The sequence below is a fragment of the Vibrio tapetis subsp. tapetis genome (genome assembly GCF_900233005.1).
In the GTDB taxonomy this organism is placed as follows: domain Bacteria; phylum Pseudomonadota; class Gammaproteobacteria; order Enterobacterales; family Vibrionaceae; genus Vibrio; species Vibrio tapetis.
Genome location: NZ_LT960611.1, coordinates 2421962 through 2479395 on the forward strand (window position 1 = coordinate 2421962; position 57434 = coordinate 2479395).

The window sequence follows — 57434 nt, forward strand, 5'->3', positions numbered from 1 at the left end:
GCAACCAAACTCACAGCGTGAGGGTCAGAAAACCGGCGTTTATACCAACTGGTTACCATATCAAACATGGGGGGACTGTCTCTCTTTTTGAACGGTTAAAGTCGAAATTAAGTCACATTCTTCCAGCTGAACGGAAAAGGAGTGCGCTTGGAAGTATCGTACCATATCATGCAAAGATTGCTTATCAGTAACTAAGATTGAAGCTCGTTCACCATCTTGCATGTGCGCACAGAAGCGTTTGGCTCTTAAAAGCGCCATAGGGCAACGCTCTTCACATAAATTCAGTGTTCGGTCTTCCATTCTTTATCTCGGCGCTTATGATAATCGCAGCATTGTAATGCTTAACGGGTGATTGTTCTTCCTTTCATTAGCGAAACTTGCCATTATTTGGATAAATAATATTGCTGTCGCACTTAGTTTTGCTGCGACACATCAGCGAATAACCCCTAAATCATTTATCATTGACAGCAAATACGCTCAAAATGCGATAATAAAGAAGAAACCATATCAGTGACTTGTAGTCCAAATAACGATGGATCTCTATTAGAATAAAGCAGGGTACAACGAAACCTTATGTATAAACGCTCTCGCTCCACATTATGCTTATGTATTGCTGCTCTTCTTAGCAATCCAGTACAAGCTCAAGATAGCCGCTACGAATTACCCGATATTGGTACTGCGGCAGCGTCTACGTTGACGATTGATCAAGAATTACGTTACGGCGATGCTTACATGCGCATGCTGCGTTCAAGTCAGCCGATTGTTCATGACCCAGTACTAAACGAATACATCAGTAATTTGGGGCATCAGCTCGTTGCTCACGCCAATGACGTGAAAACACCGTTCCACTTTTTCATGATCCAAGACCGTAACATCAACGCCTTTGCCTTTTTTGGTGGCTATGTCGCTCTACACTCTGGATTGTTTCTCCATGCCAAGTCAGAAAGTGAGTTGGCCTCTGTTGTGGCGCACGAAATCGCGCACGTAACACAACGCCATTTAGCTCGCGCGATGGAAGCACAAGCAAACCGTTCACCGGCAACTATGGCAGCGTTAGTTGGGTCATTATTACTTGCAATTGCTTCCCCACAAGCCGGAATCGCAGCAATTACTGCGACTCAAGCTGGCGCAATTCAAGGCCAAATAAACTACACGCGTGCAAACGAAAAAGAAGCCGACCGATTTGGCATAGTTACCATGTCTAAAGCAGGGTTCGACCCTCATGATATGCCACGATTTTTTGGCCGACTTGCCGACGAGTTCCGTTATGCCAGCAAGCCACCCCCTATGCTATTAACGCACCCATTGCCTGAAGATCGTATCACCGACTCCCGAGCGCGTGCTCAAAGCTACCCACCACTGCGCCTTGGCCCTTCGCTAGAATACCATTTGGCTAAGGCTCGAATTGTGGCACGTCATGCTGGCATTGATAGCGAAGCCGCGATCGACTGGATGGATCGTCGCTTGAAAAAGGCCTCAGCAGCGTTAGCCCCGACCTATCGTTACGGTAAAGCTTTGGCGTACTTAGATACCAAAAAACTCGACAAAGCGGAACCTATCTTATTGGAGCTGTTGAAAACAGAACCCAATAACAACTTCTATTTAGACGCCATTGCCGATTTATACCTCTATAAAAAAGAATATCAAACGGCCATCGACATTCTTGCCAAGGCGCTGGATAAAAAACCAAACAATCCGGTACTGACGATTAACTACGCTAACTTGCTCAACGAAAGCGACCAAGTCGATAAAGCGGTTCGTATTTTACAGCGCTATACCCATGACTACCCAGAAGACATTAACGGCTGGTCACTATTAGCCGATGCCCACCAAAAACTGGATAATCCAGACGAAGAACTTGCCGCAAAAGCAGAAATATTTGCTCTAAGAGCAAACTGGACCAAAGCAATACAAAATTATAGCGAAGCCAGTCAACTGGTTGATTTAGGAAGTCTTAAACAAGCAAAATACGACGCAAGAATCGACCAATTAAGTGTCGAGCGCGATCGATTTTTTGCTCTTCAAAACTAGGAGAAAGTTATGTCAGTCGTCATTTATCACAACCCTCGTTGTTCAAAAAGCCGAGAAACTCTGGGCTTACTGGAGGAGCGTGGTATTGAACCTAAGATCGTTAAGTACTTAGATGAAAGCTTGAGCACCTCGCAACTAAAATCTGTATTTGAATTACTTCAACTACCGAGTGTACGTGACATGATGCGCACCAAAGAGGCCGTATACAAAGAACTATCTCTTGGCGAAGCGAATGTCACTGATGAGCAATTGTTTGAGGCTATGGTGAGCAACCCTAAACTTATTGAACGCCCAATTGTGATTGCAAACGGGCAAGCTAAATTAGGCCGCCCACCAGAGCAAGTACTCACCATTCTTTAGGTAACACTCAAACCGGAACGATTGGTATTGAGTGCAATGAACTCAATACCGAATGTCTGATTAACGGAGTAATCATGTCAGAAAAGAAAACAGCGGGTTATCGCTACCTTGCGTTAACGGCAAACCTTGCTCTTATTGCTTGGGTGGCATTGTTGCAATCGGTCATATCCCCTCATCCAGACATCAATAGCGTTACCTTAACCATTGCTTGGTGCATCCCTTTGTTATTGCCTTTGCGTGGTATTTTAGCGGGTAAAGCGTATACCCATGCATGGGCAAACTTTGTTTTGATGCTGTACTTTTTGCACGCTTTAACGCTCATTTACGTAGACGGAGGTGAGCGCCTATTAGCCTGCATTGAGTTATTCATCACAAGCGTCGCTTTTGTTGCTAATACTTTATATGCTCGCGAGAAAGGCCGTGAACAAGGCTTAAAGCTCATTCGTTTATCTGAAGTAGAAAAACAAGAAAAAGCTAAGTATGGACAAAGTGAAAACAGCTAACATCTAAATAACTGGCTCTGTTATTTAGATCTATGTATGGCTGAATAGTTTATACAAAAATGGCGGCCAGATTGGCCTAATGCCACTCGCTTAAGAGCGAGTGGCATGTTTATTGGGGTATCGGGCTGGCTTTTTTAAAACCGCTCTGGGGTATGGTTTCCTTTTCCGTTTCTTGGGGAGAATAAGCCGCTTCCCATTGTCCCTGAGAGCTTTTAAGTTTTTTTGTATCGCTCCTGGACTTCGAGTGTCGCTCGCCCAAATCATCTCATCCATAATCAAAAATAAGGCATTAATGAAGCTGATCCGTAGAGGCTCAACTTCATGTTGTTTAGCCATCTCAGCCATTTCCAGCCTCACGATGTTATAGCTGGTTAATATTCCCCATAGCTCCTGATATATCCCGACTTTTTCTTACTTCGTAATGTTGGTTTGTTTTGTAACTGATACTGCTTTAGTTCGCCGTAACTGCGTTCGATTTCCCAACGCTCCCAATACACTTTAACTAAGTCATCAAACAGATAGCGCTCAGGGCATAAGCACGAAGTAATGAAGCCTTTGATTTCACCTTTAGGGGTTGGAATTAGAATAAGGCGTGCTTGCCATCTCTTGCCAAGATAGGGAGTCTGCTTTTGAGCTTGTGGTGAAACAGGCATCTCAATGAGATGATCATAATCAGTATAACTCTCGATTATGTCATAGCGCATTTTGGTTTTGATTGGTGTTAACCAGTGGCTGTTACTGCTAGCACCCTGCCAGCTGGTAAATAACTCCGCAGAAGTGAACCCTCTATCAAAAAGTGTTAATGAGTCATCTGGTGCTGACCCCACAAGTTGTTGGGCATATGATATTTCACTGTTTGTTACTGGTCCAAAAGCAGCATCGGACACAAGGTGGCTACGTGTAGACATTAATGTTACTCCCAACACGCTTGGAAATGATGCACCTTTTTGAGCAAACCCAAAATGCTGATTTTCTTCGGTATTGTGAGTTTTGAAATACGTTCCATCGACACTAAGAAGCTTTAAGCCACAAACTTCGTCAAAGTCTGATTGTTGCTCCCACTGTTGGGCTGTAGTTTTAAATAAGTAACGCATAGGTTTATCGCCGAGGCGTTCTTTCCCCTTGATAATACTGCTTGTTGCCATAGGTGTGAGTTCACCATCTACATCAGGGAATGCTAACTCCAACTTGTCGCAGACATCTTGAATGGAGCGATTACGTTGGAGCCCAATCCCTAATACTAACCAAACAGCTTGCTCTGCGGGGAGGCGTCGCTTTCTGAGCGATACTCGTCCAGTTTGTTGAACAGCTTCTTCAACCCATTCCCAAGGAATGTGTTTATTAAACACATCGATTGGACGTTCGTGGCAAAACTCTGCGGTAACCTGTAACTCTTTTGAAAACTCAGACATAAAAAATCGGCCGTAACTTACGTTACGACCGATTATGAGGCCTCTGGAGGATCGTTCAAGTAGCTAAACGATCGGCATTAGCCAGATTGGCCGCCATTTTTATCATTACTGCTTTGCTCGTAACTGGCTAATAGAAAACTTACCCAAGCCACTCATAAACGAGTGTTGCTTTGTAAATATCCTCAACAGCGTCTGTGTCTTCAGCTAAAGTTTCTTCTGCAGCAACACCTTCTGCACTATTCACGCCTGTATTTGAATCGAATCTAGAAACACTCGGTTCATTATTAGTGGCAGGCGCAACGGCCGCGTCAGGTTCATTGGAATCCACCAAAACGGCTTCTGCATTCACTGTATTAGCTTCATCGACCGGTTGGCTTTCTATCAATTCAAATTCCGGCGTCATTTCGAACTTCTGCACTTGCTTAAAGTTACTCAGCTCTCGCTCAAAGTCAGCTTGCGCTGCTAGCAAATGAACCCTAAATGTAATGCCCGTTGCATGAATCTTCATGACATCAACCGTTGCCACAGAGTTTAACCCTTTAAGCAAAGACTCTAAGTTAAATAAATCGGAGGCATTACTCACGTCCAAAAATTCAGTCAGTACATATTGAGTGGAACTATCAGACACTTGTACTGCACTTTTGCTAGAGAAGTAGTCACTCACTTGATCCACAACTTGCTCGAGCACTGGATCAACGGCTCCTGATAACTGGCCGGTCATTGGCGACGTTTGCTCACTAACCATAGCTTCAGGTTTTTGATCATACAGCGTCCAGCGTACTGACGTGCGATTAGATAAATGTTGTATTCTCACCACCAGCACTGCATCTGCCGGATAACGTGTGCTGGCATTGCTGATAGGAGTAACAAAACCACCCCAAAGATCTGGAGCCGAAATTCCCGTTACATCATCAAAGTCCCCTACCGGAACCGTGATAGGCAACCCTCGAGTTTGCGCATGCTCTGTAATTTGAGTAACCGCCCGTGAACCACTTTGCTCCCAAGCAATCTGCCGTTGGTATCGGTCTTCTTCAACCACCCATACCAATACATTTGAACGATTAGGTGTCCAATATGGAACCGCCGCTTGGGTTAACAAGCTCTGAACTTGTCTTGGGTTAAAAGCCATCACTAAACTAGGTTCACCCGCAATAGAGCCGGTTCCAATTTGAGACAGATACTGACCACTACTACGTAGCGCTTTGCTTATCACTTCATTGCTAGCGACAGACTTCTGCCCGGAAGCTTTAATCAATACTTGCTCTAGCCCTTGAGCTTGAGCGGCCGCTTCGGCTTTATCTTGCTTGGGCAAAACAACTTCCGTTTTGAATACATCAACTTTGGTTAATGCATGGCTTGGTAGCGACAACGCGCATAGCAACAAACAAGCAATTCGATACATAAAAATTCTACACTAATGAATGAACTACAAATGATAAGCAACTCTTGGTTCATCGGCAAGCTTCATCCTACGTTCAACGCCTCTTTGTCGAACAACTAACACAGAATTGACGCGACTACTTTGCAAACTCAATTGCATTTACTTGATCTATGTATAATTGCAAACGATTGCTAAATGCTAATATCTTGCGAATTTTGTTTACAGGACCCAGTCACATGTCGAATATCCTACAGGGAACTCAAATGCTATTTGTCGCTTTTGGCGCATTAGTTCTTGTTCCATTACTTACCGGCCTAGATCCAAGCGTTGCTCTTTTTGGCGCAGGTGTCGGCACCCTATTATTCCAAGTTATTACTAAGCGTAGCGTACCCATTTTCCTTGCTTCTTCTTTTGCGTTTATTGCCCCTATCATGTTTGGTGTGCAAACGTGGGGCATTGCGTCGACGATGGGTGGCCTAATGGCTGCGGGTGTTGTGTACGTACTCATGGGTGCCGTAATCAAGGTTAAAGGTGTTGCCATCATCCATAAACTTTTGCCTCCCGTAGTAGTGGGGCCTGTGATCATGGTGATTGGCCTTGGCCTTGCGCCCGTTGCGGTCAATATGGCATTAGGTAAGACAGGCGATGGTGCTGTACAGCTCATTGATGGCAATGCGGCGTTAATCATTGCCTGCGCGTCATTATTTACAACCATCGCCATTAGTGTTTTTGCCAAAGGTTACTTAAAGCTTTTGCCAATTTTTGGCGGCATCTGCGTTGGTTATGCACTGAGCTTATTTTATGGCGTGGTTGATTTCACTCCAGTCGCTCAAGCGAGTTGGTTATCTATGCCCAACTTTACTTTTCCTGAATTTAACATCAACGCCATTCTCTTTATGATCCCTGTCGCCATTGCACCTGCCGTCGAACACGTGGGTGATATGTTGGCTATTTCGAATGTTACCGGGAAAGACTATTTGAAAAAGCCAGGCTTACATCGCACCATAGCGGGCGACGGAGTAGCAACCATTGCCGCTTCTATGCTTGGCGCGCCACCTAATACGACATACAGTGAAGTGACTGGCGCTGTAATGCTTACTAAGGCCTTCAACCCTGTCATCATGACGTGGGCTGCGGTAACTGCAATTGTACTGGCGTTAGTTGGGAAGTTGGGCGCTTTGTTGCAAACCATACCTGTTCCGGTAATGGGTGGCATTATGATCTTGCTGTTCGGTTCTATTGCAACCGTTGGTCTTAATACACTGATCAAGAATAACGTCGACCTACACAAATCACGTAACCTAGTGATTGTAGCGATTACCTTAGTATTTGGTATTGGTGGCATGGCTTTCGGTATTGGCGAGTTTAGCCTACAGGGCGTGAGCTTATGTGGCATTGTCGCTATTCTTCTGAACCTGATTTTACCCCATGAGTTGGGTGAGAATCACGTTGTTGATAATGCTCAGATGGAAGAAGATTGATTGAAAAGCGAAGTGCTAGAAGCGAAGTACTAAAAGCTAAGTGCTAAAAAAAGGAAAGCCACAGTGCTTTCCTTTTTATCGTGTTTTCGACTAACTAAGTTAGTGAGTCAACATCATCGGTTACTTAGTACCGAAGATCTTATCGCCTGCATCGCCAAGACCAGGAACAATGTAGCCTTTGTCGTTTAGCTTCTCATCGATTGCAGCTGTGTACAGCTCAACGTCCGGGTGCGCTTTTTCTAATGCAGCGATGCCTTCAGGAGCAGCAACAAGAACCAAGACTTTAAACAACTTACAACCTTTCTCTTTCAGAAGATCAAGAGTGGCGATCATTGAGCCACCAGTTGCAAGCATTGGATCGACAACCAAAGCGATACGCTCATCAATGTTAGATGCCAATTTATTAAAGTAAGGAACTGGCTCTAGTGTTTCTTCGTCGCGGTAAATACCAACAACACTGATACGTGCGCTTGGCATATGCTCTAAAACACCATCCATCATGCCTAAACCCGCACGAAGAATTGGCACTACCGTTACTTTTTTACCCTTCAGTTGATCAACCTCTACCGGGCCATCCCAACCATTAATCGTAACGCGCTCTGTTTCAAAATCTGCGGTTGCTTCATACGTTAGCAAGCTGCCAACCTCAGTAGCAAGCTCACGAAAACGCTTTGTGCTGATGTCACCTTCACGCATTAAACCAATTTTATGCTTAACTAGAGGGTGTTTCACTTCAACAACTTTCATTCCCAACTCCGACATTATTTTAAATAAACCTTCCGATTATACACATAACTAGAATGAATTTCAGAATATGTGTCACTAAAAAAAACTCGCGCAAACGTTTTCCTTTTCTGGTCAACCCCTGTTAGAATAGCGCCGTTTTTCACATCCATTTAAGTTCGAGGACTATCCCGTGAGCGGTAATAATTCTTCCCTAAGCTACAAAGACGCTGGTGTTGACATCGATGCAGGTAACGCACTAGTAGACCGTATTAAAGGTGCTGTAAAACGCACTCGTCGCCCAGAAGTAATGGGTGGCATTGGTGGCTTTGGTGCCCTATGTGAACTTCCAACTAAATACAAGCAACCTGTGCTTGTTTCAGGCACAGACGGTGTTGGTACTAAACTTCGCCTAGCCTTGGATATGAAAAAACACGACACAATCGGTATCGATCTTGTGGCTATGTGTGTGAACGATCTAATCGTTCAAGGCGGCGAACCGCTATTCTTCCTAGACTACTACGCAACAGGCAAACTTGATGTTGATACAGCAGCAGATGTTGTTTCAGGTATCGCTGAAGGTTGTGTGCAAGCTGGCTGTTCATTAATCGGTGGTGAAACTGCTGAAATGCCAGGTATGTATGAAGGCGAAGATTACGACGTTGCTGGTTTCTGTGTTGGTGTTGTTGAAAAAGAAGACATCATCGATGGCACAAAAGTCGCGGCAGGTGATGCCCTGATTGCTGTCGGCTCAAGTGGCCCACACTCAAATGGTTACTCTCTTGTTCGTAAGATCCTTGAAGTATCAAATGCCGACCTTAATGAAGAATTAAACGGCCGTACAATTGGCGACCAATTACTTCAACCAACTAAGATTTACATCAAATCAGCACTTAAGATGATTGCAGAGCACGATATTCATGCTATCTCGCACATCACAGGTGGTGGTTTCTGGGAAAACATCCCTCGTGTACTACCTGAAGGCACAAAAGCCGTTGTTGATGGCAACAGCTGGGAATGGCCGGCTATCTTCTCTTGGTTACAAGAGAAAGGTAACGTAGAAACACACGAAATGTACCGCACCTTTAACTGTGGTGTTGGCCTAATCGTCGCACTGCCGAAAGATCAAGCAGACGCTGCTGTTGAGCTGTTAAAAGCTGAAGGCGAAAACGCTTGGGTTATCGGTGAGATTGCAGACGCAAAAGCTGACGAAGAACAAGTAGAGATCCGCTAAATTATGAAAAATATCGTTGTCTTAATATCAGGAAGCGGCAGTAACCTACAGGCCATCATAGATGCTTGTAATGACGGTCAAATCTTGGGTAAAGTCAGCGCTGTTTTTTCTAACAAAGCAGACGCTTACGGATTAAAGCGTGCTGAACAAAGTGGGAGTGATGCCCACTTTGTAAATCCAAAAGATTTTGCTAGTCGAGTTGAATTTGATCACGCGTTAATGCAACACATCGATAACTATCAACCCGATATTATTGTGCTTGCTGGTTATATGCGTATTTTGTCAGCTGAGTTCGTAGAACACTACGTAGGCAAGATGATCAATGTCCACCCTTCCCTTCTGCCTAAGTATCCGGGTCTTGATACCCATTCTAGAGCAATTGAGGCAGGCGACACAGAACATGGCACCAGTGTTCACTTCGTGACCGAAGAGCTCGATGGTGGTCCTGTTATCTTGCAGGCAAAAGTCCCAATATTTTCTGGTGATACTCCAGAATTGTTGCAAGATAGGGTACAAACTCAAGAACATCAAATCTTCCCGCTAGTGGTTCAATGGCTCGCTCAAGAGCGTTTGTCCATGAAGGGCGGAGATGCGATGTTAGACGGCAAAGTTCTAGAAGATTCTGGCTACGCTCAAGACTAAAAATAGTTGATATAAAAAAGGTCAGTGCATGCACTGACCTTTTTTTTGGCTGTTACGGAGTTCGCTATAGCGCTTGTGTTGGAGCTTGACTGGCAGGTTTTGCCGCGGCAAATGGGACATTTTTCAATTGGTCTGCATTACCCAAAACTAGCTCACCATAATGAAACACACTGTACTCGCCTGGCTTCATACGATGCCAAGATTCGTTATCAGTTAATGGTTGAGTAGCAATCACTGAAACCACATCGTTTGGTGTTGTTTCCTTTTTAAAGTCAATCGTTACGTCTTCGTCGATCAAACTGGCTTTACCAAAAGGAGCACGTCTTGTTATCCAATACAGATGGTTAGTACAATACGTTACGACGTATTCACCATCGCTCAGCAGCATATTAAACACACCAAATTGCCTAAGCTCATCACAACACTGAGCTATGTACGCAAACGCTTCGTTCATGTCTGTCGGTGTTTCAGGGTAGCGCGCTTCTAAGCGACGCAATAACCAACAAAATGTGAGCTCGCTGTCTGTTTGGCCGACCGGTCGAAAACGCCCGGACTGGAGCTTCTCATCGTAATCACTCAGCTGGCCATTATGGGCAAACGTCCAATATCTCCCCCACAACTCACGAGTGAATGGGTGAGTATTTTCAAGATTAACTTGCCCACGATTAGCCTGACGAATATGGCTAACCACCGCACAGCTTTTGATCGGATAGTTTTGTACTAGCTCAGCAATCTTAGACTGACAACTTGGATTAGGGTCTTTAAAAGTACGAAAGCCCTTACCTTCATAAAAAGTGATACCCCAGCCATCACGATGAGGGCCAGTGTTTCCGCCTCTTTGAATCAAGCCTGTAAAGCTGAAACAAATGTCCGTTGGCACATTGGCGCTCATTCCGAGCAACTCACACATAATCCTTTATTCCTCTTACGCCATCTCTTTTTCGATCAGTTGAATCACGATATGAATGATTTTGATGTGGATCTCTTGAATACGATCAGCATAGCCAAAATGTGGTACGCGAATTTCAATATCCGCTAGCCCTGCCATTTTACCGCCATCTTTGCCTGTCAACGCGATAGATTTCATGCCTTTGGCTTTTGCCGCTTCAATGGCTTTTAAGATGTTGCCAGAATTGCCTGACGTAGACAGACCAAATAACACATCACCTTTTGAACCCACCGCCTCAACATAACGTGAAAACACGTGATCATAGCCAAAATCATTACTTACACAAGAGATATGACTAGGATCAGAAATGGCGATACCAGGGTAGCCGGGACGGTTTTCACGGTAGCGCCCTGTTAGTTCTTCAGCAAAATGCATCGAATCACAATGCGAACCACCGTTACCACAAGACAGCACTTTACCACCTTGTTTAAATGAATCAGCGATCATCTTCGCCGCTGCTTCGATTTGGGCAATATTTTTATCATCAGAAAGAAACGCCTGTAACACCTCAGCCGCTTCATTAAGTTCACTTCGAATTAGATCTTGGTACATAGGATATCTCTTACTGTTTTAGTTTGAGCTACTGAATCATTACGATCCTGCTATTACCTGAGTTTACCTATAAATCTTCATCAGTGTCGACATTTGCTTGCCGTTCCTTGCTCTAGTTAATAACAAACATCCATAAATGATTAAGTTAGCACCACTTTTGCTCACTGCCCCCTTACTCAGATCACTTTTTGAACACTTTAGGGTTTTACATTTGCTTAACACTTAGACTACAATCAGACTACTGGTACGACCACTGAAACATAATTACTATAAAAAACGTCAAACGATAAGGACTACAAAAATGGATATTTTGCTCTCTACACTTGGTATCTTGCTCGCGATAGGAATCCCCCTATATCACCGCTCTTCTTTGTTCAAATCTCTAGGTTTGATTGCAGCGGTAATGGCAGTCGGTAGCTTTTTTGGCACCATAGGTCCAATTGCTTGGGTTGTGTTCATTGTTGCCGCTAGCATTATCGCTATGCCCGCTCTGCGCCAGTCACTTATCAGTGCCAAGGCTCTGACCGTGTTTAAAAAAGTACTTCCAGCAATGTCGACCACAGAAAAAGAAGCGCTAGATGCTGGTACTGTGTGGTGGGAAGCCGAATTATTTAGAGGCAAGCCCGATTGGCGTAAACTTGAAGAAATCAAACCTTCTGAATTAACACAAGAAGAACAAGCCTTCATTGATGGTCCTGTTAATGAAGTCTGTGCCATGACTAATGACTATCAAGTCACTCATGAGTTGGCCGACTTACCACCGGAAGTTTGGCAGTACTTAAAAGATCATAAGTTCTTTGCCATGATCATTAAAAAGAAATACGGCGGCCTTGAGTTTTCTGCATACGCCCAGTCTATTGTTTTACAAAAACTCACTGGGGTTTCTGGTGTGCTGTCTTCTACCGTTGGCGTTCCTAATTCATTAGGCCCTGGCGAATTGCTGCAACATTATGGTACGACCGAACAAAAAGACCATTACCTTCCAAGACTTGCTCAAGGTTTGGAAATCCCATGTTTTGCACTTACCAGCCCAGAAGCTGGGTCTGATGCGGGCTCCATCCCTGACTTCGGTATCGTTTGTAAGGGTGAATGGCAAGGGCAAGAAGTACTTGGCATGCGATTAACGTGGAATAAACGCTACATTACTCTTGCCCCTGTAGCGACAGTATTAGGTCTCGCATTCAAACTGCGTGATCCTGATGGCTTACTTGGTGACAAACAAGATCTAGGCATTACTTGTGCACTTATCCCAACAAACATGGATGGCGTAGAAACAGGAAACCGTCACTTTGCTCTAAATATCCCATTCCAAAACGGCCCTACACGTGGTGAAGATGTGTTTGTACCACTGGATTACATCATCGGTGGCCCAGAGATGGCTGGCCAAGGTTGGCGTATGTTAGTCGAGTGTCTAAGTGTCGGCCGAGGTATTACTCTGCCTTCCAACGCAACCGGAGGCATTAAAACCGCAGCGCTTGCAACAGGTGCTTATGCTCGAATCAGACGTCAATTTAAGCAACCGATCGGCCATATGGAAGGTATTGAAGCTCCTCTAGCTCGATTGGGTGGCAATGCGTATGTTCTGGATGCCGCAGCGAAACTTACTGTAGCGGGTATCGATTTAGGGGAAAAACCATCGGTCATCTCAGCCATTGTTAAATATCATTGTACTCACCGTGGTCAACGCAGCATCATTGACGCGATGGACATCGTCGGTGGTAAAGGTATTTGCTTAGGCCCTTCAAACTTCCTGGCAAGAGCCTACCAAGGCGCACCGATTGCTGTAACGGTAGAAGGCGCGAATATTTTGACTCGCTCGATGATCATTTACGGTCAAGGTGCGATTCGCTGTCACCCATATGTTCTAAGTGAAATGGAAGCAGCTCATTCAGACAGCAGCGAGGCACTGGCAAACTTCGACAAAGCCTTGTTTGGCCATATTGGTTTCACCATGAGTAACCTAGTACGTAGTATTTGGTTAGGACTGACCGATGGTCGCGGTTCTGATGCCCCCACCAGCGATGAAACTCGACGTTACTATCAACAATTGAACCGTTACAGTGCCAATATGGCTTTGCTGTCAGATATTTCAATGACGGTTTTAGGCGGCTCTTTGAAACGTAAAGAACGCCTTTCAGCACGACTTGGCGACATTTTAAGTCAACTTTACTTAAGTAGCGCAACATTGAAGCGTTTCCAAAATGAAGGCACGCAAAAAGAAGATCTACCACTGCTTGATTGGGGTCTTCAAGACAGCCTGCACCAAACGGAAGAAGCGATTGACCATTTCTTAACGAACTTCCCAGTCAAATGGATAGGCCGAACACTACGAGTGTTAATCATGCCGTATGGCCGTGTTCGCAAGCTACCGTCTGATCAGTTAGATAGTAAAGTAGCGCTCGTGCTACAAACGCCAAGTGCTACTCGCTCTCGCTTGGGTCAAGACCAATACCTTGAGCCAACACAGCACAATCCAGTAGGAAAGATTGAAGAAGCACTTAGCGTTATTTTAGCGGCAGAACCTTTGTTCTTTAAAGTGTGTAAAGCTTTAGAGCAACGCCGCCCATTTACTCAACTCGATCACGTCGCTCGACTTGGACTTAAAGAAGATATTTTAACGAAAGATGAGGCCGACTTATTGATCTTGGCTGAGAAGCTACGGTTAGAAACCATTAACGTTGATGAATTTGAGTTCGATGAACTAGCGGCTCAATCAAAGTACCCAGCAGCCTCAATGGATGCCGTGGCTTAATCGAGCCGGAGCCTATTAAAACCAAAATAGCCACATTGCAAAATGTGGCTATTTTTTTATGGAGTCATACTCAGTGATTCACTCACATCGCTCCTATTTGGCACTGCGCTTATTTTAGTCTTTCGGTGGCATCGACAATTGCATTTCAGGTATTTGTTGACGTTTCATTTTGATTTTACGCATCACAAACCACACTATCAGCCCGATAACGAACACCGCAATATTGCCTATAATAAGAATCAACATTCCATTGAAACGCTCTTCCTCACGCTCAATTTCACGCAGCTCTTTTTCTTCTAGCAGGCGCTTCTCTTCTTGCGCCTTTTTAAACGCTTCCATGGACTTCTCTACATCCACTTTCTCAACAATACTGAATGACTGTTCTCTAAAGTGAAAAACGAGCTCACGTCCCGTTGCCGCTTCGGTCGCATATGCCGACCCACTCCAAGTATGCTTACCCGGTAAGCTATTATTGGGAAGCGCAAAGTAAGCTTTGGTTCCGGCTTTTTCAGATTGCCCCTGAGTGATCATCTCTAACCCGTCAGGAGAGGTCTGCTCTACTGTGACGGCAATAGATCCCGGAGCAATCACGCCTTCTTCACCGGTTACGGTAAAGTTATGCTCTTTGTCTTCGCTGCGAGCTTGCGCGAATGCCGCCGTTAAAGGAGGCGGGTACACCAATACAACTTGCTCAACTGCACGTAAGAACACGCCATTACCAGAGGTAACACGAGCACGGTATTTGCCCGGTTCAATATCGATAGGAAGCTCAACCGTAAAGTTGCCATCACCCGCAACTTCATCCAGATTACGGCCGTCGTCCTCGAACGTCCCTAACACTTGAGGAATTGGCCGAGCGTCTGCCGATAACGAGGCTTCGTTTTCTAGATATTTAGTAAAAGTGACGTTCAGATTAACCCGTTCCAAGAAGTCTCGTAAATTCAGAGGAGCCCCATTTTGCTCAAGGCGGGCGGAGAACTTAAGGCTCTCATCCATATATAGACGTTGAGGAAAGCTATCTACATTTAAAGTTAGGTTGGAGATAATTTTAATATTATTTTTTGGATGAACCTTACCAATCGCTTGCCAAGGGCCTCGCATTGGATCGTCGATGGAAATAATATCCATACCAGGTTCTTCATACCAGCGTACGTTCTCTGGATGCTGCCATGCGTAGTACTTAGTCCCGTCTGGACGAACAAGCACCACCGACTGGGAACGCTTTTTTCGATAAATAACAAATGAGGCTTGGGATATTGTTGAATCGATTCTAAAACGATTATCCAATAACGACTGGGTCGTTTCCGTTTCTGCTCGGCTTACGCAGCTTAATAATACGACACACAAACAAAGCAAAATCCGCAACATATATTCTCCCAATTAACGCCAAAGGCAAGCGCCACTTTTTTCAACCAAGTCTAAACGCTCATTGTGCGCAGTTATTTCATCGGCCGATGCGTGTAAAACTTTAAGGGCCTTTCTGCCACTGGCAACGCGGACAATTTCTTCACTGCCGTCGCTATTTTCTCCACTGTTGAATTTCAGGTCGGTTTGACCACCCGTCATCAACAAGTAGACATCTGCTAGAATTTCAGCATCGAGTAAAGCGCCGTGTAAGGTACGGTGCGAGTTATCAATACCGTAACGATCACATAAAATATCAAGGTTATTACGCTTGCCTGGGAAGATTTTCTTCGCCATGTCCAAGGTATCGGTTACTTTACAGTACTGCTCTGTCTTCCCTATCTTAGGGTCAAGCATACCAAATTCGTGATCCATAAAGCCGACATCAAAGGGCGCGTTATGGGCAACCAACTCTGCGCCATCAATGAATTCTAAAAATTCTTTATGCACGTCTCGGTATTCTGGCTTATCCACCAAAAACTCATCGGTAATACCGTGGACCAGCACCGCTTCAGACTGAATCGCTCGGTCTGCTTTGAGGTAAACATGGAAATGTCGCCCCGTAAGCTTACGGTTTATGATCTCAACCGCACCAATTTCAATGATTCGGTGCCCCATGTAATGAGGGCCAGATTCAGTATTCATACCGGTGGTTTCGGTATCGAGTACGACGATGCGGTGTTGCTGGGGATTGATACTGGTATTCATAATGATTAATGTGTCAGACTATGTGAATGAATGTACAGGGTTGATGAATGTACAGTTGCCGAATTCGTTAATAGTATCAAATGATGACCAAACAAGTAGAAATTTTCACAGACGGCTCGTGCTTAGGTAATCCAGGCCCTGGTGGCTATGGTATCGTGCTGCGCTACAAACAGACAGAGAAACAACTCGCTAAAGGCTTCGCTCTCACCACCAATAACCGAATGGAAATGATGGCGGCTGTTGTCGCACTAAGAGCCCTTAAAGAACCTTGCGATGTCATATTAACCACGGATAGCCAGTATGTCCGTCAAGGTATTACTCAGTGGATCCACAATTGGAAAAAACGTGACTGGCAAACATCAGCCAAAAAGCCAGTAAAAAATGCAGATCTGTGGCAAGCGCTAGACAAAGAAACCGCTCGGCACAGTGTCGATTGGCGCTGGGTAAAAGGCCACGCAGGCCACCGTGAAAACGAAATCTGTGACGATATAGCAAGAGCTGCCGCAGAAGCACCAAGTGAAGATGACGTCGGCTACGAACCCAATAGTTAAAAACTGTGTAGTTAAAGACAATGCAGTTAAAGACCGTCCATTAAAGGCTAAGTGAGTATGTCGCCTAGCCTTTAGTCTATACGCGTGTCGTTGGTTTTCATTCGATAGTTGGCACCAAGCGGCGATAAGCTGCGTTTTAATCGCCAGTGTGGCTTTATGGGTTTAAGTGGGTAAGTCCGTTTACGTGCAACGATAAAGTACGAGCTACCAAATGGCGTTAAACATTGACCGACACCATTCTCAAGCCAAGTCCACATTGGTCGGTAGCGTTTGAACGGAAATAGTGCATAGCAATCCGAATGCACGACTTCATAATTCAATAGACCAAGCCAATCTCTAATTCTATTAGGCGTATACATACGACCGCTCCACGGCAAATCATTTTTCCGCCATGGCAAAATACTGGACGCCCCAATCCAACTAATTGGGTTGAACCCTGTTAGAACTAAATAACCGTCGTCTACCATCACTCTATCAACTTCTCGCAACAGCCGGTGAGGATCATTACAATAGTCCAACTGATGCGCTAACAAAATGGTATCGAAGCTTTTTTCAGCAAACGGTAAGTCATATGCGTCTGCAATGACGTTATGTAACGGGTTGGTGATGTCCACTTGAACTTGATGCTGTATATTGCAGTTGCAAGTGGTAATCTCACAGCTGAGACCGCCTAGTTTGAGCATATGATAGCCAAAGAATTTTGGGCACCATTCATCCAAGCGCATCTGAATTGATTCAGATACCCATTGACCATTACTCATTTGTTGCCAAGAATGGGGTTGTTTCAGTTTTCGAGAGGTGCGTGCTGGCTTCATTGATTTTTTCCGCCTCAATATCTGGTGAACGGAGTTCCAAATATGTTAACCATCAAAAGCATACCTGCATTTAACGACAATTACATCTGGCTGATCAAAAATAGCGATCAACGTTGTGCCATTGTCGATCCTGGAGATGCGAAACCTGTCTTAGAGTATTTGCGCCAACATCAATTGGATTTAGAAGCCATATTAATTACTCACCATCATAACGATCATATTGGTGGTGTCTCTGATCTCATCATGGCTTTCCCTAATGCCAAGGTCGTTGGCCCAGCGTCTGAGCCTATCCCTACGTTAACAACCCCTGTTGAAGACGGTGACCAACTAGACTTATTTGGCGAAACTTTCCTTGTACTTGGCCTGCCGGGCCATACCAAAGGTCATATTGGTTATACCGGTGATGGTAAACTCTTTTGCGGTGACGTCTTGTTTTCTGCAGGTTGCGGCAGAGTCTTTGAGGGCACACCCGAACAGATGTTTGACTCAATTAACAAAATTAATGCGCTTGCTCAGGAAACTGAGATTTTTTGCGCACACGAATACACCTCAAGCAACGTCGCATTTGCTTTAGCGGTAGAGCCAGACAACGATTTATTACGTCAATATCGTGATGATGTTATTCGACTACGCGCCCAGGAAAAGCCAACGATTCCGACCACGCTTAAGCAAGAGCGTTGGATCAACCCATTTTTAAGGTGCAATCAGAAAAGTGTGATCAAATCTGTCGCAAATCGCACTCTAGATACGTCACCTGTTGCAGTATTTACTGCTCTTCGTGAGTGGAAGAACGAATTTTAACGATTTCTTACTTGTCACTCATAATGAATGACAAGTATTATCTCCAGCCGTTAATTAAAAAGGCTGGAACAATGAGAGTAAAGTACAGTTGGGTGTTAGCACTTGCGCTAACAGGCTGCCAACTCACCCAACAAGAACCCTCCACGACTCAAAACTCCGAGACGAATACACCTTCAACGGAACCCTCGTCTACCGCTAAAGTCAGCAAGCCAAACGCATCCATAGCGCAAACCAAGCCTGTTCCAGTGGTGACCCCACAGACTCAAGAAGATGTATGGCAACGTATTGCGATGCAGTTAGAGATGCCCATTCCAGATCACAAAACGGTGGACTACTACCGTACTTGGTACATCAAACACCCAAATCACCTGAAAACGGTGTCACAGCGTGCTGAACCTTTCTTACATTTAATTACTGAAAAAATTGAGCAACGTGGCTTACCACTAGAGTTGGCCTTATTGCCTATCGTAGAAAGCTCTTTTGACCCGTTCGCCTACTCTCATGGCAGTGCCGCGGGTTTGTGGCAATTTGTGCCAGCAACTGGCAAAGCTTATGGGTTAGATCAAAACTATTGGTATGACGGACGTCGTGATGTTGCGGCAGCAACTGACGCCGCGTTAACTTTCCTTGAATCTCTTAACAAGAGGTTTGACGGAAATTGGGATCACGCAATTGCGGCGTATAATAGCGGAGGCGGCCGTGTAAATAGCGCCATCCGAGCTAACAAAAAAGCCAACAAACCTATCGATTTTTTCTCACTCTCTTTACCAAAAGAAACCAGTGGCTACGTGCCTAAGTTACTTGCGCTAGCGGACATTCTAGCCAATCAAGAAAAATACGGTGTGAATATACCGCCTATTGCGAACAAGCCAGTGCTCGCAACGGTTGACCCAAAAGAACAGCTTGATCTCGCGATTGCCGCACAATATGCAGGCCTTTCAGTGAAAGAGCTACAAGGCTACAACCCAGCGTACAACCAGTGGGCAACCTCACCTAATGGCCCTCAACACTTACTGCTACCTATTGAAACTGTCGATAAATTTAACAGTGAAGTCCGCAAAAACAAGGGCAAAGGTCTTAAGTTAGTCCGCTACCAAGTACAATCTGGTGACAGCCTGAGCGTACTTGCTAATAAATACAACACCACAACCAAGGTCATCCAAAAAGCGAATGGCCTGAGTAATAACACCATTCGCGTTGGGCAGCACCTTATGATCCCTACGTCGACTAAAAATGACGCGACGTATGCGCTAAGTGCCGACAACCGATTAGCAAAAACCCAATCTCGCTCACGAGGTAAGTACAAATTTACCCATACTGTGAAAAGTGGTGATAGCCTCTGGTCGATCGCTAAGAACAACAAGGTTTCCCATCAATCACTGGCAAAATGGAACGGTATGGGACCAAAAGATACACTGCGAATTGGCCAAGATTTGGTTATTTGGAAAAACTCCAATGAAGGCGCCATTATTCGTACGGTATTCTATTCAGTTCGTTCTGGCGACACCATCAGCGGTATTGCTTCTAAGTTTAAAGTCAGAAGCAATGACATCGTGAAATGGAACTCACTATTAAAATCTAAGTACTTACAGCCCGGACAAAAAATCAAGCTGTACGTCGATGTCACCAAGGTAAGTGTATGACCCCGTCTAGTAATCCATTCGCTATGCTGCTCGATATATTTCGAGCACCAACAGCTTGTTTCGCCGCTTTATACCAACGAGGAATGTGGGGCTGGTGGCCTTACTTAATTTTGATCCTCAGCCCATTTGCATTCTGGGGAAGCTATTTTGATTTGGTTAACTTTGCATGGTTAAAAGCCGAGCTGGTTATTCAAATGTCAGAAGTAGCACCGGATCAGATTAAACTGATTGATGCGAATACCATGCTTGCAACTGAAGTAATTCGTAATATCGCAGGCCGATCATTTACAATTTTACTCTTGGCATTTTGGTTCAAATTAGCCACTCAAGGTAGCCAAGTACAAATAAGCTATTGGAAATGGTTTGCTGTCTGTAGCGTCATTCTATTCCCTGCGATTATTGGTGACTTTGCCAGCTACGTAAGTGTTCTGCTAAAACACGGACAGGTTATGTCGTATGCCGCCGATCTCAACAGCCTAAACGGACTGCTTAAGTTACCTTTAACCAACGAATGGTCAACATTTGCAAGGTCATTCCCGCTATTGATGCCATGGTATATCGTTCTCGGTTACGCAGCACTTGGTGCTCTTAGTACGATTGAAAAAGGCCAAGCATTGGTTATCTCGGCCCTTCCTTGGGTCGGTTACTTCCTTTGCTGGGCAATCATTCTTCTTGTAAGCTAAACGTAGCAAGCAAAGGATTATGATCAGAGGCATCCGTAGAGGGTGCCTCTGCGGTTTCTAGCACCAAATCTCGATAATAAATATGGTCTAAAACCAAGCCTGTAATAAATTGCGTACGATGATCCGGAGAAAATGTCACTTCATTCATGGATAGCGACGCCATTAAATCCTCAAGCGTTTCAGTTCTCTCTTCACTCCAAGTATTAAAGTCACCAGCCATTATCATGGGCCCCTGATGCTTGTTTACCGCATTCCTAAGTGCCACCAGCTGCTCTTTAAATTCCAACGTACCCACAGTAAAGTTTATTGCATGGATATTAATAACCGCTAGGCTCTGACCATTTGAAAGCCCATACGTCGCGTAGAGCCCAGATTTAGGTAATCGAAGCCAAGGCTCCTTTTGAATGAACGCGCACGCTTTACTTGGCATTTGAGTGGCGAGGTTCAGAACTCCCGTGCTCGTTTCAAACGCACGAAAAGCGCTGACATGATTGCTGGCCCACTGCTTGGTTTTTAGCCACCCGATAAAACCGGTATCTAAACTTGCCTCTTGTAACAAGATAAGTTGAGCATGCTTAGAAAACCTCTCCAACTCTTGCTGCCAATTGTCTCGGTTCTGCTTATAAATATTCCAAACAAGAACAGAAAGCATGCCTTGTTCATCAATGAACTGATCAGGTTTTCCTTGATAACAGACCTGCTCTTCTAGACTTTGATTCGCTTCAAAAGAAATCACTTGGGGTTTCAATGGCACGGAAAATATCAAATGATACGCAAGGGGTATCGCGGCCATGACCAAACCTAAAGTAACAAGGGCTCGTTTTTTCATTTATCTACTCGTACAAAAAAGGAGCTTGCGCTCCTTAATATCAATTCGAATCTAGACACGGTTTAATCAAGGTAAATTGAACCACCGTGCATTGGTATCCTAACACGAGGATTCAAAAACCAAAGATTAGATAGCGTCTTCATCTTCTTCGCCAGTACGGATACGCACAACACGCTCAACACTGGTGATAAAGATCTTACCGTCACCAATCTTGCCCGTTTGAGCCGTCTCAATGATCGTATCAACGCATTGCTCAGCGACATCGTCGGTCACCACAATCTCTAGCTTCACTTTAGGTAAAAAGTCTACCATGTACTCTGCACCACGATAAAGCTCAGTATGGCCCTTCTGGCGCCCAAACCCTTTCACTTCAGATACCGTCATGCCGGTAATGCCAACCTCAGCCAGCGCTTCTCGTACATCATCAAGCTTAAACGGCTTAATGATGGCTTCAATTTTTTTCATTGTAGTCCCTTAACCTGTCAGTTTTCCTTATTATTACTGATATCAACGCAATAGCCAATCAGGTGGCTTCCATTTTTTGCATTAAACACCAAGCACAGAACAAAAATGCACTAATGTTTATCAGTAATATGGCTGTGTTTTTAATCAACTCTTCGCCGCCTGTTCCTAGGTTCAATACTCCTGAGAACAAGGTTAAAGCCGGTATGAAAAATAAAACCGGTATGTAGCCCCATGTTTCCTTTTTGTATAACCCGACAAGCGCCACTATTCCACTGAACAAGGTGATCAGCATAATAACCGCAGGAATCAAGCGTAAACTTGTTAAAGCGAGTGCTTGTACAAAAAGATGAAAATGAGATACAAGATATCCAGCAACGATAATCGCCATCACTCGATCAAATGATACTCGCTGAAAATAAGAATAATCGACATTCATAACAACACTCCCTGTTGGATCTGAATGAAATATAAGTGGCTCACTGCCTAATTAATGGTAGGACAACCCCATCCGAGCGTTGTTCAACTTATCTACCCTTTTACTGACTGTAGAAGAGTATCAATCAATTATCAAAAACCTTGTTGTTTGAAAATGTAACGAATGAATACGGTCTATCACCAACAATATTCGATTGTGATAGACCTGATTTTATATAATTCTACTTAAGACTAGCGAAGTAAGCGGCTAGGTTTTCAATATCAGTATCACTTAGCATAGCGGCTTGCATTTGCATAACGGCTGCTAAACCGCCGTTACGTTGCTTCGCTTTGTACGCTTTCATTGAATCCACTAAGTATTTTTCGTTTTGGCCTTTAAGGTTTGGGTAACCCGGAATAATGGCAATGCCATCAGCACCATGACAAGCAGCGCAAATTGCTGCTTTGGTTTTACCCGCAGCCGCGTCACCAGCGGCTAATGTTGAACCACTCATAAACGCCAAACCAAGAACCAGACCCACTACGACTTTCTTCATCACTTCACCTATTCCATTATCGGTAGAATTATCATGTGATTGTGACACACAATGTGACTATTTATACCAAATTAGCTCACATTCTTGCCCAGAACAGTGACGTGTAACAAAAAGGTTCCCTACCGCGGCAATCCTGTCTCCATACATCAAAATAGGATATCTTTTACGCAACCAAGTCGGAACGCCGTACTCTTGGAACAATTTCTTCAATTTTCTGCTGTGTTGTCGTGTCATTGGGTGAGCCGATAATCCTTGCGGTTCAAAGTGTACCCATACTTTTTCATTGTCGATCGGTGCCCTAAGGGTCAATAAAGCGTCTTCTCTTCTCTCTCTTAATATAAGTTGGCCCAAGCCATCGGGAAGCGAACAAGCTTGGTTGAGCACTAAGTGTTGCTGCCAAAGTGCAAGGTCTTGGTAAGTTTCCACCCAATAGAGACGAGATTGAAAACGGCGTATTTCACCAGCTTTCAAGGCTAATTTAGGGTTGGCATCAGCCTGACTTAACGCTACCTCGCTCCAAATAAGACTCAACTGCTTTCTGCTTGGCATTCTCACTCGCAGTCGCGCTAACCACATTCGCAGCAGTTGATGGCGCGCTATTTCTGATTGAGATGCAAGTAAGTCAATCACAAGGCTGCCATCACGATGAAGGCAAGCCTCTAGTTTCTCAGTCAAAAGTTCATCGAGTAATGCTTGTTGCTCGGCACACAATTCTGCACTACGTTGAACTGACGCCTCAATACTAGGCCAACGCTCGGTTAATTTTGGCAGTATGGAATGCCGTAAAAAGTTTCGATCATAACGTTGGTCTTGGTTGCTTTCGTCTTCGTTCCAGTTTAACTGGTGATGTAACGCATAATCTTCAATTTCACGCCGTGATTGAGTAAGTAACGGCCTAACCAACCAACCCGCCTCAAATGGCATAACCTGAGCCATACTGGATAAACCTTTCGGACCACTGCCTCGCTTAAGCGCTAACAAAAAGGTTTCAAGCTGGTCACCACTGTGTTGCCCAGTTAACAGTATGTCTCCATCAGAAACATGAGAGCGTAGTGCTTGATATCTTGCCTCACGCGCAATCTCTTCGAGGCTTTCACCTTGCGGCAGTGCCAAGTTCACCCTATGGCTAAAAAATGACATGTCTGAAGCCATGCACCACTGCTTACAACGCTCAAGCCACAGATCGGCATTTGGACTTAAGCCATGATGAACATGGACAGCACAGCATTCTACAGCCTGATTTTCAGCGCGATATCGAATCAGTAAATCAAGCAACACACGTGAGTCAACGCCACCGCTCAAGGCCAAAACGATTCGGTGACCACTTTGGCGATTGTCGTGTAGAATTTGTGAAAAAGCAGAATAAAGCACAAAAACCTCAAATATAAAAAAAGCGAGCATAATGCCCGCTTAATCATATCCTATTCGCACCCTTGGGTTAACAGTAACCGTAGCTCATCAAACGTTGGAAGCGACGCTCAAGCAATGTTTCTTCATCAAGCTGTTCTAGATCTTCTAATTGCTTAAGTAGCGTTGCTTTCATGTTCTCAGCAACAGCAATCTTATCACGGTGGGCACCACCTAGTGGCTCCTCAATGATTTCATCGATCAGTTCAAGCTCTTTAAGACGAGGAGCAATCAAACCCATCGCTTCTGCTGCTTGCGGGGCTTTGTCTGAATCACGCCACAAAATAGACGCGCAGCCTTCAGGAGAGATAACAGAGTATGTCGAGTACTGAAGCATGTTCACGTAATCACCGACACCAATAGCGAGTGCACCGCCTGAACCGCCTTCACCAACCACATTACAGATAACAGGAACGGTTAGGCTCGACATTTCTTTTAGGTTGGTTGCAATCGCTTCAGATTGACCGCGCTCTTCAGCACCAACACCTGGGTATGCACCCGCGGTATCAATAAAGGTAATGATTGGCATTTTAAAACGCTCTGCCATTTTCATTAAACGTAGCGCTTTGCGGTAACCTTCTGGTTTTGGCATACCAAAGTTACGTAACACTTTTTCTTTGGTTTCGCGGCCCTTTTGGTGACCAATGATCATCACTGGACGACCTTCTAAACGAGCCATGCCGCCAATAATCGCTTTATCATCGGCAAAAGCGCGATCGCCCTTTAGCTCGTCAAATTCAGTAAATACGTTTTCAACGTAATCTAACGTGTAAGGACGCTGAGGATGGCGTGCCAGTTGAGCAACTTGCCAAGCACCAAGATCACTGAAGATTTTCTTTTTAAGCTCTAAGCTTTTATCTTCTAGTTGCTTGATCTCTTTATCTAGATCGACAGCAGTATCACCACCGTGACGAGAGACATCACGCAAGGCTTCAATCTTAGCTTCTAGTTCTGCAATTGGCTTCTCAAACTCAAGAAAATTCGGGCTCATCTATGAATCCTTTTATCTACCCTCGCTTTATTAGCGACGGGTCTTTAGTTAAATTCCAGTTCTACCTGACCTTGGCCAAGTAGCTGCTTTAATTCGTCGATCAATGTGTCGTTTGGCGTAACTCGCCACTCTACACCAAGAGCAAGCCGCGCACGGGCATCGTGGCGTTGGTAGTAGACATTGACTGGTACGGTTCCCGCTCGATGAGGTTCTAGTATCTGACTAAAACGCTCAAAAAATTGGCTATCTATTTGTTCTTCTAAAATAGATACGGACAACGCACGTGCGTATTTTTCACGGGCATTTCCAAGATCCATGACATCTCGCGCCGACATTTTAAGGCCACCGTTAAAGTCATCAAAGCTGACCTGTCCGGAAATGACCAAAATTTTATCTATTTCAAGAAGTTCAGCATACTTTTCTAATGCATCAGAGAATAGCATGACTTCCATTCGAGCTGAACGATCGTCTAATGTCATCAAACCGATGCGAGTCCCTCGCTTAGTTGTCATTACTCGGGCTGCAATAACTAGCCCTGCAATGGTTAGCGACTGATCTCTTCGTGTTGGCTGAGCATCATTTAGTCGACAACTGGTATACTTAGCAAGTTCCTTTAAATGCGCATTAATGGGATGACCAGTAAGATACAGGCCTAATGTATCCCTTTCGCCTTCTAACCAAACCTTTTCCGGCCACGGCGGTACTTGTGTATATTTTTGTTCTACTTCTTCTGGCGCGTCGGTTAACACACCAAACATATCGGACTGACCAAACGCTTCAGCCTGATGGTGTTGGCTGGCAGCTTTAACTGCATCGTTAAGTGATGCCATCATTGCAGCACGATGAGGACCAAGCCTATCAAGCGCGCCCGCGTAAATCAGTTTTTCGATAACGCGTTTGTTTACTTTCTTGATATCAACACGAGCACAAAAGTCAAACAAGTCCTTAAAATAGCCACCTTTGTCTCTGGCGGCAATGATATTTTCTATCGGACCTTCACCTACCCCTTTAATTGCACCGATACCATAAACAACCGCGCCGCTCTCATCAACATTGAAACGATATAAACCAGCATTGATGTCAGGTGGTAGCACTTTCAGCTTCATTCTGATGCATTCATCAACCAAGCCAATGACTTTTTCCGTGTTATCCATATCGGCGGTCATTACTGCCGCCATGAACTCCGCAGGATAATGCGTTTTCAGCCAAAGAGTCTGATACGAAACCAATGCGTAGGCCGCTGAGTGCGATTTGTTAAAACCGTACCCTGCGAATTTCTCTACTAAATCGAAGATCTTCATGGCGAGTTCGCCATCAACGCCATTTGCTATGGCGCCTTCTTCGAAGATAGTACGCTGTTTCGCCATTTCTTCTGGTTTTTTCTTACCCATAGCACGACGAAGCATGTCCGCCCCACCAAGCGTATAACCAGCCAATATTTGGGCGATTTGCATGACTTGTTCTTGATACAAGATAATGCCGTACGTGGGCTCTAGAGTTTCTTTTAGCGTTTCATGTTGCCATTTTTCATCTGGATAAGAGACCGCTTCTCGCCCGTGTTTACGGTCGATAAAGTTATCTACCATGCCAGATTGCAAGGGACCCGGTCGAAACAGAGCCACCAATGCGATAATATCTTCAAAGCTATCCGGTTGCAGGCGCTTGATCAGATCTTTCATGCCTCGAGATTCGAGCTGGAATACCGCTGTCGTTTCCGAGTTTTGTAACAGATTGAACGACGCTTGATCGTCTAATGGAATCGAATCAATTCGAACAGGCTCTTTGCCTTCGCGCTTTAATCTAGGGTTAACCAGGCCTAAAGCCCAATCAATAATGGTTAGTGTCCGTAACCCCAAGAAATCGAATTTAACCAAACCTGCCGTTTCAACATCATTTTTGTCAAACTGGGTAACAGGGAAGTTACCATCGGCATCGCAATATATCGGGGCAAAGTCAGTAATGGTAGTGGGGGATATAACAACCCCCCCTGCGTGTTTACCGGCGTTACGTGTACACCCTTCCAGAATACGGCACATATCGATAAGCGCGCGTACTTCTTCATCGGCTTCGTATATTTCTGGCAGTTGTGGTTCCGCTTTGAAGGCTTTCTCAAGAGTCATGCCCGGCTCTGGTGGAACCAGCTTTGATATACGATCGACAAATCCATATGGATGACCCAACACACGGCCAACATCTCGAATAACCGCTTTTGCCGCCATGGTACCAAAGGTAATGATCTGAGATACCGCATCTCGGCCATACATTTCAGCAACGTGGTCTATAACTTGATCTCGTTTATCCATACAGAAATCGATATCGAAATCGGGCATGGAGACACGTTCTGGGTTCAAGAAACGTTCAAACAGTAAATCGTATTCAAGTGGGTCTAAGTCTGTGATGTCCAGGGCGTATGCCACTAAGGAACCGGCACCAGAACCACGACCAGGCCCAACAGGCACATCGTTATCTTTAGACCACTGGATGAACTCCATTACGATAAGGAAGTAACCCGGAAAGCCCATTTTGTTGACAACGTCGAGCTCGATTTTCAAGCGCTCATCGTATTCTGGTCGACGCTGTAAACGCACTTCTTCATCAGGGAATAAGAAAGCCAAGCGACGCTCTAGCCCTTCTTCTGATTTTTTGACCAAGAAATCTTCAATCGCCATCCCTTCCGTTGGAAAGTTAGGCAAAAAGTACTCGTTTAAACGGACGGTAACGTTACAACGCTTAGCTATTTCGACACTGTTCTGTAGTGCTTCTGGAATATCAGCAAAAAGCTCACACATTTCCTCTTCAGTACGCAGGTACTGCTGAGCGCTGTAGTTTTTTGGTCGGCGAGGATCAACCATGGTGAAGCCATCATGGATCGCTACACGGATCTCATGGGCATCAAATTGTTCTTCATTTAGGAACACCACTTCGTTCGTGGCGACAACAGGCAAATCTGTCTTTTCGGCCAAATCTAACGCAAAGTGTAAGTAGCTCTCCTCGTCAGCACGACCTGTTCTGGTTAATTCTAAGTAAAAACGATCAGGGAAGTACTGCTGGTAAAAGGCAACACATTCTTCAACTAAGCTGTGATTGCCTTTTAATAACGCTCGGCCAACCTCACCAACACGCCCACCTGATAAAATAATCAAACCTTCGTTATGGTTTGCCAACCACTCTTTATCAATGACAGGTTGGTGTAAAACATGTCCACGCTGGTAAGCTTCAGAAATCAACAAGGTTAGGTTGTTGTAACCTTTGTTATCGGTAGCTAGCACCGTTAGTTTGGTCAACTCATCGCCAAACTCCGCAGATTGCATGGTAAAGTCTGCACCAATGATCGGCTTGATACCGCAATTCGTCGCTGTATTATAAAACTTCACCAAACCACAAAGGTTGGTAAAATCTGTCAGCGCCATTGCTGGCATTCCATATTCTGCTACTTTCTTCACAATAGGTGGCACTTTAGAAAGGCCATCCACCATTGAGAAGTCGCTGTGGATTCGTAGGTGAATAAATTTAGGGTCAGACATGTAACGGTCCTAAGTTAAAGGATAAGTGCTAAGTGCTAAGTGCTAAGTGCTAAGTGCTAAGTGCTAAGTGCTAAGTGCTAAAGGCTAAAGGCTAAAGGATATAGAATAAAAGCGAGATTGAAAACGATGTGCTGATTTTAGCTTTGCACTTTCGCTCTTTTACTTCGCTTTTAGTACCTCGCCTCTAGTACTTCAGTACTTATTCAAGCCCTAACGCTCGCTTTACTGGTTTAAAACTTTTGCGATGCTCGCCGATAACACCATGCTGTTCAATGGCTTCAAAGTGGGCTTTAGTTGGGTAGCCTTTATGTTTCGCAAAGCCAAACTCTGGGTATTCTTTATCCAGCTCGTCCATTTCAGCATCGCGCACAACTTTGGCGATGATTGAGGCTGCACTTATTTCGGCTACTCGTAAATCGCCTTTTACAACCGCTAACCCTGCCATTGGAAGCTCAGGAACGCGATTACCGTCGATGAGTGCCAAGTCAGGTTGAATTGATAACCCCCCAATAGCACGTTGCATTGCGACCATAGTCGCTTGAAGAATATTGAATTGATCAATTTCTTCTGGAGAGCATCGCCCGACAGACCATGCTAACGCTTTTTCTTTGATCTCAGGGAAAAGAGCCAAACGTTTTTTTTCTGACAGTTTCTTGGAATCGTTCAAGCCTTCAATCGGATTATTAGGATCTAAAATAACCGCAGCCGTCACGACATCCCCCACCAATGGCCCACGACCAACCTCATCTACACCTGCAATCAGTTGGTATCCTTTAGGATATTCAAATGGAGGGAGTTCTTTCACAGGCTTTTTAGGTTTCGGAGCAATTTTAGTCATTTTATTTTCCAATCAAATTGAGTACTGCAGCTGCTGCTTGCGTGTCGGCGTCTTTTTTTATCCACTGGTGCATTTCATTGAATGTTTCAATTAACGCCGCATTGTCACCAAATAAGGCATGCTCTAACGGAGGATATAGGTTTTCGACATTGCAATCGTCTAAGATAAACTCTCTTACTAGCTCTTTACCGGCCATAATGTTAGGCAAAGCGACGTGCTTAGTAATCGCCAACTTTTGCACTATCCAACCTGTTAGCTTATTGACCTTATAACCAACCACCATGGGTCTTTTCAACAGCATGCACTCTAAAGTAACGGTACCCGACGCCAATAAAACCGCATCTGATGCCGTAATGACATTACGGGCCGTATCTTGCACTATGGTAAAGTCCAATTCAGGTGCGTATTGCTGCCAAATTTGTTCGAACTGTTGTTTACGTTTCTCGTTTACCGCTGCGACAACAAAGCCAACGTCAGGATGTTGTTTGTGTAACTTTTGGCACGTTTCGATAAACGGTTGTGAGATAAGGCCAACCTCCCCGCCACGACTCCCCGGCAACACGGCTAACCACTTTTTACTTTGTTCTAAATTGAGTAACTTTCTCGCCGCTCGTTGATCCGATTCCATGGGGATAGCGTCAGCAAGTGTATGACCAATAAATTCACACGCCACTTGGTACTTATCATAAAACGCTTTTTCAAACGGCAAAAAAGCCAAAACTAAGTCGGTTGCTTTATCTATTTTAAAAATGCGTTTTGGACGCCAAGCCCACACCGAAGGACTTACATAGTGCACGGTTTTTATTCCAGCTTTTTTTAAGTCTAATTCGACACGCAAGTTAAAGTCTGGTGCATCAATACCAATAAATACGTCTGGCGGATTTTGAGTAAATTCTTTAATGAGGGCAGCTTTCACTTTCAGTAATCTAGGCAGGCGACCTAATACTTCAACCAGCCCCATTACGGCCAACTCTTCCATATTAAAAAGTGACTGGCACCCTTGTGCGATCATCTTAGGGCCGCCAATACCGATGAACTCAGCATCTGGATATCGCAGCTTTACGGCTTTGATAAACCCTTCACCCAGCGTGTCACCAGACAATTCTCCGGCAATAATACCGATTCGTAATGGTCGCTTTGTTGTCATCGAATATACCCTATCTAAAAACACAAAAAGATCGCCATGTGAGTGGCGATCTTTACATCATTCCGAATGAGCCATGGGGTTAGCGAATAATACCACGCTGTGTTTTACCCAAGAACTCTAGGAACTGTTTCACAACTGCGTACTCTTCAGACTCAGTTGCAATTTCGATTTTTGCTTCTTCAAGCGTTAAGCTTTCACGGTATAGCTTTTTGTAAGCACGACGTACCGCTTTGATTTCATCTTTCGTAAAACCACGACGTTTCATCCCTTCGATATTAATACCGAATGGCTTACAGTGGTTACCTTGTGCCATCACAAATGGTGGCACATCTTGAACAACAATAGAGCCTCCACCGACAAAACAGTGGGCGCCAAGTGTACAAAATTGATGCACGGGTGACAGCGCCGTCAAAATCACAAAGTCTTCAATCGTTACGTGACCAGCTAAGGTGGCGTTGTTACCAAGAATGACGTTATCACCCACCACACAGTCGTGTGCGATATGAGCATTAACACAAAAAAGGTTATCACTACCAACAATAGTGGTGCCTTTGTCTTGAACGGTACCTCGGTGCATCTGTACGCTTTCACGAATGATGTTACGGTCACCAACAATCAAGGATGTATCTTCACCGCTGAACTTCTTGTCTTGGCACTCTTCACCAATGATAGCAAAAGAGAAAATGCGGTTTTCATTACCAATCTTGCTTGGACCTTTGATCACAACATGAGACATGATCTCGTTGTTTTCGCCAATCTCTACGTCACCTGCAATGTAAGTAAAAGGCCCAACAGTCGTGTTAGCACCAATTCTGACATTACCTTCAATGACCGCTGAAGGATGAATTTGAGCCGTTTCATGGATCATATTAAAACTCTCGACGTGCACATTTTAGTTCAGCAGAACACACCACATCACCGTCGACTTTTGCCACACCATTAAACAGTGCAATACCACGACGTTCTTTAATGAATTCTACTTCGATGACTAATTGATCACCAGGCATAACTGGCTTACGGAATTTAGCTTTATCAATACTAGCGAAGTAGTACAGTTCGTTCTCAGCAGGTGCGCCAAACGTACGGAATGCAAGCAAGCCTGTCGCTTGTGCCATTGCTTCTAGAATAAGCACACCAGGAAAAACAGGAAGCTTTGGAAAGTGACCAGTAAACTGAGGTTCGTTAACAGATACATTCTTCAGACCAACCAAGTATTTGCCTTCTTCGAAGTCTGTAACGCGATCAATCATTAGGAAAGGATAGCGATGTGGAAGAAGTTCTTGGATCTCCGTGATATTCATCGTTTTCGTTTCAGTAGTCAAAGTCATATTCCTATTTATGTATTCTAAATAGTTTATCTTTTAAGACAAACTAAGGCCCGCAAACTGCAGGCCATTAAAAGTTGAGGCAGATTAATTATCTCGTTTCTCACACGCTTTTAGGCGGCGATCGAGCTCTGCTATTTTGTGGACTCTAGGGACCATTTTACGCCATTCTTTATTTGGCTGTACTGGCACACCAGAGGAATAAACGCCTTTTTCGGTAATGTCGCGCATTACCATCGACATCCCCGTCACGGTAACCTGATCTACGATAGTGATATGGCCATTAACAACAGCGCCACCACCAAAGAAGCAGTATTTACCTATGTGTGTGCTACCGGCAACAATGACGGCTCCCGCCATTGCGCAGCCATAACCAACGTGCACGTTGTGTGCTATTTGGATTTGGTTGTCTAGCACGACATTATCTTCAATGACAGTGTCATCAAGTGTACCACGGTCGATGGTGGTACATGCTCCGATCTCTACTCGATTGCCAACTTTAACAGACCCAACCTGAGGAATTTTAATCCACTCACCTTTGTCGTTAGCGTTGCCAAAGCCATCGGAACCAATAACTGCATTCGCTTGTATCAAACAATCATCGCCAATTTCAACGTTATGGTAGACGCTAACATTTGACCACAACTTGGTTCGAGCACCAATTTTAGCCTGTTTACCAATAAAGCAACCTGCTCCAATGCATGCACCTTCAGCGATTACAGCACCAGACTCAATCACAGCATTCGCTCCAATTGACACTTGGTTACCAATAGATGCATCGCTTGCGATAACAGCGCTTGGCGCAATATCATGGGCTGGAGCTGGCGTCGAATCCAACGCTTGGGCAATCTTTGCGTACGCGACATAAGGGTCCGCGACGACAATGGCATTGCCTGTACAAAATTCGAGTTCTGAGTCTCGAACCAATACAGCACTGGCTTTACAATCTGGAAGCGCTTTACGAAACTTGGGATTAGATAAAAAAGCCAACTGACCAGAGTCGGCTTTTTCTAGTGCAGCAAAACCGGAGATAACGGTTTCGTTATCTCCGTGAAGCTGACCATCCGCAATTTGAGCTACTTGAGCAAGGGATAATGTCGTCATAAACTTATTTTAGTTCTTTAATCACTTTTTCAGAAAGATCCAAGTCAGGCTTTGCGTACTGAAGTGCGCTTGCATCAACAATCATGTCGTAGCCTTCTTTCTCAGCTACTTGACCGATTGCTTTCTGGATCAACTTGAACAATTTTTGTTTTTCTTCATTTTCACGTCTAGCGCCTAGTTTCTCAAGCGATTGACCTTTGATTTTGTACTCTGCTTCCAAACCGGCGATTTGGATCTGCAAATTACGCATGCCGTCATCACCAAGCAATTCACCATCACGACGAGCTTGTTCTACTTTAGTTTTGATTTTTGCTTCCAATGCTTTTAGCTCGGCACCTTTGTCTTTAAATTCAGCTTGAAGCTTTTTTTGTACTGCTTCGCGCTGTGGGAGAGCTTGGAATATTTGTGCAGTATTCACATAGCCAATTTTTTGAGCTGCTTCAGCCGCTTGGGCAAAGAATGAGCTGCTTAATACTACTAGGCTTAGGCCTGCTGCTTTAACGATATTTTTCAAAATTCTCTCCTAACTTAGAACGTTTGACCGATGGTGAATGTAAACACTTCTGTGTTATCACCTTCGTATTTTTTAATTGGGGTTGCCAATGAGAAAACCAAAGGACCCATTGGTGACATCCACTGAATTGCCGTACCAATAGAAGCACGGTAATTGCGTGGATCGGAATAATCGTAATAATATTGCTGACCAGAAGACACACCTGTATCTGGATCTAGGTATTTAAACTCTGTGTCCCATACACTCGCCACATCCACAAACAAACTGGTGCGAATTTGACTGCGTACTTCATCTGATGCAAATGGCGTAGGGAAAATCACTTCCATACTTGCCAGAGCAACGGCGTTACCCCCTACGGATTTGTCTGTCGCCGTATAGTTCGAGTTGTTACCGCCAGATGGGTTTTCATCGTATACCGCTTTCGGGCCCGCTGAATTAGAACGGAAGCCACGTAGGGTCGTAAAGCCACCCGCATAGTAGTTTTCATAAAATGGGAACAGGTTATCGTTATCACCCGACTTACCGTAACCATTTCCGTAACCTAATCGACCGCGCAGCAACAAGGCGAACTCATGTTTTTCAGTTAACGGGAAATACTGCTTCACATCGTACTGCATTTTAAAGTACTGAACGTCAGAGCCAGGTACGGTCATTTTGTAAAATGCCGACTGGTGATTACCGGCTGTCGGGAAGAAACCTTTGTTCAAGTTATTACGAGTCCAATTCAAAGAAAAATCGAAATCATTAACCAACAGACTATTATCGATTACGTTACCGGCCTCTCTTTGCACCTGTAGGAACTTTTCAATCTGAGCATATGGGTCAAGATTGGAGATCTTATTATGGGTATAACCCACACCAAATTCGAAGAAGTTTAATTCATCAAACGGGAAACCCCATGTCAGCCTTGTTCCGTAGCTTTCATTGGTATAATCGACGATGCCCGCTTCAGATGCTTCAAATTGGTTGTAGAAAACCTTACCACCTAAACTCACGCCATCAAGGTTCCAATATGGGTCTCGATATTCTAGGCTAACGTTTTTACGGTATTTATTGGTAGAGGCATTAATGCCAACTCGGTTACCCGTACCAGCAAAGTTATCTTGCTGTAGACCAACTTGGAAACTAATACCTGACTCGGTACCATAACCAACACCAAAGTTTACGCTACCTGAGTTCGCTTCTTTTACGTTATAAACTAGATCGACCTGATCATCAGACCCTGCAACACGAACCGTTTGCACGTCTACTTTTTCAAAGAAACCTAAACGGTTAAGGCGACTTTTACCGGTATCGATTGATTTAGAGTTCAACCAGCTGCCTTCCATTTGGCGCATTTCACGGCGCAAAACTTCATCTTTGGTTGAATTGTTACCTACAAATCGGATATCACGAACATAAATTCGTTTCCCGGCTTCAACATTGATAACTAAGGAAACCGTCTGGTTTTCATCATCAAACTCAGGGATCGTTCGAACTTGTGGGTAGGCATAGCCGGCTTCACCAAGAAGGCGTTTAATGCCCTCTTCTAAGCTGGTTACAGCAGAGCCATCATAGATATCACCTTTCTCGAAGGAGACCATCCGTTTGAATTCGTCTTCTTTGCCTATCAGTTCACCACGGAAGTTCACTGTATCGATAGAGTAAGGCTTCCCTTCATCGATCGTTAGCGCGATATATACGCCTTTTTTATCCGGGGAGATAGACACTTGCGTATTCGTTACTTGGAATTTTAAGTAACCTTGATTCAAGTAAAATGAACGCAGGGTTTCAATATCGCCCGCCAATACTTGCTTTTGATACTTTTCATCGGCTAGGAAATTCCACCAAGGAACATCCACATTAAGATTAAAGCGTGAGCGCAATTCATCGTCAGCAAAAACGGTATTACCTAAGAAGTTGATCTGTTGAATTTTAGCAGAAACACCTTCGGTAAATACGAACTTGAGATCAGAACGGTTACGAGGTAAAGGAGTAACAACGGCTTTAACTTCAGCGTTATATTTACCCACGCTGTAGTAGAAGTCTTCTAAGCCTTTTTCAATGTTACTGAGTGAGGTGCGATCCAGCGCCTCACCAACACGGATGCCAGATGCATCAAGGCTTGTTTGCAGTTGCTCTTCTTTAATCGCCTTGTTACCAGAGAACGAAACACTCGCAATGGTTGGGCGCTCTTTCACTTCAATGACAAGAACATCCCCATCGCGCAGTACTTGAATATCTTCAAAGTTACCGGACTCGTATAAGGCTTTAATAATTTTGGATACATCTTGCTGCTCAACAGTATCACCAATTCGGATTGGCATTTTTAACAACGCTGCACCCAATGCAACACGCTGAAGGCCTTCGATTTTGATGTCTTGAACAACAAATTTCTCTGCACCATTTACCATTGTACTGCCGAGCAGTAGGGAGGTAAGTAGTAAATGCTTGATCGCCATATCTATTCTGATTATTCCTTGCTACTTCTTTTAATGCCAGTTTGCTATATCAATCAGCTGATATCACAGGCGCGTAAAATCGTTAAATAACGCTACTACCATAAGAGACATAATGATTGCACCTCCTATACGGTAGCCAACTTCCTGAACCGCTTCCGGTACAGGTCGTCGTATTACCGCTTCAATGGCTAGGAACAACAAATGCCCGCCATCGAGAACCGGTAAAGGTAATAAATTAATAATACCTAAGTTAACGCTGATTAAGGCCATAAAGCTCAAAAAGTAAACCAAGCCGTAATCTGCTGTCGCACCCGCTCCTTTCGCAATCGAAATCGGGCCACTCAGGTTTTCAATACCCACATCACCTACAATCAGTTTTTTTAACATGCTGAAGGTTAATGAAATAATTTGTCCGGTTTTATCAACCGCTTTCCCAACGGATTCAAATACACCATATTTCAATTCAAAGCGATAATTTTCAGGCCATTCTGCGACTTCCGGTGCAATACCAGCAAAACCGATTAACTTTCCATCTGATACTTGTTTCGAATCAGGGATAAGCTCTGTCTTTACCGTTTGCCCTGCTCTATCGACCGTTATCGAGATTGGAGCATTCGCATTGCTTCGAATCAGCTCAACCACTTGCTGCCATTGAGTAATCTTACTGCCATCAGCGGTAAGGATCGTATCGCCAACTTGCAAGCCTGCTTTTTCAGCCGCCCCACCTTCGCCAATATGCGCTAAGGTTGTCGATACTTCAGGTCGAAACGGTACAAAACCCAGTGTCGACATTGGCGATTCTTTTTCTGGATCAAAATGCCAATCTCGAATGTCTACTTTCTTAACTTGTTCAACACCTATTGCGTCGTCAGATGTCACTGTTAAGGTCATCACATCATCGCCGATATGAGAAATCAGCTGCATGTTAACTGATTCCCAATCTGCGGTTTCGATTCCTGAAACGGCTTTTAGTTCCATTCCAGTTTCAATTCCGGCTTGTGCAACAATAGAATGAGCCGTTACTTGACCAATTACGGGCTTCACCGCAGGCACGCCAATAAGAAACACAACCCAATAAGCAAATAGAGCAAATACAAAGTTAAAAGCAGGACCCGCCCCAATGATAGCGGCACGTTGCCATAACGACTTATGATTAAAAGCGCTCGATTTTTCTTGCTCTGTTATGTCATCAACACGGCCATCAAGCATCTTGACATAGCCCCCTAATGGGATCATCGCAATGCTATATTCTGTGCCATCTTTTCCTGTTTTAGACCAGATCGATTTACCAAAACCGATAGAAAACTTTAATACTTGCACGCCGCACTTACGCGCAACCCAGAAGTGACCAAATTCATGTACAGCGACGAGTACACCAAGTGCAACGATAAATGACGCTAAATTCCACAGTATGTCTGTCATAGTGTTCGCTCAGTAATGTATTGGTTTGCGTAGCTACGTGCCATTTGATCCAGCTCGAGCAAGCTTTCTAAATTATCTAGTGCTAACTGCTGTTGTCCACACAATTTATTCAAAACTTGCTCATTTATGCTAGCAATGTCTGTAAATTTAATTTGTTTTCGCAAGAATGCATCAACGGCTATTTCGTTAGCCGCATTCAAACCTGTTGTGGCATGTTGCCCTTCATAACAAGCATCGATCGCAAGCTTTAAGCATGGATAACGTGAATAGTCCGGCTCAAGGAACGTAAGCTCACCCACTTTAGTAAAATCAAGCGGAGCAACACCGGCAGCGACGCGTTCAGGATAGGACATGGTAAGGGCTATTGGGGTCGCCATATCGGGCTTGCCCATCTGCGCAAGCACTGAGCCATCTTTATATTGCACCATAGAATGGATCACCGACTGAGGGTGAATGATAACCTTTAATTGTTCTTGAGATGCGTTGAATAACCACTTGGCCTCAATGAACTCAAGCCCTTTATTCATCATTGTGGCGGAGTCTACCGAGATCTTTGGTCCCATAGACCAATTAGGGTGCGCGATGGCTTGTTCTGGCGTTACCGAAGCTAACGTTGATACATCTGAATATCGGAATGGACCGCCAGAGCCTGTTAGGAGAATAGAAGAGACACCATGCTCCTCTAAGTTGCAGTGACCCATCTTAGTTTGAATGCTTTGTGGTAAACACTGGAAAATAGCGTTGTGCTCACTGTCTACTGGCAAGAGTTCAGCACCGTATTTCTCAACAGCATCAATAAACAACTGACCCGACATCACGAGGGCTTCTTTATTCGCAAGTAACACACGTTTACCCGCTTGTACTGCTGCCATCGTAGGGATTAAACCTGCAGCACCTACGATCGCCGCCATGACCATATCGACTTCATCCATAGAAGCGACAGCGCACATGCCATCCTCTCCGGACAAAACTTGAGTCCTAGGGCTGATTGCAGCAATGTTATTTCTTAATTGAACTGCCGCTTCTTCACAGGCCATAACAGCAAAGCTCGGTTGCCATTTTGCGCACAACAAAGACATACTCTCAACGTTAGTTCCTGCCGCTAAAGCAAACACTGTGAATTGATCGCGGTTTTGTTCGACGACCTTTAAGGTGCTTGTTCCAATGGAGCCTGTTGCACCTAGAATGGTTAAATTTTGCATTCAATTATGACCGTTTCAGTATGTAAAAAGACAAGTCTCCTTGTCTTTTTAACTATATTAGAAAATGAAGTAGAGCAAGGCAAAGACGGGAAATGCGGCGGTTAAACTGTCGATCCGGTCTAACACTCCGCCATGTCCAGGAATGATGTTACTGCTGTCTTTGATCCCAGACACACGTTTAAACATGCTTTCAACCAAATCTCCAAGTACCGAAATGATAACCGTCACCAATGCAATCAATGACATTGTTACCCAGCTATCAAATTGTAGTTCAAACCATTGGGCTGCGCCCCAACCAACAATCAAGGCAGCAACGATACCGCCAACCAAGCCTTCGATGGTTTTATTTGGGCTTACATGTGGAGCCATTTTAGTTTTACCAAATGTTTTGCCCGCAAAGTACGCACCGCTATCAGCTGACCAAACTAGGAAACAAACAAATAGAACTAGCTTTGCGCCATAGTATTCATCGACACCAGCGCCTTCTGCTCTTAGTAAAACAATACTGGTAAAAAATGGAACAAGCGTTAGCCAACCAAATGCATTACGTAGCAAATTGGAGTGTTGCCACATTCCTACGGACTTAGGGTAGGTAATAGCAAGTAAACTGGCGACAACCCACCAGATAGAGCCAATGGCAAGAATAGCGAAATGCGCGGCGGGTAACGGCTTTAAAAGTTCAGGTTCAAAAGGTAGGAGCACGAGTATTACGGCCATCACAACTGCGGCTGGTATTAAAGCCATAACGCGAGAATTGTGCTTTACAAACTGAGTCCATTCCCAGAAACCGATCATCGTTACTGCTGCGATCGCAGCAATAAAAAGTGGCATTGATAGTTCAAAAATGCCCAGTACAACCAGTGGCGCTAAGATCAGCGCGGTAATAATTCTTTGTTTCAAGCCGACGAGTCCTTTTCTTTGTTATTCTGTCATCAATTGGGTAATTTGCTCACCCGTGCAACCAAAACGTCGCTCTCTGCTTACAAACCAAGCAACGGCTTCTGCCAAGCTATCTTCATTGAAGTCTGGCCAATATTGCTCAGTAAAATACATTTCTGCGTATGCCATCTGCCACAAAATAAAGTTACTGATACGACGCTCACCGCTAGTACGTATCATTAAATCTACTTCAGGTATATCTGACATAGCTAAGTAACTGGTAATCAACTCTTCGTCAATATCATCAACGATGAGATCACCAGTCGCGGCTTCAGCAGCAATTTTCTTTACTGCTTGGGCTATGTCCCACTTTCCGCCATAATTTGCAGCGACATTCAGAACCATGCCCGTATTATTACTCGTCAATGCTTCAGCTTCTGCGATTTTTTTTTGTAAACGAGAGCTAAAACGGGTGGTATCGCCAATAATACGAAGTTGCAGATTATTCTTATGCAGGCGTTTCACTTCTTTGGACAAAACTGTAATAAACAGTTCCATCAACAAATTCACTTCATCTTTTGGTCGACGCCAGTTCTCACTACTGAAAGCAAACAATGTTATCGCTTTTATCCCTAAACGAGTTCCAGCAGAGATGGTTTTACGTACGGCGCTAACACCGGCTTTATGCCCAAAAACACGTGGTTTCCCCTGAGCTTTTGCCCAACGTCCATTACCATCCATGATGATTGCGATATGTTTAGGAAGTGCGTCTGAAATGACTTGAGTGTTCGGCATAGTGAATTAAATGATTAAAATGGGGTGTGATAATACCATATAAAAAAAGCGCTGTGCTAACCACACAGCGCTTTACAACATAAAAGTGTAACAACTGCTTGTTTATGCTTCGATTTAGCTAAAAATCAACATAAACAAAATCAGTCTTATACTTCCATTAGCTCTTTTTCTTTGGTTGCTAAAACGTCATCAACGCTCTTAACTGCAGCATCCGTTAGCTTTTGAATTTCGTCTTGTGCTCTGCGATCGTCATCTTCAGAGATCTCTTTATCTTTCAAAAGACCTTTAAGGTCGCCGTTTGCATCACGACGAATGTTACGGATAGCAACACGACCACCTTCCGCTTCACCACGTACAATTTTAACAAGGTCTTTACGACGCTCTTCTGTTAGCGGTGGAAGTGGTACGCGGATAACAGTGCCTGCAGACATTGGGTTTAGGCCCAGGTCAGACATCAAGATTGCTTTTTCAATAAGAGGAGTTAGCTCTCGGTCAAAAACTGTAATAGCCAATGTACGCGCATCTTCTGCAACAACGTTCGCTACTTGGTTAAGAGGAGTTGGAGCACCATAATACTCAACAGTAAGACCAGAAAGTAAGCTTGGGTGAGCACGACCTGTACGAATCTTTAGCAGGCTATTTCTCAGTGCTTCTACGCTTTTTTCCATGCGCTCTTGTGCGTCTTTTTTGATTTCATTAATCACAATGTCACCTTATTACTTATCTTAGAGAATGCGTAAACTTGATGGGCTTATTCAGCGTCGCTGATAAGTGTACCTTCAGTTTCACCCATTACCACACGACGCAGTGCGCCTGGCTTATTCATGTTAAAGACACGGATTGGCATTTTGTGATCACGCGCTAGAGTGAACGCAGCCAGATCCATGACTTTTAATTCTTTTTCAAGAACAACGTTGTAGTGAAGCTTATCATACAACTCTGCATCAGGGTTTGCTACTGGGTCAGCATTATATACGCCATCAACTTTTGTCGCTTTGAGAACTACGTCAGCTTCAATTTCAATACCACGTAGACATGCCGCAGAATCTGTTGTGAAGAATGGGTTACCAGTACCCGCAGAGAAGATAACAACACGGCCTTGACGAAGCTCACGGATTGCATCAGCCCAGTTGTAATCGTCACAAACACCCTTCAATTGAATTGCTGACATTACACGAGCATTTACGTAGGCACGATGCAGCGCATCACGCATTGCTAAGCCGTTCATTACTGTTGCTAGCATACCCATGTGGTCACCAACAACGCGGTTCATGCCCGCTTCAGCAAGGCCAGCACCACGGAACAAGTTGCCACCGCCAATTACCACACCAACTTCAACACCTAGCTCAACTAACTCTTTGATCTCTTGAGCCATACGCTCCAGAGTGGTTGGGTCAATACCAAAGCCTTCATCGCCTTGAAGCGCTTCACCGCTAAGTTTAAGCAGGATACGTTGATATACGGGTTTAGGATTCGTAGTCATGGCGTTTACCTTTCAAATAAGAGTTGTTGATTAACAGTCATGGATAGAGGTTCTAAAAGCTAAGTACTAAAAGCTAATGTAGGGACACTTCGCGTTTAGCATTTAGCACTTCGTACTTGAACCTTCATTCATCACTGTTAATTTTCGTTTTCTATTCATAAAAAGACCGCAGCCTTGGCTACGGTCTTTTTTTAAACAATACGCTAAGGATTAACCTTTTTGTACCGCAGCAACTTCGTCAGCGAAGCTCATTTCTTCTGCTTTCTCGATACCTTCACCAACTTCTAAACGTACGAAGTTAGTTACTGTAGCGCCTTTCTCTTTAAGAATTTCGCCAACAGTTTTCTTAGGTTCCATTACGAAAGCCTGACCAGTTAGAGATACTTCGCCCGTGAATTTCTTCATACGGCCAACAACCATCTTCTCTGCGATTTCTTGAGGCTTGCCTTCGTTCATTGCGATTTCAACTTGAACCGCTTTCTCTTTAGCAACTACGTCTGCTGGTACGTCTTCTGGGTTAACAAACTCAGGACGTGAAGCAGCAACGTGCATAGCAACGTGCTTAAGTGTTTCAGCATCGCCTTCACCAGCAACAACAACACCGATTTTCTCACCGTGACGGTAAGTAGCAAGTGCAGCGCCTTCAGCGTACTGTACGCGACGGATGTTGATGTTCTCACCAATTTTAGTGATAAGAGCGATACGAGTTTCTTCAAATTTAGCTTGAAGAGCTTCGATGTCTAGTTTTTCAGCTAGAGCAGCAGTTGCAACTTCGTCAGCAAATGCTAGGAAACCAGCATCTTTAGCAACGAAGTCAGTTTGGCAGTTTACTTCTAGGATAACTGCAACGCCGTCAGCATCTTTGATGATGATCGCGCCTTCAGCTGCAACGTTACCAGCTTTTTTAGCTGCTTTCGCTGCGCCACTTTTACGCATGTTTTCAATTGCTAGCTCGATATCACCATCAGCAGCAACAAGCGCTTTTTTACATTCCATCATGCCAGCGGCTGTGCGCTCGCGAAGTTCTTTTACTAGAGCAGCAGTAACAGTTGCCATTCTTAAAATCCTCGGTTGATTCCAATTAAGGTAAAAATCAGGGGCACACATTGGGCCCCTGATGCTAACTATGACTTAACTTAATGAAAGCTAAGTGACTCAGAGTCGCTATTATTCAGCTTCTTCTACGAAACCGTCTTTTTCAGCAACAGCTGCAACAGTTTCTTCGTTGCGACCTTCAGTTACTGCTTGAGCAGCAGCGTTAAGGTAAAGCTGTACCGCACGGATTGCATCGTCATTACCAGGAATGATGAAGTCAACGCCGTCTGGGTCAGAGTTAGTATCAACAACAGCGTATACTGGGATACCTAGGTTGTTTGCTTCGCGAACTGCAATGTGCTCGTGATCAGCATCGATTACGAATAGTGCGTCAGGTAGACCGCCCATGTCTTTGATACCACCAAGAGATTTCTCTAGCTTATCCATTTCACGGGTACGCATTAGAGCTTCTTTCTTAGTTAGCTTCTCAAAAGTTCCGTCTTGAGCTTGCGCTTCAAGTTCTTTTAGACGCTTGATAGATTGACGAACAGTTTTGTAGTTCGTAAGCATACCGCCTAACCAGCGGTTGTTAACGTAAAACTGGTTGCTTGCGATAGCAGCTTCTTTAACAGCTTCAGATGCAGCGCGTTTCGTACCAACGAAAAGAACTTTACCTTTTTTAGCGCCAACTTTGCTTAGCTCAGTTAGAGCTTCGTTGAACATAGGTACCGTTTTTTCTAGGTTGATGATATGTACTTTGCTACGAGCACCAAAGATGAATGGCTTCATTTTTGGGTTCCAGTAACGAGTTTGGTGACCAAAGTGAACACCAGCTTTAAGCATATCGCGCATTGATACAGTTGCCATTTTAAATTCCTCTATGGGGTTAGGCCTCCACGTGCCCCATGCGTCCGACTCTACCTCTCAATATTGAGTAAGTGAGCACCCCGGATCATGTGTCGGTACGTGTGTGATTTAAAGATAATTTATGTAGACCCAAAAACAGCCTCGCCATGTTGGAGAAAACAGTTCTTGGTTCCGGCGCGCTTTATACCATAAAAGAGGGGTTTGTTGCTAGTGAAAAATGGAAAAACAGCCACAGAATCTTGGGCGTTGGGCGTTGGGCGTTGGGCGTTGGGCGTTGGGCGTTGGGCGTTGGGCGTTAAAATATTTCTCTCATCATAAACTCTTGTCAACTCTTTAAAACTTTATGCAAGCCTTTTGCTGATGTTCTTGCCTTATGCCTAGTATCGTTACGATGCCTTGCGCATTTTACCTAATTCCCTCTACTTGTTTTACAATCCCATTCACACTGATAGAATAGCGCGATTGCATTTAAAGAGATTGAGAAAGTAAATGTCTATCAAAATCAAAACGGCTGAAGAAATTGAAAAAATGCGCGTTGCTGGCAAGTTAGCCGCGGAAGTGCTTGAGATGATCGAACCCCATGTAAAAGCGGGTGTTACGACTGAAGAACTCGATCAGATTTGCCACAAATTTATTAATGATAATGGTGCATACCCTGCCCCACTTGATTACCATGGGTTCCCAAAATCCATTTGTACCTCAATCAACCACATCGTTTGTCACGGTATCCCTGCAGTAGCAGACCAAATGGGGTCGACGGGTAAAATGAAACCCGCAGTTTTAAAAGATGGCGACGTCGTTAACATCGATATTACCGTTATCATTCCAAACGATAGTACGGTATCGCTAGAAACTCGCCCTGAAGGCTATCATGGTGATACATCGAAGATGTTTATTATCGGTGATGCTTCTGCTGCAGATAAACGCCTATGTACCGTAACTCAAGATGCTCTCTATGCAGGTATGCGTAAAGTTAAGCCGGGTACAACAGTCGGGGAAATCGGCACAGCTATCGACAAGTTCATAAAAGACAATAACAAGAAAAATCCTCGTATGAAGTATTCTATTGTTAAAGATTTTTGTGGCCACGGCATCGGTAACGAGTTCCATGAAGAGCCTCAAATCGTTCACTACAAAAATAATGATAAACGCAAGCTGCAAGAAGGCATGTGCTTTACCATTGAGCCAATGATTAATGCAGGAAAATTCGGCTGCAGCATTGATAGCGAAGATGACTGGACGGTATACACAGGTGACGGTAAGAACTCAGCACAGTGGGAACACACTATCCTTGTAACAAGAGACGGTTGTGAAGTATTGACTCTTCGTTCAGACGAAACCATCCCACGCTTAATGGTTAATAAATAAGTCATCGATCATTAGTAAACAATATTTATGATGAATCCTAATCCCCAGCCAAGCGCTGGGGATTTTTTTGCATTCTCACTTTGATGTAAAGCCTTAGTTCTTGGCATTCATTGTTTTAGGCTGATACATTATGTGTACCATTTTGACGCTGCATGGAATGCATGAAATGCCTTTTCAATCTCCAATTACATTTACAGACGATCAACTCGTCCCTGATATTGTCCGCGATCAGCTGACACAATTCTCTGACTATCAAAAACAAGAGTTTTTAGCTCATCATCCCGTAACCGATCTTGTATTGGGCCGCTCTGAGTATATGGATTTACTCCTAGCAAGGCTTTGGCAGTTCTATGGTTTCAAATTACACTCAGATTTATGTCTTGTTGCTGTTGGTGGCTACGGTAGAGGTGAACTTCACCCTCTGTCTGATATCGATATTTTGATTCTGTCTGAACAAGATCTGGATATAGAAACGGAACAAAAAATCAGTGAGTTCATCACCTTACTTTGGGATCTAAGGCTGGAGGTTGGCCACGCCGTACGAACTCTTCAGCAATGTGAAGAAGTGGGGCTTGATGACCTAACCGTTGCTACAAACCTACAAGAAGCTCGATTTATTTGTGGTAATGAAGACCGATTCCAACAACTCAAACTCATGGTTCACTCAGAAGCATTTTGGCCTAGTGATGTCTTTTACAAAGCAAAATTGGAAGAGCAAAGACAGCGTCATGCCCGCTTTCATGACACAACATATAACCTCGAGCCAGATATCAAATCAAGCCCGGGTGGGTTAAGAGATATACACACACTAAGTTGGGTTGCTCGTCGTCATTTTGGGGCAACGTCTTTATTCGAAATGAGCCGCTATGGTTTTTTGACCGACGGTGAATATCGAGAACTTTTAGAGTGCCAAGACTTCCTTTGGAGAGTGCGGTTTGCATTACATATGGAACTCAAACGATACGACAACCGCTTAACTTTTGCCCACCAGTTGCAAGTTGCCGAACATCTAGGGTTTAGTGGCCCCGGCAATAAGCCGATCGAAATGATGATGAAAGAGTTTTACCGAACTCTTCGACGCGTCGCCGAACTCAATAAAATGCTGCTAAAGTTGTTTAACCAAGCCATTATTAATGATGGTGAAGAGCTAGTCACTGAAATCATTGACGATGACTTTCAGCGTTGTGGGCAATTTATTGAAGCAAGAAAACCAGCCTTATTTCAAGCACGCCCTGAAACCATTTTAGATATGTTTATTCATATCGCTAATGATTCAACAATCGAGAGTGTTGCGCCCGCAACTCTGAGGCAACTGCGTACCGCTCGCAGACGACTGAACATATTTCTTCATACCCTTCCCGAGGCTCGGGAGAAATTCATGGATCTCGTCCGTCATCCTAATGCGCTGCATCGAGCGTTCCCTTTAATGCACAAATTAGGTGTAATGGCGGCTTACTTGCCTCAGTGGAGTCAAATTGTCGGTCAAATGCAGTTTGACCTTTTCCATGTTTATACGGTTGATGAGCACAGCATGCGCTTACTTAAGCACATTCACTCTTTCAGCTATGCAAAAAATCACAACAAGCATCCTATTTGCTGTGAGGTCTATCCTCGCATTCAAAAAAAAGAGCTGCTCATTATCGCGGCTATTTTCCATGACATAGGCAAAGGTCGAGGGGGAGATCACTCAGAAATTGGCGCGGTTGAAGCCTACAGTTTTTGCATTGAACACGGCCTATCCAAACCTGAAGCCAAGCTCGTATCTTGGCTGGTAAAGCAACATCTGTTGATGTCTGTTACCGCGCAGCGACGTGATATTTATGATCCAGACGTTGTCACTGAATTCGCTAAAATAGTACGAGATGAAGAATATTTAGAATTCTTAGTATGCTTAACGGTTGCCGATATTTGTGCCACTAATCCTGAAATTTGGAACAGCTGGAAACGAACTTTACTTGCCGAGTTATATCATTCGACTCAGCGTGCATTAAGACGGGGACTGGAGAATCCGGTCGATGTCCGTGATCGTATTCGTCACAACCAACAAATGGCATCCGCTCTGCTGCGCAAAGAAGGGTTTGCCGCACAAGAAATAGACCTCCTTTGGCGACGCTTTAAAGCCGACTATTTTTTACGTCATACTCACAGTCAAATCGCATGGCACAGCGAGCACCTTTTACGCCAAGAATCCGCAGATGAACCTCTTATTTTAATAAGCCAAAAGCCGACTCGCGGTGGTACTGAAGTATTCCTTTACGCTAAAGACTCTTCAAAGCTATTCGCGACCGTTGTTGCTGAATTAGATCGCCGAAACTTCAACGTGCATGACGCTCAAGTTATGACCAGCAAAGATAATTTTGCACTTGATACTTTTATGGTACTCGATCAACACGGTGAACCAATAGATGAAACCAGGCACGATAAAGTGGTTCGTCATCTTCTTAATGTCATCAGTAGCGGTAAAGCCACCACTGTAAAGGTACGCCGAACGCCAAGGCAACTGCGCCACTTTAACGTAAAGACCCGTGTTGATTTTATTCCGACAAGAACCAAAAAGCGGACCTTAATGGAATTTGTCGCACTTGATACCCCTGGGCTTTTAGCAAAGGTAGGGGCAACGTTCGCCGCGCTCAATATTGGGCTTCATGCTGCGAAAATTACAACGATAGGGGAACGAGCTGAAGATTTATTTATCCTAACTTCGGAGCAAGGGGGACCGCTATCTGACTCAGAACGAGAGACATTACGCGATAAATTAATTGAAAAAGTCAGTGAACTGCAGCCGGAATAGCATTTCATCCTGTTGTGGGCAATAAGCGCGATCTTGCCCACAACTCTTAATGTTACAGACTATCTACCACAAGTTTTGACTGCTACAGTTTATCTCGTAAACATCACCCAATACTCACTGATGCGAGGTCATATATGTATCCCAACCTCACTGGTTTAGGCATTCAAGATCCTACCCAAATTGAGCGCTATTCTCTAAGGCAAGAAGCCCTAAAAGATGTCTTAAAAATTTACTTCCATAAGCAAAAAGGCGAGTTTTTCGCAAAAAGCGTGAAATTCAAATACCCTCGTCAACACAAGAATGTGTTAGTTGATAGTGGCAGCCATCAATACAAGGAAGTAACGGAAATAAACCGTAACCTCACCTTAGTCATCGATGAGTTGAACACACTCACCCGCCCAGCAAAATCACCTGAGTTGGACACTAAAGCGAAAATATTGAGTGATCTTCGACATCTTGAAAAAGTGGTTTCTGGGAAAATTGCTGAAATTGAAGCGGATCTGGAAAAACTGAAATAACAACTCACGGTAAACATGCGCACGCATAAAGCATAAAGTCGATCCCGGATATCTCGTTCCTCGATTCCGGGATGACGATACTGGCTCGTCCGGCTCTTATTGCCTTACGCCTTAAACAACCCATCCCAGCCAAACTCTTCAAGTAGCTTTTGCCATATCTCATCAAACCCAGCCTTTAAAACCAGAGTTTCGTTTGTGTACGGGTGAACAAAGCTCAACTCAGAGGCATGTAACATCAAGCGGCGAGCATCGTAATTCTCTCGGAACAAGCGATTATGCTTACCATCACCATGTGACGTATCACCAACAATAGGGTGGCGTAAATGAGCCATATGTCGACGCAATTGATGCTTACGGCCAGTTTTTGGTTTCATTTCCACCAGCCCATAACGGCTAGTAGGAAAACGGCCTGTTGAATACGGCACTTCCACTTTACCTAATGGCGCGTATTCTGTGATGGCATCTTTTGCCTCTTTTTCTTGATCGGCAAACTTGTCGGCAATTTTGTCGAGCTCTTCTTTGAGCGGATAGTCTAGGGTATCGCCCTCTTCTATCCAGCCTCTGACTATCGCGTGATACGTTTTCTGCATCTCGTGATTAGCAAACATAGGCGAGACTTTTGAAGCTATTTCACTCGAAAGCGCAAATACCAAGACACCAGAAGTTGGTCTGTCTAAGCGATGGAGAGGAAACACATGCTGGCCGATCTGATCTCGCAGAGTTTGCATTACAAACTGCGTTTCATGACGATCTAACCAAGAACGATGCACTAACATACCGGCTGGTTTATTCACCGCCACTAAGTATTGATCCTGATAAATGATTTCTAACATGGGGTAAACGCCTTATCGAGTTGGGAAATGGTTTGTAGTAATGTTTCCATTTCCGGCTGGTTTTTCCCGACTTGCTCAAAATATGGCAAGATTTCAAACCCAGTAGGTAACGGCTGTTTTTGCTCAATAAGCGCGTTAATTCGAACAATGAAAATCCACTGCAACCATTCGTTAGGCTCTAGGGTATCAATCGCAAATGGTTGCTCACTTGACAGTGCGGCTTGCGATGGAGAACTTGCTTGCCATAGCTGCAAAGCACTCATTTGAGTCTCTAATTGTGCTAACAATGCACTAACTTGGTGTTGAGTTGGCATTTTCGTCACTTCTAACCTTGAAAAATGGCCATAGAGTACCATTTATTGATGAAAGACTAATAGGATAACTCTCCCTGATGGAAACGATTCATACCCTTACTCAACTGCTCGAAAACAGTGGTTGCCAATACAACATTTACGATCTCAGTCGCAGTGTTCAGCCGATCGCAGAAGATCAGTTTAAGCGCATTGAACAAGCCCAGCAGCCTTACCCTTATCCTATTCAGCGCCACGCACAAATCGCTATTGCTTATTGGAATACACAAAAACAGCCGTGGATATGGTTTTTGAAGTTTGAATTAGATGAACGAGGTCTACTTAAACAGTCGAACATCGGTAATTTCATCAAATACGTATTAGAAGCGATGGGCACCCGCTTAGGCGGAGAAGTCAGCGAAGAGCAACAACAAAAGCTGGCAAACAACCCATACACCTTTAAGCCATCCGATGACAAAATGGCCGTTTTTCACAGCCAACTTCGTGCAAGCTTAGATATGCCAACCAGCCAGTACTATGAACACGCACAACAGTACTTCCAAGGTAATTTAGGGTGGGATAACTGGCAAACGATAGGCTTACAAGGCATCACTGATATTTGCGCTCGCTTGAACACAGAACAAAATGGCGTACTGGTAAGAAAAGCGCTGAAAAATCTTCCTACAGAACCGCTGTACGCATTATTAGGTGCTTTAGAACACACCAGCCCATTACCAGACAAGTTAGCAGACAGAATCCATGAACTCACCGCATCAGAAATACACTCTGACGCGCCCGATTTGTTTTTACTGTCAGCACTCATTCGCGCATTATCAGGGGCAGAGAAAACCACACTAACCGCAACAGTGAATGACATTCTAACCAGTCCTAGGCTTAGTCATCAGGAAGTACTTATTGCCATCGCCGGTCGCTGCTGGAGCGCATTAAGCGACGCCAAAGTTGCAGAGCAATTCCTGTTACGCTTAGCGCAAACCGGTAACCAAAACCTCTTTAACCAATTATTTGCTGATCTTGTCATGCTGCCAGAATTGCGAATGGTTTTTCTACCGTTACTGCACAATACTCCGAACCAAGAACTGGCGAGCGCCTTGATTAAACTTCAACAATCAACCAAGGGTGAATAACCATGGCTAACTTGTTTGCAATCCTAGGCTTATCTTTTTTTTGTTTTGCGTTTTGGCAACAACGACGCCAATCTGAACTCGCGAAACAAGCCATCGCAAGGCGTTGCAAACAGCTTGATATTCAACTATTAAGCACCGCATTTGAGGCTCATCGTTTCAAGAACTCAAAAGGGCGTTTTGGCTGGCACACTGTGTACGAGTTTGAATTTTCATCGCTTGGTGATGATTATTATATTGGTGAGTTGACGATGGTGGGGTTTAGGCCTGTGAGCTTTGAAATACCGCCGTATCGGATGTGAGCAGGTACGAGTGTATAGAAAAGATCGAATACAGAGACGGGATACGCCCTGAGATTACAGAGGTGAGATCGCTTCGCTGCTAGAAACTAGGCCGCTTCGCTTCTATAAGAGCAATAATGCCTCTGCTCCAAAAATAAGAAAAGCCCCGATACTTGCGTATCGGGGCCGTAGTCTTACTCGCAGCAATCCGGCTACTAAAAGTGCTCCATGCATCAAATCCTTGATAGCAGCGCTGTGTCCTTCAGCGTAATCCTTTTCATCGCCTTCCTAGCGGTGTCCTTGATCTTATCCTGATCTGCTAACCTTCCTGATTAGCGTGCTCACTTGTTCCTTGAGCGGTGTCCTTGACATCATCCTGATGTTTGTTCCTTGCCTCTATCCTAGAGGAGTCCATTGTCTTTCCTTAGTAGCTACCATCCTAGTAACTATTGAGTCCGTTCAATGTCCTTTTTGCTCCGTGCTGGTTATTCATCCTGAGTAACCGAATCTTCATCCTGAAGATAACCTATTCCGTGGTGTATTCCTGTTCCGTGCCAGCATCCTGCCAACACCTATAAGATTACTGTTTTACCAAAATTGAGCAATGGGCTTTTTAAGGTGACATGCGCCCTTATCAGCACACTTGAAAATCAAATCAAACAATAACATAAGGTTACGTAAAATCACGCGATAAGTCTCATGTTCAAAACCGCAATCTCCTACATCCTTTGTAAGAGATCTCGCACAAACGCTCAAGCCATTACCCTACGACGAAAAATTTGCCACTACTTTGTATTCGGATACACACATAAATGAAAGACTCCGATTGGTTCATTTTATGGAACCATACATCCCACCTACAAATAAAAGTAACTGTAGGTCACCATGATCACACCTGAAACCAAACAAATGAATGCTAAGCAATAATTAATCGTACAAAACACGACACAAGAGCGAATAAACCATTTAGGACAAACATCACGGATTTGTGTTAGCCCTCTCTTTCGCCCAATAAATGGGAATGCCACATTGGCCATTAAAGAAAACCGTAGAATAATACCTGCTAAATCCCACCCCAAAGCTAAGTGCGATTCTATTTCACCGGAACTCTTCTCTCTAAAACGATAATCCTTAACCTTTTGAGGAGTCATAATGAGTAGTGGTAGCCCAATAACAACGCTCCAACAAATCATCACCCCTCCTGAAATCAACAAGATAAATAGTGATGGAGGCCCGATCATATCCATAATCAGTTCAATACCGCTCTCCCATAGATAATGAAACATGATATTTAAGATAGAAAATAGCTATCTATGATTAATATGAAAGTTGATATCAAACCAACGCCGACTAAAACACTCGCTACCACACTAAAGATCAAGCAGCAGTGAATAAACCATGTTGGGCAAACTTCTCGAATCTTGGTTAACCCCCTTTTTTTGCCAAGCCATGGGAAAGCAACACTATGCACTATAGAAAATCGTAGGATGAGAGCGACAAAATCCCAGCCTGATGCCAAGCTTGATTCAACGTTCTTATCCTCCCCCAAAAACCGGTAATCTTTAGCGGCTTGAGGAGTAAGCATAATCAGAGGAAAACCCGCGATGATGACCCAAACTAGAAGTAAACCACCACAAAAAAACATTCCAAAAAATGAATACCGTACTACCGTATCTAAGATCAACTGCAAGATTGGCTACTATTATCGAGGTTACATATAAATATCTAGAATCATGATTACTGTTGATAGCAATATGATTACTGATAAAAAACAAGTAATTGAATAAAAAACAACACTAGAAAGAACAAACCAAGGAGAGCAAAATTCTCTTATTTTACTTAACCCTCGCTTTTTCCCTAGCCAGGGAAAGGCAACATTAGCAATAACGGAGAATCGTAATATAATAGCAACTATATCCCACCCTGTTGCCAAATGTGACTCCACCTCAGCGCAGTCTTTACCTTCAAATCGATAATCCTTAACTACCTGTGGAGTAAGCATAATCAAAGGTAAGCCAGCTAAAATAATCCATGCAATTAATACAGCCCCAGTAACTAAAACACCAAAAAGTGCATAGTGTACTATTGCTTCCAGTATTAAATGCATACTTCTTGATTTACCACATACAAACAACTGTATCGATTTACGCTATTAAAGTGCGTCGTATTCATTGATATTCACTCTGTTTAAATATTGTACAAAGAAAATACAGATAGGCCTTCAAAAACAAAAGAAAGTGGAGGTCAGTAACGCTATTTTATCGACGGGATTAACATTTATCTTTAAAAAACAATAACTAGCACTTTTATCATTAAGAAAATGGTTCACTAACTCATTGCAAGTGAAGAGTTCATGTGCAGGCGTAAGGTATGATTTAATGGCATGTGTATAGCATCTTTACCTATAAAAGCATCAAGACATAACACTAAAAATTTGCTCAATTTATTTTCTTTCAGGCAAAAGAAAAGCCCCGATACTTGCGTATCGGGGCCGTAGTCTTACTCGCAGCAATCCGGCTACTAAAAGTGCTCCATGCATCAAATCCTTGATAGCAGCGCTGTGTCCTTCAGCGTAATCCTTTTCATCGCCTTCCTAGCGGTGTCCTTGATCTTATCCTGATCTGCTAACCTTCCTGATTAGCGTGCTCACTTGTTCCTTGAGCGGTGTCCTTGACATCATCCTGATGTTTATTCCTTGCCTCTATCCTAGAGAAGTCCATTGTCTTTCCTTAGTAGCTACCATCCTAGTAACTATTGAGTCCGTTCAATGTCCTTTTTGCTCCATGCTGGTTATTCATCCTGAGTAACCGAATCTTCATCCTGAAGATAACCTATTCCGTGGTGTATTCCTGTTCCGTGCCAGCATCCTGCCAACACAAATAAGATTACTGATCTGCCAAAAATGAGCAATGGGCTTTTTTTGCGTAGAGATTTACCCCACTTGCAAGTAATCAATAAAAATAAATAAAAACAATAAGTTAAAATATAGCAAGTGATAATCCATAGTGTCAAAAGCGTAATCTCCTACAACCCCTGTAAGAGATCTCTTACAAGGAGAGCAGCTTTTCTCTACTAAATGTCCAATTCAAGCAAAATAGAAATGTGACTTAAAACACATCGCTCCGCCCTAGCCAAACAGATCGGCAACCCTTACTATGTGTTTTTCTCAAAACAAAATGAATTCGGCTATTTTATTGCTCGTTGTTCTTATTTAGCTATGGAGTGCTCATGCTGACTAAAGATGTCACAGAAGAATTGACTGCTGCGATTCAGTCACTGGTTGATCAAGGTAAAGAACCATCGGTCGCTTTGGTAAAAGCGCGCTTATCTACCCCAGTACCAATGCCTGCCATTATCATGGCGTTAAAAGGATGGAAAAATAAGCAACGAATCCCAAAGGTCGAAGTGGCAAGCCCGACTCAAACCGATGCTCAACGTATTGAGCAACTAGAACAGCAAGTTGCCAGCCTACTACTTCGCATTGAAAAACTGGAAAACCAATAATATGAGCTTCAATATCTGGGTAGATGCAGATGCATGCCCGAAAGTTATCCGCGATACGCTTGTCCGCGCGGCGGAACGTACTGGTTTAGAACTTACGTTCGTGGCAAACCACAATGTTCCAGTGCCAAATAGAAACAATATTCATTCCATTCAAGTGCCTAGCGGGTTTGATATTGCCGATAATGAAATTGTGAGGCGCGCAAATAAAGGGGATCTAGTGATCACATCCGATATCCCTTTAGCGGATGAAGTGATTGAAAAAGATGTACAGGCACTAAGCCCAAGAGGCGAGCTTTACACCAAAGAAACCATCAAAGCACGGCTCAATATACGTGATTTTATGGATACAATGCGCTCAAGCGGCGTTCAAACTGGTGGCCCTGCGGCGCTATCACAAACCGATAGACGTGAGTTTGCCAATCACCTTGATCGGATATTAGCGAAAGCGAAGATCTAATAATCAAGCGCTAAGCAAGGTAAAGGCTTAGGTAAGCTAGTGGCATTAGTATTCGTCGCTAATTTATTATTTCGGGCTTCATTGTGTCGACCATGAAGTCCAATAGTGTTTGCCAAGCTTGGCGATGCTCGTCGGTATAAGCTTGTTGAAGGTGCTGCTCAAAAGCATGATGCAGTGCCGTGTTCAGTAGCGAAAAATGCGATTTCTTAACGTTATAGTCGTTATGGCGATGAGCAAGCTGAGTCAGCTGAGTCAGCATTGGCACCAACATACCCATATCTTTCACACCATTAACAGCCACCTCAAGCATCGCAATCAGCTTACGGCCTTGAATGTCCAAATCATTTCTAAATAAAGCCTGTAACCTTGGCTCTAATTCAAACAACTTACCATAGTAGTGCTTTGCAAATTCATGAGGCGACTCTTCCACTTGGCGGTAGCACTCTTGAACTAAATAAATTTGTTGCTCTGATAACACCATACACCAATGCAATCCCTTGAATACTCTTGCTCTAGCGTATAAAACAGGCGGCGTATTGTAAACCGCCTTATTCATACTTAATCTTTAAAGTCCCAAGATAAATTGCTCACAATCATACATTCATCACATTTGAAATCGAACACTCCGTGTATCGGCTGATCAACCGCCCAGTCCCCATCACACACAGGGCACTTACGAGACATTTCAGATTCTTTGCTCGTCCCCGCCACTCGATAGATGTAAAGATAAGTTGGGATACCACTGACCTCTTTCAAACGGCGACATAAATCCCAACCTCGCTTAAACAGTAAGCTCTTACTCGATGAAATCTCGTGTAATGACGGACACTCAACGACAGAACCGTTCATTTGCAACTGATCGCATGCGCTCCAATCTTCTTGCCACTTGATGATTTTCTTGTGATCGCCATTGCCAATAGGAGGCAAATAATAAAGAGGCACAGGAAGGAAATGATCGCCGCAACGAATCGGCGAGCAAGTGTGTAAAAAACTGGTGTACAGAATTTGCCATGAGGGTGGCTGACAAACATCACTCGGATCTGAATTCATATCTTCACCGATGATTTTGATTTTAGGCTGTAATAAACCAAAGTCAGCCAGTTTATTCAGCGCGTGCTTTACCTGCACACTGTGATAATCCGGATGAAGACTATCCTCAGCCGGGCACACCACTCGAGCGGTAAACACACCGCCACTCATACTCACAGGGAGCTCTCGGCCTAGCAATTGACCATTGTATCTCAAGCAATCCAATACATAGTTGATCGCTTTTTCTACCTCTCCCATAGAGGTATCACGGTACACTTCAAACGTTATTTCAGTAATATACATAGCTTACGATTCAACCACAGCGGTAAGTTGCGCTAAAAACTCACTAAGCGAGGGGGCTAACACATCGCGTTTATCCGTGCCCAAGCGTTCAAAGATCACTTCACCTGAAAGGTTACAAATAGAGATCACATCCAGTTCACTCTCCGTCACGCCAATAAACATGGTTGGTTTCAACTTTAAACGACGTTGGGTAATTAAATGACCTAGCATGTTTTCTTGAAGACGTTCAAAGTCTTCTTCACTCCACACTTGAAGCAAAGACAGCGGTTTCCCCTGCCAAGTCGCGTCCATATCCGCACTGTACTGACAACCGTAAAACGCTTTAATGTCTTCATGCAACTCAAGTTCGATCGCTTTTTCAACATTAGTAAAATCAGCAGGCACTTCTTTGGTTACCGGTTTCCAAAGCACGCAATCTTCTAGCGTCGATTCAATGCACGGCGATGCTAAACCTACCAATTCAGTGTTTAGTGGCAATTTTTGTTTGCTGTCTTGCCAAGCAGACAAAAAGCGTTGGCTAAAATCTAATAAGGCTGTTGTAGCACTTTGCGACATAAGGTGGACCTCTTTATTGCCTCTCTCATCAGACGTTAAATGAACGCTATTAATGACAGAGTACGTGGGATTCAGTAAACTTTGGCCTATTCTAATCGAATTTATTAAGCAAGTATGAGTAAATATTCCAACGCAAAAGAGTTAGCAGGCCTAACCCTTGGTCAAAAAACCGAATACAGCAGCCAATACGCACCTAGCCTATTGCAAGCCGTTCCTCGTAGCTTAAACCGAGATGACATCAATCTTGGTGAGGTATTGCCATTTCATGGTGTGGATATTTGGACACTCTACGAGCTTTCTTGGCTGAATGAAAAAGGCTTACCTCAAGTCGCTGTCGGTGATGTAACCTTGCCAGCCACCAGCCCGAACCTGATTGAATCTAAATCATTTAAGTTGTATTTGAACAGCTTCAACCAAACCAAATTTTCTAGTTGGGATGAGGTAAAGTCAGCCTTAATTAAAGATCTATCGGCTTGTGCTGGCGAGCCTGTTGAAGTGA

Annotated in this window: 59 protein-coding genes and 1 pseudogene (2 of these 60 running past the window's edge); 20 read left to right on the plus strand and 40 right to left on the minus strand. The window is 44.0% G+C overall.

Annotated elements, in window-relative coordinates:
- Together VTAP4600_RS10745 and VTAP4600_RS10750 are read right to left on the minus strand one after the other, a co-directional pair.
- On the minus strand, positions 1–68 hold the beginning of the coding sequence (locus VTAP4600_RS10745; RefSeq protein WP_102522792.1) for an AI-2E family transporter. Its footprint begins 1015 nt before the window's first position; only the first 68 of its 1083 coding nucleotides appear in the window; the start codon lies at positions 66–68; its stop codon lies off the left edge, out of view.
- A complete protein-coding gene (locus tag VTAP4600_RS10750; RefSeq protein ID WP_102522793.1) occupies positions 61–300 on the minus strand; it encodes a sulfurtransferase TusA family protein in 240 nt (79 codons plus the stop codon). The genes VTAP4600_RS10745 and VTAP4600_RS10750 overlap by 8 nt, the downstream gene beginning before the upstream one ends.
- 273 nt (positions 301–573) lie before the next feature.
- Here VTAP4600_RS10750 and bepA point away from each other — a divergent pair, with 273 nt between their 5' ends.
- The 3 genes from bepA to VTAP4600_RS10765 all read left to right on the plus strand — a co-directional run bounded on the left by bepA (position 574) and on the right by VTAP4600_RS10765 (position 2894).
- Positions 574–2031, plus strand: a complete 1458-nt coding sequence (gene bepA / locus VTAP4600_RS10755) for a beta-barrel assembly-enhancing protease (RefSeq protein WP_102522794.1) — start codon at positions 574–576, stop codon at positions 2029–2031.
- Positions 2032–2040: 9 nt separating this feature from the next.
- Positions 2041–2391 carry an arsenate reductase (glutaredoxin) gene (gene arsC / locus VTAP4600_RS10760; protein ID WP_102522795.1) on the plus strand — a complete coding sequence of 117 codons (351 nt, stop codon included), beginning with the start codon at positions 2041–2043 and terminating at the stop codon, positions 2389–2391.
- 74 nt (positions 2392–2465) lie between these two features.
- Entirely contained in the window at positions 2466–2894 is a 429-nt protein-coding gene (locus VTAP4600_RS10765) for a DUF2069 domain-containing protein (RefSeq protein ID WP_102522796.1), read from the plus strand.
- A 90-nt stretch (positions 2895–2984) separates the two neighbouring features.
- On the opposite strand, the gene VTAP4600_RS26770 is transcribed toward VTAP4600_RS10765, so the two are convergent.
- From VTAP4600_RS26770 to VTAP4600_RS10775, 3 genes are all read right to left on the minus strand, one after another.
- Positions 2985–3239 carry a hypothetical protein gene (locus VTAP4600_RS26770; protein ID WP_231897790.1) on the minus strand — a complete coding sequence of 85 codons (255 nt, stop codon included), beginning with the start codon at positions 3237–3239 and terminating at the stop codon, positions 2985–2987.
- 26 nt (positions 3240–3265) lie between these two features.
- Entirely contained in the window at positions 3266–4306 is a 1041-nt protein-coding gene (locus VTAP4600_RS10770; RefSeq protein WP_231897791.1) for an IS4 family transposase, read from the minus strand.
- Between the two features lie 139 nt (positions 4307–4445).
- Entirely contained in the window at positions 4446–5708 is a 1263-nt protein-coding gene (locus VTAP4600_RS10775) for a DUF2066 domain-containing protein (protein WP_102522797.1), read from the minus strand.
- 215 nt (positions 5709–5923) lie between these two features.
- Between VTAP4600_RS10775 and VTAP4600_RS10780 the strand changes: the two genes are divergently transcribed.
- Positions 5924–7168, plus strand: coding sequence for a uracil-xanthine permease family protein (locus VTAP4600_RS10780; protein WP_102522798.1), 1245 nt, complete (start codon positions 5924–5926; stop codon positions 7166–7168).
- A 120-nt stretch (positions 7169–7288) separates the two neighbouring features.
- On the opposite strand, the gene upp is transcribed toward VTAP4600_RS10780, so the two are convergent.
- Positions 7289–7915, minus strand: a complete 627-nt coding sequence (gene upp, locus VTAP4600_RS10785; protein ID WP_102522799.1) for a uracil phosphoribosyltransferase — start codon at positions 7913–7915, stop codon at positions 7289–7291.
- A 169-nt stretch (positions 7916–8084) separates the two neighbouring features.
- On the opposite strand from upp, the gene purM reads away from it, so the two are divergent.
- Together purM and purN are read left to right on the plus strand one after the other, a co-directional pair.
- Positions 8085–9125, plus strand: a complete 1041-nt coding sequence (purM, locus tag VTAP4600_RS10790; protein ID WP_102522800.1) for a phosphoribosylformylglycinamidine cyclo-ligase — start codon at positions 8085–8087, stop codon at positions 9123–9125.
- 3 nt (positions 9126–9128) lie between these two features.
- Entirely contained in the window at positions 9129–9767 is a 639-nt protein-coding gene (purN, locus tag VTAP4600_RS10795; RefSeq protein WP_102522801.1) for a phosphoribosylglycinamide formyltransferase, read from the plus strand.
- A 64-nt stretch (positions 9768–9831) separates the two neighbouring features.
- Here the strand turns inward: purN and VTAP4600_RS10800 are convergent, their stop codons facing one another.
- Together VTAP4600_RS10800 and lpcA are read right to left on the minus strand one after the other, a co-directional pair.
- Entirely contained in the window at positions 9832–10677 is an 846-nt protein-coding gene (locus tag VTAP4600_RS10800) for a class II glutamine amidotransferase (protein WP_102522802.1), read from the minus strand.
- Between the two features lie 15 nt (positions 10678–10692).
- The gene (gene lpcA, locus VTAP4600_RS10805) at positions 10693–11268 is read right to left on the minus strand and encodes a D-sedoheptulose 7-phosphate isomerase (protein ID WP_102522803.1); all 576 of its coding nucleotides are present in this window, start codon (positions 11266–11268) and stop codon (positions 10693–10695) included.
- Between the two features lie 301 nt (positions 11269–11569).
- Here lpcA and fadE point away from each other — a divergent pair, with 301 nt between their 5' ends.
- Positions 11570–14020, plus strand: a complete 2451-nt coding sequence (gene fadE, locus VTAP4600_RS10810; RefSeq protein WP_102522804.1) for an acyl-CoA dehydrogenase FadE — start codon at positions 11570–11572, stop codon at positions 14018–14020.
- Positions 14021–14134: 114 nt separating this feature from the next.
- On the opposite strand, the gene VTAP4600_RS10815 is transcribed toward fadE, so the two are convergent.
- Together VTAP4600_RS10815 and dnaQ are read right to left on the minus strand one after the other, a co-directional pair.
- The gene (locus VTAP4600_RS10815) at positions 14135–15388 is read right to left on the minus strand and encodes a TIGR03503 family protein (RefSeq protein ID WP_102522805.1); all 1254 of its coding nucleotides are present in this window, start codon (positions 15386–15388) and stop codon (positions 14135–14137) included.
- 12 nt (positions 15389–15400) lie between these two features.
- Positions 15401–16132: a DNA polymerase III subunit epsilon gene (gene dnaQ / locus VTAP4600_RS10820; protein WP_102522806.1), complete on the minus strand. Its 732-nt coding sequence runs from the start codon at positions 16130–16132 to the stop codon at positions 15401–15403.
- Positions 16133–16215: 83 nt separating this feature from the next.
- Between dnaQ and rnhA the strand changes: the two genes are divergently transcribed.
- Positions 16216–16683 (plus strand): ribonuclease HI, encoded by a 468-nt coding sequence (gene rnhA, locus VTAP4600_RS10825; RefSeq protein WP_102522807.1) that lies wholly within the window; start codon positions 16216–16218, stop codon positions 16681–16683.
- Positions 16684–16754: 71 nt separating this feature from the next.
- On the opposite strand, the gene VTAP4600_RS10830 is transcribed toward rnhA, so the two are convergent.
- Positions 16755–17498: a class I SAM-dependent methyltransferase gene (locus VTAP4600_RS10830; protein ID WP_102522808.1), complete on the minus strand. Its 744-nt coding sequence runs from the start codon at positions 17496–17498 to the stop codon at positions 16755–16757.
- A 42-nt stretch (positions 17499–17540) separates the two neighbouring features.
- On the opposite strand from VTAP4600_RS10830, the gene gloB reads away from it, so the two are divergent.
- The 3 genes and pseudogenes from gloB (at position 17541) to VTAP4600_RS10845 (ending at position 20625) form a co-directional block, all read left to right on the plus strand.
- On the plus strand, positions 17541–18299 hold the full coding sequence (gene gloB / locus VTAP4600_RS10835) for a hydroxyacylglutathione hydrolase (RefSeq protein WP_102522809.1): 759 nt from the start codon (positions 17541–17543) through the stop codon (positions 18297–18299).
- A 239-nt stretch (positions 18300–18538) separates the two neighbouring features.
- A pseudogene (locus VTAP4600_RS10840) lies at positions 18539–19942 on the plus strand (LysM peptidoglycan-binding domain-containing protein); the annotation flags it as partial.
- The gene (locus VTAP4600_RS10845) at positions 19939–20625 is read left to right on the plus strand and encodes a YIP1 family protein (RefSeq protein WP_102522811.1); all 687 of its coding nucleotides are present in this window, start codon (positions 19939–19941) and stop codon (positions 20623–20625) included. The pseudogene VTAP4600_RS10840 and the gene VTAP4600_RS10845, both read left to right, overlap by 4 nt.
- Here VTAP4600_RS10845 and VTAP4600_RS10850 read toward each other — a convergent pair.
- The 22 genes from VTAP4600_RS10850 to rpsB form a co-directional block, all read right to left on the minus strand.
- Complete coding sequence (locus VTAP4600_RS10850) at positions 20606–21454, minus strand: endonuclease/exonuclease/phosphatase family protein (RefSeq protein WP_102522812.1); 849 nt, start codon at positions 21452–21454, stop codon at positions 20606–20608. The two genes, VTAP4600_RS10845 and VTAP4600_RS10850, sit on opposite strands and share 20 nt — an antisense overlap.
- 126 nt (positions 21455–21580) lie before the next feature.
- Complete coding sequence (gene glnB / locus VTAP4600_RS10855) at positions 21581–21919, minus strand: nitrogen regulatory protein P-II (protein ID WP_102522813.1); 339 nt, start codon at positions 21917–21919, stop codon at positions 21581–21583.
- 58 nt (positions 21920–21977) lie between these two features.
- Positions 21978–22355 carry a hypothetical protein gene (locus VTAP4600_RS10860; RefSeq protein ID WP_102522814.1) on the minus strand — a complete coding sequence of 126 codons (378 nt, stop codon included), beginning with the start codon at positions 22353–22355 and terminating at the stop codon, positions 21978–21980.
- Between the two features lie 220 nt (positions 22356–22575).
- Positions 22576–22890, minus strand: coding sequence for a c-type cytochrome (locus tag VTAP4600_RS10865; RefSeq protein WP_102522815.1), 315 nt, complete (start codon positions 22888–22890; stop codon positions 22576–22578).
- A gap of 57 nt (positions 22891–22947) precedes the next feature.
- Positions 22948–24291 carry a tRNA lysidine(34) synthetase TilS gene (tilS, locus tag VTAP4600_RS10870; protein ID WP_102522816.1) on the minus strand — a complete coding sequence of 448 codons (1344 nt, stop codon included), beginning with the start codon at positions 24289–24291 and terminating at the stop codon, positions 22948–22950.
- 37 nt (positions 24292–24328) lie between these two features.
- The gene (gene accA / locus VTAP4600_RS10875) at positions 24329–25288 is read right to left on the minus strand and encodes an acetyl-CoA carboxylase carboxyl transferase subunit alpha (RefSeq protein WP_102522817.1); all 960 of its coding nucleotides are present in this window, start codon (positions 25286–25288) and stop codon (positions 24329–24331) included.
- Positions 25289–25332: 44 nt separating this feature from the next.
- Entirely contained in the window at positions 25333–28812 is a 3480-nt protein-coding gene (dnaE, locus tag VTAP4600_RS10880; protein ID WP_102522818.1) for a DNA polymerase III subunit alpha, read from the minus strand.
- 199 nt (positions 28813–29011) lie between these two features.
- The gene (rnhB, locus tag VTAP4600_RS10885; protein WP_102522819.1) at positions 29012–29650 is read right to left on the minus strand and encodes a ribonuclease HII; all 639 of its coding nucleotides are present in this window, start codon (positions 29648–29650) and stop codon (positions 29012–29014) included.
- A gap of 1 nt (position 29651) precedes the next feature.
- Complete coding sequence (gene lpxB / locus VTAP4600_RS10890) at positions 29652–30797, minus strand: lipid-A-disaccharide synthase (RefSeq protein WP_102522820.1); 1146 nt, start codon at positions 30795–30797, stop codon at positions 29652–29654.
- A 79-nt stretch (positions 30798–30876) separates the two neighbouring features.
- Positions 30877–31665: an acyl-ACP--UDP-N-acetylglucosamine O-acyltransferase gene (lpxA, locus tag VTAP4600_RS10895; RefSeq protein WP_102522821.1), complete on the minus strand. Its 789-nt coding sequence runs from the start codon at positions 31663–31665 to the stop codon at positions 30877–30879.
- 1 nt (position 31666) lies between these two features.
- The gene (gene fabZ / locus VTAP4600_RS10900; protein WP_172443157.1) at positions 31667–32098 is read right to left on the minus strand and encodes a 3-hydroxyacyl-ACP dehydratase FabZ; all 432 of its coding nucleotides are present in this window, start codon (positions 32096–32098) and stop codon (positions 31667–31669) included.
- A gap of 111 nt (positions 32099–32209) precedes the next feature.
- Positions 32210–33226 carry a UDP-3-O-(3-hydroxymyristoyl)glucosamine N-acyltransferase gene (gene lpxD / locus VTAP4600_RS10905; protein ID WP_102522823.1) on the minus strand — a complete coding sequence of 339 codons (1017 nt, stop codon included), beginning with the start codon at positions 33224–33226 and terminating at the stop codon, positions 32210–32212.
- Positions 33227–33230: 4 nt separating this feature from the next.
- Positions 33231–33740, minus strand: coding sequence for an OmpH/Skp family outer membrane protein (locus VTAP4600_RS10910; protein ID WP_102522824.1), 510 nt, complete (start codon positions 33738–33740; stop codon positions 33231–33233).
- Between the two features lie 14 nt (positions 33741–33754).
- Positions 33755–36181 carry an outer membrane protein assembly factor BamA gene (bamA, locus tag VTAP4600_RS10915; protein WP_102522825.1) on the minus strand — a complete coding sequence of 809 codons (2427 nt, stop codon included), beginning with the start codon at positions 36179–36181 and terminating at the stop codon, positions 33755–33757.
- Between the two features lie 63 nt (positions 36182–36244).
- A complete protein-coding gene (rseP, locus tag VTAP4600_RS10920; RefSeq protein ID WP_102522826.1) occupies positions 36245–37603 on the minus strand; it encodes a sigma E protease regulator RseP in 1359 nt (452 codons plus the stop codon).
- A complete protein-coding gene (gene ispC, locus VTAP4600_RS10925; protein WP_102522827.1) occupies positions 37600–38805 on the minus strand; it encodes a 1-deoxy-D-xylulose-5-phosphate reductoisomerase in 1206 nt (401 codons plus the stop codon). Before ispC ends, rseP begins: the two co-directional genes overlap by 4 nt.
- A 57-nt stretch (positions 38806–38862) precedes the next feature.
- Positions 38863–39705 carry a phosphatidate cytidylyltransferase gene (locus VTAP4600_RS10930; RefSeq protein ID WP_102522828.1) on the minus strand — a complete coding sequence of 281 codons (843 nt, stop codon included), beginning with the start codon at positions 39703–39705 and terminating at the stop codon, positions 38863–38865.
- 21 nt (positions 39706–39726) lie between these two features.
- Positions 39727–40479 carry an undecaprenyl pyrophosphate synthase gene (locus tag VTAP4600_RS10935; protein ID WP_102522829.1) on the minus strand — a complete coding sequence of 251 codons (753 nt, stop codon included), beginning with the start codon at positions 40477–40479 and terminating at the stop codon, positions 39727–39729.
- A gap of 146 nt (positions 40480–40625) precedes the next feature.
- Complete coding sequence (gene frr / locus VTAP4600_RS10940) at positions 40626–41183, minus strand: ribosome recycling factor (RefSeq protein ID WP_102522830.1); 558 nt, start codon at positions 41181–41183, stop codon at positions 40626–40628.
- Between the two features lie 47 nt (positions 41184–41230).
- The gene (pyrH, locus tag VTAP4600_RS10945) at positions 41231–41962 is read right to left on the minus strand and encodes a UMP kinase (RefSeq protein ID WP_102522831.1); all 732 of its coding nucleotides are present in this window, start codon (positions 41960–41962) and stop codon (positions 41231–41233) included.
- Positions 41963–42172: 210 nt separating this feature from the next.
- Entirely contained in the window at positions 42173–43018 is an 846-nt protein-coding gene (gene tsf, locus VTAP4600_RS10950) for a translation elongation factor Ts (protein WP_102522832.1), read from the minus strand.
- 111 nt (positions 43019–43129) lie between these two features.
- Positions 43130–43864, minus strand: coding sequence for a 30S ribosomal protein S2 (gene rpsB / locus VTAP4600_RS10955; RefSeq protein ID WP_102522833.1), 735 nt, complete (start codon positions 43862–43864; stop codon positions 43130–43132).
- Positions 43865–44010: 146 nt separating this feature from the next.
- On the opposite strand from rpsB, the gene VTAP4600_RS25940 reads away from it, so the two are divergent.
- The 4 genes from VTAP4600_RS25940 (at position 44011) to VTAP4600_RS10970 (ending at position 48541) form a co-directional block, all read left to right on the plus strand.
- Positions 44011–44163, plus strand: a complete 153-nt coding sequence (locus VTAP4600_RS25940; RefSeq protein ID WP_172443039.1) for a hypothetical protein — start codon at positions 44011–44013, stop codon at positions 44161–44163.
- A 190-nt stretch (positions 44164–44353) separates the two neighbouring features.
- A complete protein-coding gene (gene map / locus VTAP4600_RS10960) occupies positions 44354–45232 on the plus strand; it encodes a type I methionyl aminopeptidase (RefSeq protein WP_102522834.1) in 879 nt (292 codons plus the stop codon).
- 166 nt (positions 45233–45398) lie between these two features.
- Positions 45399–48023, plus strand: coding sequence for a bifunctional uridylyltransferase/uridylyl-removing protein GlnD (gene glnD, locus VTAP4600_RS10965; protein WP_102522835.1), 2625 nt, complete (start codon positions 45399–45401; stop codon positions 48021–48023).
- Between the two features lie 134 nt (positions 48024–48157).
- Positions 48158–48541, plus strand: a complete 384-nt coding sequence (locus tag VTAP4600_RS10970; protein ID WP_102522836.1) for a DUF3461 family protein — start codon at positions 48158–48160, stop codon at positions 48539–48541.
- Positions 48542–48645: 104 nt separating this feature from the next.
- Here VTAP4600_RS10970 and truC read toward each other — a convergent pair whose 3' ends face one another.
- Together truC and VTAP4600_RS10980 are read right to left on the minus strand one after the other, a co-directional pair.
- Positions 48646–49374 carry a tRNA pseudouridine(65) synthase TruC gene (gene truC / locus VTAP4600_RS10975; RefSeq protein WP_102522837.1) on the minus strand — a complete coding sequence of 243 codons (729 nt, stop codon included), beginning with the start codon at positions 49372–49374 and terminating at the stop codon, positions 48646–48648.
- A complete protein-coding gene (locus VTAP4600_RS10980) occupies positions 49368–49688 on the minus strand; it encodes a YqcC family protein (RefSeq protein WP_102523963.1) in 321 nt (106 codons plus the stop codon). The genes truC and VTAP4600_RS10980 overlap by 7 nt, the downstream gene beginning before the upstream one ends.
- A 77-nt stretch (positions 49689–49765) precedes the next feature.
- On the opposite strand from VTAP4600_RS10980, the gene VTAP4600_RS10985 reads away from it, so the two are divergent.
- Complete coding sequence (locus tag VTAP4600_RS10985; RefSeq protein ID WP_102522838.1) at positions 49766–50809, plus strand: DUF3549 family protein; 1044 nt, start codon at positions 49766–49768, stop codon at positions 50807–50809.
- Positions 50810–50811: 2 nt separating this feature from the next.
- Positions 50812–51108 (plus strand): DUF3301 domain-containing protein, encoded by a 297-nt coding sequence (locus tag VTAP4600_RS10990; RefSeq protein WP_102522839.1) that lies wholly within the window; start codon positions 50812–50814, stop codon positions 51106–51108.
- Between the two features lie 836 nt (positions 51109–51944).
- Here the strand turns inward: VTAP4600_RS10990 and VTAP4600_RS10995 are convergent.
- Together VTAP4600_RS10995 and VTAP4600_RS11005 are read right to left on the minus strand one after the other, a co-directional pair.
- Positions 51945–52280, minus strand: coding sequence for a hypothetical protein (locus VTAP4600_RS10995; RefSeq protein WP_145958577.1), 336 nt, complete (start codon positions 52278–52280; stop codon positions 51945–51947).
- 518 nt (positions 52281–52798) lie between these two features.
- Entirely contained in the window at positions 52799–53194 is a 396-nt protein-coding gene (locus VTAP4600_RS11005) for a hypothetical protein (protein WP_102522842.1), read from the minus strand.
- A 1121-nt stretch (positions 53195–54315) separates the two neighbouring features.
- Here VTAP4600_RS11005 and VTAP4600_RS11010 point away from each other — a divergent pair.
- Together VTAP4600_RS11010 and VTAP4600_RS11015 are read left to right on the plus strand one after the other, a co-directional pair.
- Positions 54316–54591: a hypothetical protein gene (locus VTAP4600_RS11010; RefSeq protein ID WP_102522843.1), complete on the plus strand. Its 276-nt coding sequence runs from the start codon at positions 54316–54318 to the stop codon at positions 54589–54591.
- Between the two features lies 1 nt (position 54592).
- The gene (locus VTAP4600_RS11015; RefSeq protein WP_102522844.1) at positions 54593–55048 is read left to right on the plus strand and encodes a YaiI/YqxD family protein; all 456 of its coding nucleotides are present in this window, start codon (positions 54593–54595) and stop codon (positions 55046–55048) included.
- A gap of 58 nt (positions 55049–55106) precedes the next feature.
- Here the strand turns inward: VTAP4600_RS11015 and VTAP4600_RS11020 are convergent, their stop codons facing one another.
- From VTAP4600_RS11020 to syd, 3 genes are read right to left on the minus strand one after another with little or no spacing between them, the layout of a single operon-like run.
- On the minus strand, positions 55107–55604 hold the full coding sequence (locus VTAP4600_RS11020; RefSeq protein WP_102522845.1) for a globin domain-containing protein: 498 nt from the start codon (positions 55602–55604) through the stop codon (positions 55107–55109).
- A gap of 2 nt (positions 55605–55606) precedes the next feature.
- The gene (locus tag VTAP4600_RS11025; protein WP_102522846.1) at positions 55607–56380 is read right to left on the minus strand and encodes a Zn-ribbon-containing protein; all 774 of its coding nucleotides are present in this window, start codon (positions 56378–56380) and stop codon (positions 55607–55609) included.
- A 3-nt stretch (positions 56381–56383) separates the two neighbouring features.
- Positions 56384–56935 (minus strand): SecY-interacting protein, encoded by a 552-nt coding sequence (gene syd / locus VTAP4600_RS11030; protein ID WP_102522847.1) that lies wholly within the window; start codon positions 56933–56935, stop codon positions 56384–56386.
- Between the two features lie 114 nt (positions 56936–57049).
- Here syd and queF point away from each other — a divergent pair, with 114 nt between their 5' ends.
- Positions 57050–57434 carry the 5' portion of an NADPH-dependent 7-cyano-7-deazaguanine reductase QueF gene (gene queF / locus VTAP4600_RS11035; protein WP_102522848.1) on the plus strand. It continues 461 nt past the right edge of the window, so only the first 385 of its 846 coding nucleotides appear in the window; it begins with the start codon at positions 57050–57052; its stop codon lies off the right edge, out of view.

What these genes read in the sequence shown, in the direction of transcription:
- VTAP4600_RS10750 (WP_102522793.1), bottom strand. Translation starts at nt 300, where the DNA reads ATGGAAGACCGAACACTGAATTTATGTGAAGAGCGTTGCCCTATGGCG.
- bepA (WP_102522794.1), top strand. Translation starts at nt 574, where the DNA reads ATGTATAAACGCTCTCGCTCCACATTATGCTTATGTATTGCTGCTCTT.
- arsC (WP_102522795.1), top strand. Translation starts at nt 2,041, where the DNA reads ATGTCAGTCGTCATTTATCACAACCCTCGTTGTTCAAAAAGCCGAGAA.
- VTAP4600_RS10765 (WP_102522796.1), top strand. Translation starts at nt 2,466, where the DNA reads ATGTCAGAAAAGAAAACAGCGGGTTATCGCTACCTTGCGTTAACGGCA.
- VTAP4600_RS26770 (WP_231897790.1), bottom strand. Translation starts at nt 3,239, where the DNA reads ATGGCTGAGATGGCTAAACAACATGAAGTTGAGCCTCTACGGATCAGC.
- VTAP4600_RS10770 (WP_231897791.1), bottom strand. Translation starts at nt 4,306, where the DNA reads ATGTCTGAGTTTTCAAAAGAGTTACAGGTTACCGCAGAGTTTTGCCAC.
- VTAP4600_RS10775 (WP_102522797.1), bottom strand. Translation starts at nt 5,708, where the DNA reads ATGTATCGAATTGCTTGTTTGTTGCTATGCGCGTTGTCGCTACCAAGC.
- VTAP4600_RS10780 (WP_102522798.1), top strand. Translation starts at nt 5,924, where the DNA reads ATGTCGAATATCCTACAGGGAACTCAAATGCTATTTGTCGCTTTTGGC.
- upp (WP_102522799.1), bottom strand. Translation starts at nt 7,915, where the DNA reads ATGAAAGTTGTTGAAGTGAAACACCCTCTAGTTAAGCATAAAATTGGT.
- purN (WP_102522801.1), top strand. Translation starts at nt 9,129, where the DNA reads ATGAAAAATATCGTTGTCTTAATATCAGGAAGCGGCAGTAACCTACAG.
- VTAP4600_RS10800 (WP_102522802.1), bottom strand. Translation starts at nt 10,677, where the DNA reads ATGTGTGAGTTGCTCGGAATGAGCGCCAATGTGCCAACGGACATTTGT.
- lpcA (WP_102522803.1), bottom strand. Translation starts at nt 11,268, where the DNA reads ATGTACCAAGATCTAATTCGAAGTGAACTTAATGAAGCGGCTGAGGTG.
- fadE (WP_102522804.1), top strand. Translation starts at nt 11,570, where the DNA reads ATGGATATTTTGCTCTCTACACTTGGTATCTTGCTCGCGATAGGAATC.
- VTAP4600_RS10815 (WP_102522805.1), bottom strand. Translation starts at nt 15,388, where the DNA reads ATGTTGCGGATTTTGCTTTGTTTGTGTGTCGTATTATTAAGCTGCGTA.
- dnaQ (WP_102522806.1), bottom strand. Translation starts at nt 16,132, where the DNA reads ATGAATACCAGTATCAATCCCCAGCAACACCGCATCGTCGTACTCGAT.
- rnhA (WP_102522807.1), top strand. Translation starts at nt 16,216, where the DNA reads ATGACCAAACAAGTAGAAATTTTCACAGACGGCTCGTGCTTAGGTAAT.
- VTAP4600_RS10830 (WP_102522808.1), bottom strand. Translation starts at nt 17,498, where the DNA reads ATGAAGCCAGCACGCACCTCTCGAAAACTGAAACAACCCCATTCTTGG.
- gloB (WP_102522809.1), top strand. Translation starts at nt 17,541, where the DNA reads ATGTTAACCATCAAAAGCATACCTGCATTTAACGACAATTACATCTGG.
- VTAP4600_RS10845 (WP_102522811.1), top strand. Translation starts at nt 19,939, where the DNA reads ATGACCCCGTCTAGTAATCCATTCGCTATGCTGCTCGATATATTTCGA.
- VTAP4600_RS10850 (WP_102522812.1), bottom strand. Translation starts at nt 21,454, where the DNA reads ATGAAAAAACGAGCCCTTGTTACTTTAGGTTTGGTCATGGCCGCGATA.
- glnB (WP_102522813.1), bottom strand. Translation starts at nt 21,919, where the DNA reads ATGAAAAAAATTGAAGCCATCATTAAGCCGTTTAAGCTTGATGATGTA.
- VTAP4600_RS10860 (WP_102522814.1), bottom strand. Translation starts at nt 22,355, where the DNA reads ATGAATGTCGATTATTCTTATTTTCAGCGAGTATCATTTGATCGAGTG.
- VTAP4600_RS10865 (WP_102522815.1), bottom strand. Translation starts at nt 22,890, where the DNA reads ATGAAGAAAGTCGTAGTGGGTCTGGTTCTTGGTTTGGCGTTTATGAGT.
- tilS (WP_102522816.1), bottom strand. Translation starts at nt 24,291, where the DNA reads ATGCTCGCTTTTTTTATATTTGAGGTTTTTGTGCTTTATTCTGCTTTT.
- accA (WP_102522817.1), bottom strand. Translation starts at nt 25,288, where the DNA reads ATGAGCCCGAATTTTCTTGAGTTTGAGAAGCCAATTGCAGAACTAGAA.
- dnaE (WP_102522818.1), bottom strand. Translation starts at nt 28,812, where the DNA reads ATGTCTGACCCTAAATTTATTCACCTACGAATCCACAGCGACTTCTCA.
- rnhB (WP_102522819.1), bottom strand. Translation starts at nt 29,650, where the DNA reads ATGACTAAAATTGCTCCGAAACCTAAAAAGCCTGTGAAAGAACTCCCT.
- lpxB (WP_102522820.1), bottom strand. Translation starts at nt 30,797, where the DNA reads ATGACAACAAAGCGACCATTACGAATCGGTATTATTGCCGGAGAATTG.
- lpxA (WP_102522821.1), bottom strand. Translation starts at nt 31,665, where the DNA reads ATGATCCATGAAACGGCTCAAATTCATCCTTCAGCGGTCATTGAAGGT.
- fabZ (WP_172443157.1), bottom strand. Translation starts at nt 32,098, where the DNA reads ATGAATATCACGGAGATCCAAGAACTTCTTCCACATCGCTATCCTTTC.
- lpxD (WP_102522823.1), bottom strand. Translation starts at nt 33,226, where the DNA reads ATGACGACATTATCCCTTGCTCAAGTAGCTCAAATTGCGGATGGTCAG.
- bamA (WP_102522825.1), bottom strand. Translation starts at nt 36,181, where the DNA reads ATGGCGATCAAGCATTTACTACTTACCTCCCTACTGCTCGGCAGTACA.
- rseP (WP_102522826.1), bottom strand. Translation starts at nt 37,603, where the DNA reads ATGACAGACATACTGTGGAATTTAGCGTCATTTATCGTTGCACTTGGT.
- ispC (WP_102522827.1), bottom strand. Translation starts at nt 38,805, where the DNA reads ATGCAAAATTTAACCATTCTAGGTGCAACAGGCTCCATTGGAACAAGC.
- VTAP4600_RS10935 (WP_102522829.1), bottom strand. Translation starts at nt 40,479, where the DNA reads ATGCCGAACACTCAAGTCATTTCAGACGCACTTCCTAAACATATCGCA.
- pyrH (WP_102522831.1), bottom strand. Translation starts at nt 41,962, where the DNA reads ATGACTACGAATCCTAAACCCGTATATCAACGTATCCTGCTTAAACTT.
- tsf (WP_102522832.1), bottom strand. Translation starts at nt 43,018, where the DNA reads ATGGCAACTGTTACTGCTGCTCTAGTAAAAGAACTTCGCGAGCGCACA.
- rpsB (WP_102522833.1), bottom strand. Translation starts at nt 43,864, where the DNA reads ATGGCAACTGTATCAATGCGCGATATGCTTAAAGCTGGTGTTCACTTT.
- VTAP4600_RS25940 (WP_172443039.1), top strand. Translation starts at nt 44,011, where the DNA reads ATGTTGGAGAAAACAGTTCTTGGTTCCGGCGCGCTTTATACCATAAAA.
- map (WP_102522834.1), top strand. Translation starts at nt 44,354, where the DNA reads ATGTCTATCAAAATCAAAACGGCTGAAGAAATTGAAAAAATGCGCGTT.
- glnD (WP_102522835.1), top strand. Translation starts at nt 45,399, where the DNA reads ATGCCTTTTCAATCTCCAATTACATTTACAGACGATCAACTCGTCCCT.
- VTAP4600_RS10970 (WP_102522836.1), top strand. Translation starts at nt 48,158, where the DNA reads ATGTATCCCAACCTCACTGGTTTAGGCATTCAAGATCCTACCCAAATT.
- truC (WP_102522837.1), bottom strand. Translation starts at nt 49,374, where the DNA reads ATGTTAGAAATCATTTATCAGGATCAATACTTAGTGGCGGTGAATAAA.
- VTAP4600_RS10980 (WP_102523963.1), bottom strand. Translation starts at nt 49,688, where the DNA reads ATGCCAACTCAACACCAAGTTAGTGCATTGTTAGCACAATTAGAGACT.
- VTAP4600_RS10985 (WP_102522838.1), top strand. Translation starts at nt 49,766, where the DNA reads ATGGAAACGATTCATACCCTTACTCAACTGCTCGAAAACAGTGGTTGC.
- VTAP4600_RS10990 (WP_102522839.1), top strand. Translation starts at nt 50,812, where the DNA reads ATGGCTAACTTGTTTGCAATCCTAGGCTTATCTTTTTTTTGTTTTGCG.
- VTAP4600_RS10995 (WP_145958577.1), bottom strand. Translation starts at nt 52,280, where the DNA reads ATGATTTGTTGGAGCGTTGTTATTGGGCTACCACTACTCATTATGACT.
- VTAP4600_RS11005 (WP_102522842.1), bottom strand. Translation starts at nt 53,194, where the DNA reads ATGCATTTAATACTGGAAGCAATAGTACACTATGCACTTTTTGGTGTT.
- VTAP4600_RS11010 (WP_102522843.1), top strand. Translation starts at nt 54,316, where the DNA reads ATGCTGACTAAAGATGTCACAGAAGAATTGACTGCTGCGATTCAGTCA.
- VTAP4600_RS11015 (WP_102522844.1), top strand. Translation starts at nt 54,593, where the DNA reads ATGAGCTTCAATATCTGGGTAGATGCAGATGCATGCCCGAAAGTTATC.
- VTAP4600_RS11020 (WP_102522845.1), bottom strand. Translation starts at nt 55,604, where the DNA reads ATGAATAAGGCGGTTTACAATACGCCGCCTGTTTTATACGCTAGAGCA.
- VTAP4600_RS11025 (WP_102522846.1), bottom strand. Translation starts at nt 56,380, where the DNA reads ATGTATATTACTGAAATAACGTTTGAAGTGTACCGTGATACCTCTATG.
- syd (WP_102522847.1), bottom strand. Translation starts at nt 56,935, where the DNA reads ATGTCGCAAAGTGCTACAACAGCCTTATTAGATTTTAGCCAACGCTTT.